The 56,948-nt window shown below is 72.8% G+C and carries 49 protein-coding genes, 3 pseudogenes and 1 riboswitch (1 of these 53 only partly in view); of the genes and pseudogenes, 33 read left to right on the forward strand and 19 right to left on the reverse strand.

The window, feature by feature from the left end; all coding sequences use genetic code 11:
* Positions 1-230 precede the first annotated feature (230 nt).
* Complete coding sequence (locus ACZ4V1_RS24985; RefSeq protein WP_468339772.1) at positions 231-908, reverse strand: class II aldolase/adducin family protein; 678 nt, start codon at positions 906-908, stop codon at positions 231-233.
* A gap of 223 nt (positions 909-1,131) precedes the next feature.
* Here ACZ4V1_RS24985 and ACZ4V1_RS24990 point away from each other — a divergent pair, with 223 nt between their 5' ends.
* The 9 genes from ACZ4V1_RS24990 (at position 1,132) to cobI (ending at position 13,990) form a co-directional block, all read left to right on the forward strand.
* Positions 1,132-2,370: an inorganic phosphate transporter gene (locus tag ACZ4V1_RS24990; RefSeq protein WP_468339774.1), complete on the forward strand. Its 1,239-nt coding sequence runs from the start codon at positions 1,132-1,134 to the stop codon at positions 2,368-2,370.
* A 34-nt stretch (positions 2,371-2,404) separates the two neighbouring features.
* Entirely contained in the window at positions 2,405-2,626 is a 222-nt protein-coding gene (locus ACZ4V1_RS24995; protein ID WP_310874027.1) for a hypothetical protein, read from the forward strand.
* 140 nt (positions 2,627-2,766) lie between these two features.
* A riboswitch (cobalamin riboswitch) is annotated at positions 2,767-2,905 on the forward strand.
* 130 nt (positions 2,906-3,035) lie between these two features.
* Complete coding sequence (locus ACZ4V1_RS25000) at positions 3,036-4,001, forward strand: cobalamin biosynthesis protein (RefSeq protein ID WP_468339776.1); 966 nt, start codon at positions 3,036-3,038, stop codon at positions 3,999-4,001.
* A 31-nt stretch (positions 4,002-4,032) separates the two neighbouring features.
* Positions 4,033-5,541 (forward strand): cobyric acid synthase, encoded by a 1,509-nt coding sequence (locus ACZ4V1_RS25005; protein WP_468339778.1) that lies wholly within the window; start codon positions 4,033-4,035, stop codon positions 5,539-5,541.
* Entirely contained in the window at positions 5,538-9,191 is a 3,654-nt protein-coding gene (cobN, locus tag ACZ4V1_RS25010) for a cobaltochelatase subunit CobN (RefSeq protein ID WP_468339780.1), read from the forward strand. Before ACZ4V1_RS25005 ends, cobN begins: the two co-directional genes overlap by 4 nt.
* Complete coding sequence (locus tag ACZ4V1_RS25015) at positions 9,188-11,200, forward strand: putative cobaltochelatase (protein ID WP_468339782.1); 2,013 nt, start codon at positions 9,188-9,190, stop codon at positions 11,198-11,200. The genes cobN and ACZ4V1_RS25015 overlap by 4 nt, the downstream gene beginning before the upstream one ends.
* Positions 11,200-11,799, forward strand: a complete 600-nt coding sequence (gene cobO, locus ACZ4V1_RS25020) for a cob(I)yrinic acid a,c-diamide adenosyltransferase (RefSeq protein ID WP_468339784.1) — start codon at positions 11,200-11,202, stop codon at positions 11,797-11,799. Before ACZ4V1_RS25015 ends, cobO begins: the two co-directional genes overlap by 1 nt.
* Complete coding sequence (locus ACZ4V1_RS25025; protein ID WP_468339785.1) at positions 11,793-13,244, forward strand: cobyrinate a,c-diamide synthase; 1,452 nt, start codon at positions 11,793-11,795, stop codon at positions 13,242-13,244. Before cobO ends, ACZ4V1_RS25025 begins: the two co-directional genes overlap by 7 nt.
* Positions 13,241-13,990: a precorrin-2 C(20)-methyltransferase gene (cobI, locus tag ACZ4V1_RS25030; protein ID WP_468339787.1), complete on the forward strand. Its 750-nt coding sequence runs from the start codon at positions 13,241-13,243 to the stop codon at positions 13,988-13,990. Before ACZ4V1_RS25025 ends, cobI begins: the two co-directional genes overlap by 4 nt.
* A gap of 11 nt (positions 13,991-14,001) precedes the next feature.
* Here the strand turns inward: cobI and ACZ4V1_RS25035 are convergent, their stop codons facing one another.
* Entirely contained in the window at positions 14,002-14,730 is a 729-nt protein-coding gene (locus tag ACZ4V1_RS25035) for a ZIP family metal transporter (protein WP_468339789.1), read from the reverse strand.
* Positions 14,731-14,816: 86 nt separating this feature from the next.
* On the opposite strand from ACZ4V1_RS25035, the gene cobM reads away from it, so the two are divergent.
* The 6 genes from cobM to cobC are packed head-to-tail and all read left to right on the forward strand — an operon-like array spanning position 14,817 to position 21,200.
* Entirely contained in the window at positions 14,817-15,659 is an 843-nt protein-coding gene (gene cobM, locus ACZ4V1_RS25040) for a precorrin-4 C(11)-methyltransferase (protein ID WP_468339791.1), read from the forward strand.
* On the forward strand, positions 15,656-16,891 hold the full coding sequence (cbiE, locus tag ACZ4V1_RS25045) for a precorrin-6y C5,15-methyltransferase (decarboxylating) subunit CbiE (RefSeq protein ID WP_468339793.1): 1,236 nt from the start codon (positions 15,656-15,658) through the stop codon (positions 16,889-16,891). Before cobM ends, cbiE begins: the two co-directional genes overlap by 4 nt.
* Entirely contained in the window at positions 16,888-18,606 is a 1,719-nt protein-coding gene (cobJ, locus tag ACZ4V1_RS25050) for a precorrin-3B C(17)-methyltransferase (RefSeq protein WP_468339795.1), read from the forward strand. The genes cbiE and cobJ overlap by 4 nt, the downstream gene beginning before the upstream one ends.
* On the forward strand, positions 18,603-19,205 hold the full coding sequence (locus tag ACZ4V1_RS25055) for a precorrin-8X methylmutase (RefSeq protein WP_468339797.1): 603 nt from the start codon (positions 18,603-18,605) through the stop codon (positions 19,203-19,205). Before cobJ ends, ACZ4V1_RS25055 begins: the two co-directional genes overlap by 4 nt.
* Complete coding sequence (locus tag ACZ4V1_RS25060) at positions 19,202-20,122, forward strand: sirohydrochlorin chelatase (protein ID WP_468339799.1); 921 nt, start codon at positions 19,202-19,204, stop codon at positions 20,120-20,122. Before ACZ4V1_RS25055 ends, ACZ4V1_RS25060 begins: the two co-directional genes overlap by 4 nt.
* Complete coding sequence (cobC, locus tag ACZ4V1_RS25065) at positions 20,094-21,200, forward strand: Rv2231c family pyridoxal phosphate-dependent protein CobC (protein ID WP_468339801.1); 1,107 nt, start codon at positions 20,094-20,096, stop codon at positions 21,198-21,200. Before ACZ4V1_RS25060 ends, cobC begins: the two co-directional genes overlap by 29 nt.
* Positions 21,201-21,704: 504 nt before the next feature.
* Here the strand turns inward: cobC and ACZ4V1_RS25070 are convergent.
* From ACZ4V1_RS25070 to ACZ4V1_RS25080, 3 genes are all read right to left on the reverse strand, one after another.
* Complete coding sequence (locus ACZ4V1_RS25070; protein WP_468339803.1) at positions 21,705-22,670, reverse strand: SCO1860 family LAETG-anchored protein; 966 nt, start codon at positions 22,668-22,670, stop codon at positions 21,705-21,707.
* A gap of 186 nt (positions 22,671-22,856) precedes the next feature.
* Positions 22,857-23,954 carry an amidohydrolase family protein gene (locus tag ACZ4V1_RS25075; RefSeq protein WP_468339805.1) on the reverse strand — a complete coding sequence of 366 codons (1,098 nt, stop codon included), beginning with the start codon at positions 23,952-23,954 and terminating at the stop codon, positions 22,857-22,859.
* Positions 23,955-23,996: 42 nt separating this feature from the next.
* Positions 23,997-24,491 (reverse strand): hypothetical protein, encoded by a 495-nt coding sequence (locus ACZ4V1_RS25080; RefSeq protein WP_468339807.1) that lies wholly within the window; start codon positions 24,489-24,491, stop codon positions 23,997-23,999.
* A gap of 169 nt (positions 24,492-24,660) precedes the next feature.
* On the opposite strand from ACZ4V1_RS25080, the gene ACZ4V1_RS25085 reads away from it, so the two are divergent.
* The 5 genes from ACZ4V1_RS25085 to thpD all read left to right on the forward strand — a co-directional run bounded on the left by ACZ4V1_RS25085 (position 24,661) and on the right by thpD (position 29,428).
* Positions 24,661-25,827 (forward strand): pyridoxal-phosphate-dependent aminotransferase family protein, encoded by a 1,167-nt coding sequence (locus ACZ4V1_RS25085; protein ID WP_468339809.1) that lies wholly within the window; start codon positions 24,661-24,663, stop codon positions 25,825-25,827.
* Positions 25,828-26,117: 290 nt separating this feature from the next.
* Entirely contained in the window at positions 26,118-26,633 is a 516-nt protein-coding gene (gene ectA, locus ACZ4V1_RS25090) for a diaminobutyrate acetyltransferase (RefSeq protein WP_468339811.1), read from the forward strand.
* A 131-nt stretch (positions 26,634-26,764) separates the two neighbouring features.
* Complete coding sequence (gene ectB / locus ACZ4V1_RS25095; RefSeq protein ID WP_468339813.1) at positions 26,765-28,036, forward strand: diaminobutyrate--2-oxoglutarate transaminase; 1,272 nt, start codon at positions 26,765-26,767, stop codon at positions 28,034-28,036.
* An 87-nt stretch (positions 28,037-28,123) separates the two neighbouring features.
* Entirely contained in the window at positions 28,124-28,522 is a 399-nt protein-coding gene (locus ACZ4V1_RS25100) for an ectoine synthase (protein ID WP_468339815.1), read from the forward strand.
* A gap of 6 nt (positions 28,523-28,528) precedes the next feature.
* Entirely contained in the window at positions 28,529-29,428 is a 900-nt protein-coding gene (gene thpD / locus ACZ4V1_RS25105) for an ectoine hydroxylase (protein WP_468339817.1), read from the forward strand.
* An 87-nt stretch (positions 29,429-29,515) separates the two neighbouring features.
* On the opposite strand, the gene ACZ4V1_RS25110 is transcribed toward thpD, so the two are convergent.
* The 3 genes and pseudogenes from ACZ4V1_RS25110 to ACZ4V1_RS25120 all read right to left on the reverse strand — a co-directional run.
* Entirely contained in the window at positions 29,516-30,565 is a 1,050-nt protein-coding gene (locus tag ACZ4V1_RS25110) for an aminotransferase class V-fold PLP-dependent enzyme (protein ID WP_468339819.1), read from the reverse strand.
* A gap of 97 nt (positions 30,566-30,662) precedes the next feature.
* Positions 30,663-31,373, reverse strand: coding sequence for a DsbA family oxidoreductase (locus ACZ4V1_RS25115; protein ID WP_468339821.1), 711 nt, complete (start codon positions 31,371-31,373; stop codon positions 30,663-30,665).
* Between the two features lie 79 nt (positions 31,374-31,452).
* A pseudogene (locus tag ACZ4V1_RS25120) lies at positions 31,453-31,920 on the reverse strand (GNAT family N-acetyltransferase); the annotation flags it as partial.
* 253 nt (positions 31,921-32,173) lie between these two features.
* Between ACZ4V1_RS25120 and ACZ4V1_RS25125 the strand changes: the two are divergent.
* Complete coding sequence (locus tag ACZ4V1_RS25125) at positions 32,174-32,590, forward strand: DUF6234 family protein (protein WP_468339823.1); 417 nt, start codon at positions 32,174-32,176, stop codon at positions 32,588-32,590.
* Between the two features lie 164 nt (positions 32,591-32,754).
* Here ACZ4V1_RS25125 and ACZ4V1_RS25130 read toward each other — a convergent pair whose 3' ends face one another.
* Positions 32,755-33,558: a site-specific integrase gene (locus ACZ4V1_RS25130; protein WP_468339825.1), complete on the reverse strand. Its 804-nt coding sequence runs from the start codon at positions 33,556-33,558 to the stop codon at positions 32,755-32,757.
* Here ACZ4V1_RS25130 and ACZ4V1_RS25135 point away from each other — a divergent pair.
* Both ACZ4V1_RS25135 and ACZ4V1_RS25140 read left to right on the forward strand, forming a co-directional pair.
* Positions 33,521-33,994, forward strand: a pseudogene (locus tag ACZ4V1_RS25135) (XRE family transcriptional regulator); the annotation flags it as partial. The gene ACZ4V1_RS25130 and the pseudogene ACZ4V1_RS25135 overlap by 38 nt on opposite strands.
* Before the next feature lie 2 nt (positions 33,995-33,996).
* Positions 33,997-34,467 carry an NUDIX domain-containing protein gene (locus ACZ4V1_RS25140; protein WP_468339827.1) on the forward strand — a complete coding sequence of 157 codons (471 nt, stop codon included), beginning with the start codon at positions 33,997-33,999 and terminating at the stop codon, positions 34,465-34,467.
* Between the two features lie 346 nt (positions 34,468-34,813).
* Here ACZ4V1_RS25140 and ACZ4V1_RS25145 read toward each other — a convergent pair whose 3' ends face one another.
* Positions 34,814-35,422, reverse strand: a complete 609-nt coding sequence (locus tag ACZ4V1_RS25145) for a DUF1349 domain-containing protein (RefSeq protein ID WP_468339829.1) — start codon at positions 35,420-35,422, stop codon at positions 34,814-34,816.
* A 102-nt stretch (positions 35,423-35,524) separates the two neighbouring features.
* Positions 35,525-37,054, reverse strand: a complete 1,530-nt coding sequence (locus ACZ4V1_RS25150; protein WP_468339831.1) for an aldehyde dehydrogenase (NADP(+)) — start codon at positions 37,052-37,054, stop codon at positions 35,525-35,527.
* Between the two features lie 177 nt (positions 37,055-37,231).
* Between ACZ4V1_RS25150 and ACZ4V1_RS25155 the strand changes: the two genes are divergently transcribed.
* The 10 genes from ACZ4V1_RS25155 to ACZ4V1_RS25200 all read left to right on the forward strand — a co-directional run bounded on the left by ACZ4V1_RS25155 (position 37,232) and on the right by ACZ4V1_RS25200 (position 48,195).
* Positions 37,232-38,005, forward strand: a complete 774-nt coding sequence (locus ACZ4V1_RS25155; RefSeq protein ID WP_468339833.1) for an IclR family transcriptional regulator — start codon at positions 37,232-37,234, stop codon at positions 38,003-38,005.
* 3 nt (positions 38,006-38,008) lie between these two features.
* The gene (locus ACZ4V1_RS25160; RefSeq protein WP_468339835.1) at positions 38,009-38,479 is read left to right on the forward strand and encodes a GNAT family N-acetyltransferase; all 471 of its coding nucleotides are present in this window, start codon (positions 38,009-38,011) and stop codon (positions 38,477-38,479) included.
* A gap of 78 nt (positions 38,480-38,557) precedes the next feature.
* Positions 38,558-39,571: a hypothetical protein gene (locus tag ACZ4V1_RS25165; RefSeq protein ID WP_468339837.1), complete on the forward strand. Its 1,014-nt coding sequence runs from the start codon at positions 38,558-38,560 to the stop codon at positions 39,569-39,571.
* Complete coding sequence (locus ACZ4V1_RS25170) at positions 39,568-40,851, forward strand: sensor histidine kinase (RefSeq protein WP_468339839.1); 1,284 nt, start codon at positions 39,568-39,570, stop codon at positions 40,849-40,851. The genes ACZ4V1_RS25165 and ACZ4V1_RS25170 overlap by 4 nt, the downstream gene beginning before the upstream one ends.
* Positions 40,852-40,957: 106 nt before the next feature.
* Positions 40,958-41,620, forward strand: coding sequence for a response regulator transcription factor (locus ACZ4V1_RS25175; RefSeq protein ID WP_468339841.1), 663 nt, complete (start codon positions 40,958-40,960; stop codon positions 41,618-41,620).
* A gap of 120 nt (positions 41,621-41,740) precedes the next feature.
* Positions 41,741-43,195, forward strand: coding sequence for a peptidoglycan D,D-transpeptidase FtsI family protein (locus ACZ4V1_RS25180; RefSeq protein WP_468339843.1), 1,455 nt, complete (start codon positions 41,741-41,743; stop codon positions 43,193-43,195).
* Positions 43,196-43,358: 163 nt separating this feature from the next.
* Positions 43,359-43,925: a SigE family RNA polymerase sigma factor gene (locus tag ACZ4V1_RS25185; protein ID WP_468339845.1), complete on the forward strand. Its 567-nt coding sequence runs from the start codon at positions 43,359-43,361 to the stop codon at positions 43,923-43,925.
* Positions 43,922-44,785, forward strand: a complete 864-nt coding sequence (locus ACZ4V1_RS25190) for a hypothetical protein (protein ID WP_468339847.1) — start codon at positions 43,922-43,924, stop codon at positions 44,783-44,785. Before ACZ4V1_RS25185 ends, ACZ4V1_RS25190 begins: the two co-directional genes overlap by 4 nt.
* A gap of 113 nt (positions 44,786-44,898) precedes the next feature.
* On the forward strand, positions 44,899-45,732 hold the full coding sequence (locus ACZ4V1_RS25195) for a pectate lyase (protein ID WP_468339849.1): 834 nt from the start codon (positions 44,899-44,901) through the stop codon (positions 45,730-45,732).
* Between the two features lie 246 nt (positions 45,733-45,978).
* Positions 45,979-48,195: a glycoside hydrolase family 43 protein gene (locus ACZ4V1_RS25200; protein ID WP_468339851.1), complete on the forward strand. Its 2,217-nt coding sequence runs from the start codon at positions 45,979-45,981 to the stop codon at positions 48,193-48,195.
* On the opposite strand, the gene ACZ4V1_RS25205 is transcribed toward ACZ4V1_RS25200, so the two are convergent.
* From ACZ4V1_RS25205 to ACZ4V1_RS25240, 8 genes and pseudogenes are all read right to left on the reverse strand, one after another.
* On the reverse strand, positions 48,146-49,288 hold the full coding sequence (locus ACZ4V1_RS25205; protein ID WP_468339853.1) for a dienelactone hydrolase family protein: 1,143 nt from the start codon (positions 49,286-49,288) through the stop codon (positions 48,146-48,148). The two genes, ACZ4V1_RS25200 and ACZ4V1_RS25205, sit on opposite strands and share 50 nt — an antisense overlap.
* On the reverse strand, positions 49,272-50,405 hold the full coding sequence (locus ACZ4V1_RS25210; protein ID WP_468339855.1) for a pectinesterase family protein: 1,134 nt from the start codon (positions 50,403-50,405) through the stop codon (positions 49,272-49,274). Before ACZ4V1_RS25210 ends, ACZ4V1_RS25205 begins: the two co-directional genes overlap by 17 nt.
* 78 nt (positions 50,406-50,483) lie before the next feature.
* A complete protein-coding gene (locus ACZ4V1_RS25215) occupies positions 50,484-51,818 on the reverse strand; it encodes a pectate lyase family protein (protein ID WP_468339857.1) in 1,335 nt (444 codons plus the stop codon).
* A gap of 38 nt (positions 51,819-51,856) precedes the next feature.
* Positions 51,857-52,657, reverse strand: coding sequence for a rhamnogalacturonan acetylesterase (locus ACZ4V1_RS25220; RefSeq protein WP_468339859.1), 801 nt, complete (start codon positions 52,655-52,657; stop codon positions 51,857-51,859).
* A gap of 99 nt (positions 52,658-52,756) precedes the next feature.
* Complete coding sequence (locus ACZ4V1_RS25225; protein WP_468339861.1) at positions 52,757-54,127, reverse strand: ABC transporter substrate-binding protein; 1,371 nt, start codon at positions 54,125-54,127, stop codon at positions 52,757-52,759.
* Positions 54,128-54,190: 63 nt separating this feature from the next.
* Positions 54,191-55,231 (reverse strand): annotated as a pseudogene (locus tag ACZ4V1_RS25230) (pectate lyase family protein); the annotation flags it as partial.
* Positions 55,232-55,264: 33 nt separating this feature from the next.
* Positions 55,265-56,782: a glycoside hydrolase family 43 protein gene (locus ACZ4V1_RS25235; RefSeq protein ID WP_468339863.1), complete on the reverse strand. Its 1,518-nt coding sequence runs from the start codon at positions 56,780-56,782 to the stop codon at positions 55,265-55,267.
* Positions 56,779-56,948, reverse strand: the 3' portion of a protein-coding gene (locus ACZ4V1_RS25240) for a DUF6807 domain-containing protein (protein ID WP_468339865.1). 676 nt of this gene lie beyond the right edge of the window; only the last 170 of its 846 coding nucleotides appear in the window; its start codon lies beyond the right edge, outside the window; the stop codon is at positions 56,779-56,781. Before ACZ4V1_RS25240 ends, ACZ4V1_RS25235 begins: the two co-directional genes overlap by 4 nt.

Here is a 56,948-nt window from a genome sequence, read left to right on the forward strand (position 1 = left end):
CCGGTCGGGCCCGGAGCCATGAGTCGGTCCCGCTGCCGGTACCCGCGAAGCCGCGCGGTACGCGCTTCGCGGGTCGCGGGTTCCGTCGGCGGGGGCCCCGGCCACGCGGTGCGCGGGGGGCGCGGGACCCGCGCACCGCCCCCCTCGCATCGCCGCAGCACCTCCGCATCGCCCCAGCCCGCGCGCCAGGCGCGGCACCCGACACCCGGCACGGCCCCGCGGGCGCCCCTTCATGAGCCCCGTTGCCCGTACCCCCGCAGGCGTTCGGTGACATCCGTCAGCTGGTCGGCCGTCAGCAGGGACGGGGTGCGGCCCGGTACCGAGGAGGCCGTCAGCCAGAGGCGGGACATCCACTCCAGCTGGGCGGTGCGGTCGTAGGCCTGGTCGAGGGAGGCGCCGTAGGTGAGCGTGCCGTGGTTCTGGAGGAGGCAGCCGGTGCGGCCGGCGAGGGCGTCGAGCATGGTGCGGGCCAGTTCGTCGGTTCCGTAGGCCGCGTAGGGGGCGACCCGGACGGGGCCGCCGAGGGCGGCGGTCATGTAGTGGACCGGCGGGAGTTCGGCGACGAGGAGCGAGACCGCCGTCGCGTGCACGGCGTGGGTGTGGACGACGGCGCGGGCGTCGGTGGCGCGGTACACCGCGAGGTGCATGGGCAGTTCGCTGGTCGGGACCAGCGTGCCGAGCACCTGCCGCCCGTCGAGGTCGACGCCGGTGATGTCGCCGGGGGCCAAACGGTCGTAGGGCACACCCGAAGGGGTGACCAGCACCGTGTCGTCCACCCGCACCGAGACGTTGCCGGAGGTGCCGACCACCAACCCCTCCGCCACCGTCCGACGGGCCGTCGAGACGAGTGCCTCCCAGGCCCCTTCCTCGTCGGCTCCGCCCACCCGTCCGACCCGCGAATACGTCACAGTCACCGTCTCCCCTCGGGCATTTCAAGGCCCTCGCGTCCCGCCGTCGACCGGCTTCGCGGCGATCCTGCCAGGCGCGTCTCCGGAGAGCGTCGGACCGGGCACGCAGAGGGAGGCGGAGACACCGGTTCCGGTCACCGTGGCGCCCTGCTCAGTTCATCTTCCGTTCACTCTGGTTACCTACGTTCGTCCAGCCAATGACCTCGAACGATTGCCTGGGTAAATGGAAAGCTTCTCGCTGATCCTCGCGATTGTGGTAGTAACCGCACTCGCGTTCGATTTCACGAACGGTTTCCACGACACCGCGAACGCGATGGCAACGACCATTTCGACCGGTGCGCTCAAGCCCAAGGTGGCGGTGGCGATGTCCGCCGTCCTCAACCTTGTCGGCGCCTTCCTCTCGGTGGAGGTCGCCAACACGATCTCCAAGGGTCTCGTCGACGAGACCGGCATCCGTCCCGAGGTCATCTTCGCCGCCCTGGTGGGCGCGATCCTCTGGAACCTGCTGACCTGGCTGGTCGGGCTCCCGTCCAGTTCCTCGCACGCCCTCATGGGCGGTCTGATCGGTGCCGCGGTCGCTTCGGCGGGTGTCGGCGCGGTCAACGGCGACGCGCTCGTCACCAAGGTGCTGATCCCGGCGATCGCCGCCCCGCTCGTCGCGGGCCTCGCGGCGCTGCTCGGCGCACGGCTGACGTACAGGCTCGGCCGCAAGGCCGACGGCAAGGCCGCCGCCAAGGGCTACCGCGCCGGGCAGATCGCCTCCGCCGGGCTGGTCTCGCTGGCCCACGGCACCAACGACGCCCAGAAGACGATGGGCATCATCACCCTCGCCCTGGTCGCCGGCGGCGCCCTCGCCCCCGACTCCGACCCGCCCATGTGGGTCATCCTGTCCGCGGGCATCGCCATCGCGCTCGGCACCTACCTCGGCGGCTGGCGCATCATCCGCACCATGGGCAAGGGCCTGACCGACCTCCAGCCGCAGCAGGGCTTCGCCGCCCAGACCAGCGCCGCCACGGTCATCCTGGCCTCCTCCCACCTCGGCTTCTCCCTCTCCACCACGCACTCGGTCTCCGGCGCGGTGATGGGCGCGGGCCTCGGCCGCAAGGGCGGCGTGGTGCGCTGGTCCACGGCCACCCGGATGTTCGTCGCCTGGGGTCTGACCCTGCCGGCCGCGGCCCTGGTCGCCGCGATCGCCGAGTGGGTCTGCGGCCTCGGTGACTGGGGCACCGCACTCGTCGCGGTCTTCCTGGTCGCCTCCAGTGCCGCCATCTGGAAGCTCTCCCGGCGCGAGGTCGTCGACCACACCAACGTCGTCGACGAGCCCGAGCAGGCCGGTGTGGTGACCACGGCGATGGCCGCCGTGTCCCCGCCCCCGGCGGGCGTGACCGAGGACCTGGCCGCGGCCGGCGCCCCGGGGTCCGCGTCCGACTCCAAGGCCTCCTCGGCCACCACCTCTGTCTGAGCCCGCGCCCCGGGTACGAAGGAAAGCGAATTCCATGAGCATCGACTGGGCAGCTCTCGGCTCCGTCTTCGGGGTCAGCCTCGTGGCCACCGTGGCCCTGGTGGGCCTGTTCACCCTCGGCATCGTCGGCCTCTCCCGTCAGGAGCGGGCGGCCGCCCAGGGCGGCTCCGCGGCCCTCGCGGTCACCGGCGCGTACGCCTGCTTCGCGGCCTGTGCGGCGGCGGTGGCGTACGGCATCTACCTGATCGTCGCCTGACCCTCGGCGCACCCCCTTGAGGCGGGGCGCGGGACGGACTCCAACCGTCCCGCGCCCCGCCTTCTTCTCGCGCCGGTGCACACCCCCCGTGTGTGGGGCTTCGCACACTCCCCCTTCGCAGGTCAACGCCAGGTTGACGGGTGTTCGCGGGCCGTGGTGGACTTCCGGAGCCAATACGGCGGCAGGAGAGGAAGCCCGGTGCGAATCCGGCGCGGTCCCGCCACTGTGAACGGGGTGCAGACCCCGGAAGCCAGGAACTCTCACCGCCGGTCTCTTCCAACCAGGGCGCGGACACCCTGAGTGAGGACATATCGCCATGCACGGCTGCGGTTCCACGCACAGCGGTCCCGGGTACACCGGTTCCGGGCACACCAGCGACACGCTCCCCCGCCCCGCGGCCGGTTGAGCCGTGCGCGCCGAACGCGTCTTCGCGTACGGCGCCGCCGCCGGCCTTCTCGGTGACCTCCTCCTCGGCGATCCGCGCCGCGGACACCCGGTCGCCGCGTTCGGCCGTGCCGCCGGCGCCGTGGAACGGGTGCTGTGGCGTGACCACCGGGGCTGGGGCGCGCTGCACACCGCCGTGTGCGCCGGTGGCGCCGCCGCCCTGGGAACCGTCACCGCCCGCGCCGTACGCCGTTCCCCCGCCGCCTCCGTCGCGCTGACCGGAGCCGCCACCTGGGCCGTCGTCGGCGGCACCTCACTCGCGCGCGAGGCCCGCGCCGTCGGCCGGGCCCTGGACTCCGGGGACGTCGAGGCGGCCCGCGCACGGCTGCCGCACCTGTGCGGGCGGGACCCGCAGGCGCTGGACGCCGACGGGATCGCCCGGGCCGTCGTGGAGTCCGTCGCCGAGAACACCTCGGACGCGGTGGTGGGCGCCCTGGTGTGGGGCGCCGTGGCCTCAGTGCCCGGGCTGCTCGGCTTCCGGGCCGTGAACACCCTGGACGCCATGGTCGGCCACAAGTCCGCCAGGTACCGGCGGTACGGCTGGGCCTCGGCCCGGCTCGACGACCTCGCGGGCTGGCCGGGCGCCCGCCTGACCGCCGTCCTGACCGTCGTGGCCGGCGGCGACCCGCGCGGCGCCGTACGGGCCTGGCGCGCGGATGCCGCACGGCACCCGAGCCCCAACGCCGGTCCCGTGGAGGCGTCGTTCGCGGGCGCCCTGGGCGTACGGCTCGGCGGAACGCTCTCCTACGGCGGGCGGGTGGAGCACCGGCCCGTCCTCAACGGCACGGCGGGACGGGCCGTCCGGGCCGGCTCCGGCGACATCGACCGGGCCGTCCGGCTCTCCCGGCGCGTGGGCTGGCTGGCGCTCGGCGTGTGCGCGGGCGCCCGGCTGTTCGCGCGCGGGGCCGTCAGGAAGGGGCGTACGACATGAGCGGTCGCCTCCTCGAGAAGGGACCTACGTCATGAACGGTGGCCTCCTCGTCGCCGGAACCACCTCGGACGCGGGCAAGAGCGTCGTCACCGCCGGGATCTGCCGCTGGCTGGTGCGCCAGGGCGTCAAGGTCGCGCCCTTCAAGGCGCAGAACATGTCGCTGAACTCCTTCGTGACCCGCGAGGGCGCCGAGATCGGGCGGGCGCAGGCCATGCAGGCCCAGGCGTGCCGCGTGGAACCCACCGCGCTGATGAACCCGGTGCTGCTCAAACCGGGCGGTGAGCGCAGCAGCCAGGTCGTGCTGCTCGGCAAGCCGGTCGGTGAGATGAGCGCCCGCGGCTACCACGGCGGGCGGCAGCGGCAGTTGCTCGGCACGGTGCTGGACTGTCTGGCCGAGCTGAGGGGCACGTATGACGCGGTGATCTGTGAGGGGGCGGGCAGTCCGGCCGAGATCAACCTGCGTCGGACCGACATCGTGAACATGGGGATCGCCCGGGGCGCCGGGCTGCCCGTGCTGGTGGTGGGCGACATCGACCGGGGCGGGGTCTTCGCCTCGTTCTTCGGGACGGTGGCGCTGCTCGCGCCCGAGGACCAGGCGCTGGTCGCCGGGTTCCTGGTGAACAAGTTCCGGGGCGACGTCTCCCTGCTGGAACCCGGCCTCGACATGCTCCACCGCCTCACCGGGCGGCGCACGTACGGCGTCCTGCCCTTCCGGCACGGGCTCGGCATCGACGAGGAGGACGGGCTGCGCGTCTCCCTGCGCGGGACGGTGCGCGAGTCGGTCGTCGCGCCGCCGGTCGGCGAGGACGTGCTGCGGGTCGCCGTCTGCGCGGTCCCGTTGATGTCCAACTTCACGGACGTGGACGCGCTCGCCGCCGAACCCGGTGTCGTGGTGCGCTTCGTGGACCGGCCGGAGGAGCTCGCCGACGCCGATCTCGTCGTCGTGCCGGGGACCCGCGGGACGGTCCGGGCGCTGGCGTGGCTGCGGGAGCGCGGGCTCGCGGACGCCCTCGCCCGCAGGGCCGCCGACGGCCGGCCCGTACTCGGCGTCTGCGGCGGGTTCCAGCTCCTGGGCGAGCACATCGAGGACGAGGTCGAGTCGCGCGCCGGACACGTGGACGGGCTCGGACTGCTGCCCGTGCGGGTGCGGTTCGCCCGCGAGAAGACCCTCACGCGGCCGGTGGGCGAGGCCTTCGGCGAGCGCGTCGAGGGGTACGAGATCCACCACGGGGTCGCGGAGGTCACCGGTGGGGAGCCCTTCCTGGACGGCTGCCGGGCCGGCCGGACCTGGGGCACCCACTGGCACGGTTCCCTGGAGTCGGACGGCTTCCGCCGGGCGTTCCTGCGCGAGGTGGCAGCCGCCGCGGGCCGCCGCTTCGTACCTGCCCCCGACACCTCCTTCGCCGCGCTGCGTGAGGAGCAGCTCGACCGGCTCGGCGACCTGATCGACCAGCACGCGGACACGGACGCGCTGTGGCGGCTCATCGAGTCCGGCGCGCCGCAAGGACTGCCCTTCATTCCACCGGGAGCGCCCGCATGAGCACAGTGTTGTTGTTGTCGACCGCCGACACGGACCTGCTGGCGGCCCGCGCGTCGGACGCCGCCTACCGGATCGGCAATCCGACCCGGGTCGACGTACGGGAGGAGCTGCCGGGGCTCGTCGAGGGCGCGGACGTCGCCGTCGTACGCCTGCTGGGCGGCAAGCGCGCCTGGGAGGACGGGCTCGCCGCGCTGAGGACCGCCGGCGTCCCGACCGTCCTGCTGGGCGGCGAGAGCGTGCCGGACGCGGAGCTGATGGCGGAGTCGTCGGTGCCGGCCGGCGTGGTGGCGGAGGCGCTGCGCTACCTCGTCGAGGGCGGGCCCGCGAACCTCACCCAGCTCGCCCGGTTCCTCTCCGACACGGTGCTGCTGACCGGCGAGGGCTTCGACGAGCCGGAGAAGATGCCGGAGTTCGGCGTGCACGGCGCCCGGGACGTCGTGGCGGGCCGGCCGACGGTCGGCGTGCTCTTCTACCGCGCCCACCAGCTCAGCGGCAACACCGCCTTCGTCGACACGCTGTGCGACGCGATCGAGGCGCACGGCGCCAACGCGCTGCCCGTGTACTGCGGTTCGCTGCGCGGCGCGGACCCCGGGCTGTACGAGTTGCTGGGCCGGACCGACGCCCTGGTCGCCACCGTCCTCGCGGCCGGCGGCACGCACGCCTCGCAGGCCTCGGCGGGCGGTGACGAGGAAGCCTGGGACATCGGCGCGCTGGCCGATCTGAACGTCCCGGTGCTGCAAGGGCTCTGCCTCACCTCCTCCCGCGCCGCCTGGGAGGCGTCCGACGCCGCCCTCTCCCCCATGGACGCGGCGATGCAGGTCGCCATCCCGGAGTTCGACGGGCGCCTGGTCACCGTGCCGTTCTCCTTCAAGGAGCAGGGGCCGGACGAGGTGCCGGTCTACGTCGCCGACCCCGAGCGGGCCGGGCGGGTCGCCGGGATCGCCGTACGGCACGCGGCGCTCAAGCACAAGGCGAACGCCGACAAGAAGCTCGCACTGGTCTTCACCGCGTACCCGACCAAGCACTCCCGCGTCGGCAACGCGGTCGGTCTCGACACCCCGGCGTCGGCGGTGCGGGTCCTGGACGCCCTCAGGGACGCCGGGTACTCCCTAACCGACTACCCGTCCGGCGGCGACGAGCTGATCCACCGGCTCATCGCCGCCGGCGGCCACGACGTCGAGTGGCTGACGGAGGACCAGTTGGCGGCGGCGCCCGCGCGGGTGCCGCTGGCCGACTACCGGGCGTGGTTCGAGAAGCTGGACCCCGAGCTGCGGAACGCGATGACCGAGGCGTGGGGCGAGCCGCCGGGCTCGCTGTACGTCGACGGGGACGACATCGTGCTCGCGTCCCTCCAGTTCGGGAACGTCGTCGTGATGATCCAGCCGCCGCGCGGCTTCGGCGAGAACCCGATCGCGATCTACCACGACCCCGACATGCCGCCGTCGCACCACTACATGGCGGCCTACCGCTGGCTGGACGACAGCTTCGGCGCCGACGCGATCGTGCACATGGGCAAGCACGGCACGATGGAGTGGCTGCCGGGCAAGGGCCTCGGCCTGAGCGCCGGCTGCGCCCCGGACGCGGTGCTGGGCGACCTGCCGCTGATCTACCCGTTCATCGTCAACGACCCCGGCGAGGGCACCCAGGCCAAACGGCGCGGGCACGCGACGGTGGTCGACCACCTCGTCCCGCCGATGGCGCGCGCCGACACCTACGGCGACCTGGCCAAACTGGAGCAGCTGCTCGACGAGTACGCGCTCGTCTCCGACCTGGACCCGGTCAAGGCGCCGGCGGTCCGCGCGCAGATCTGGACGCTGGTCAAGGCGGCCGAGCTCCACCACGACCTGCACGTGGACGACCAGCCGGACGACGACGCGTTCGACGAGTTCGTCATGCACATCGACGGCTACCTGTGCGAGATCAAGGACGTGCAGATCCGCGACGGCCTGCACATCCTGGGCGGCGGCCCGGTCGGCGAGCCGCGCGTGAACCTCGTACTGGCCGTGCTGCGCGCCTCGCAGGTGTGGGGCGGGCAGGCGAACGCGCTGCCGGGACTGCGGGCCTCGCTGGCCGGGCACTTCGGGCTGGTGGAGAAGGAGCTGCTGGCCGAGCCGGGCGCGCCGGTGAAGGTGCCGGTGGAGCTGACGGACCTGGTCGAGGGGCCCGCCCGCAGTGCCGCCGACGCGATCGACCTGCTGGAGCAGCTGTGCCGGCGGATGGCCGAGGGCATGGAGTCCCGGGCGTGGGACACCGCGGCCGTACCGGCTCTGGTGCGCGAGGTGCTGGGCGGTGAACTGCCCGACGCGGTGGCCGTGCTGGAGTTCGCCTGCACCGAGGTCGTACCGCGGCTCGCCCGGACGACGGACGAGATCGGGCACATCCTGCGGGCCCTGGACGGCGGCTATGTCCCGGCGGGTCCGTCGGGCTCCCCGACCCGCGGGCTGGTCAACGTGCTGCCGACCGGCCGGAACTTCTACTCCGTCGACCCCAAGGCGATCCCGTCCCGGCTGAGCTGGGAGGTCGGCCAGTCCCTCGCGGACTCGCTGATCCAGCGCTATCTGACCGACACCGGCGAGTACCCGAAGTCCGTCGGCCTCACGGTGTGGGGCACGTCCGCCATGCGCACCCAGGGCGACGACATCGCCGAGATCCTGGCGCTGCTGGGCTGCCGTCCGGTCTGGGACGACGCCTCGCGCCGGGTCACCGGCTTCGAGATCGTGCCGCCGGCCGAGCTGGGCCGGCCGCGCGTGGACGTGACCGTGCGCATCTCGGGCTTCTTCCGGGACGCGTTCCCGCACGTCGTCGGGCTGATCGACGACGCGGTGCGGGCGGTGGCGGAGCTGGACGAGTCCGTCGAGTCCAACTACGTACGGGCGCACGTGGAGGAGGACGCGGCCGAGCACGGCGACCGGCGGCGGGCCACGGCCCGCATCTTCGGCTCCAAGCCGGGCGCGTACGGTGCCGGGCTGCTGCCGCTGATCGACGCCCGCAACTGGCGCTCCGACGCCGACCTCGCCGAGGTGTACGCGGTGTGGGGCGGCTACGCCTACGGGCGCGGGCTCGACGGGCGGGCGGCGCGCGGGGACATGGAGACGGCGTTCCGGCGGATCGCGGTCGCGGCGAAGAACGTGGACACGCGTGAGCACGACCTCGTCGACGCCGACGACTACTTCCAGTACCACGGCGGCATGGTCGCCATGGTGCGGCACCTGACGGGGGCCTCCCCGGAGGCGTACGTCGGCGACTCGGCCACCCCCGACCAGGTGAAGACCCGGACGCTGGGCGAGGAGACCCACCGGGTGTTCCGGGCCCGGGTGGTCAACCCGCGCTGGATGGCGGCGATGCGCCGGCACGGCTACAAGGGCGCCTTCGAGATGGCGGCGACCGTGGACTACCTCTTCGGGTACGACGCCACGGCCGGGGTCGTGGACGACTGGATGTACGAGAAGCTCAGCGCCGAGTACGTCTTCGACCCGGAGAACCGGGACTTCATGAAGAAGTCCAACCCGTGGGCGCTGCGGGGTGTCACGGAGCGGCTGCTGGAAGCCGCCGACCGCGGCCTGTGGGCCGAACCGGACGCGGAGACGCTGGAGCGGCTGCGCGCCACCTATCTGGAGCTCGAGGGCGACTTGGAGGGCGACGAGAAGTGAGTACCCCGTTCCCGTTCACGGCCGTCGTCGGCCAGGACGACCTGCGGCTCGCGCTGCTGCTGAACGCCGTCTCCCCGGCGGTCGGCGGCGTCCTGGTGCGCGGCGAGAAGGGCACCGCCAAGTCCACGGCCGTGCGCGCGCTGTCGGCGCTGATGCCGGAGGTGGACGTCGTCTCCGGGTGCCGGTTCTCCTGCGACCCGGACGCGCCCGACCCCGGCTGCCCGGACGGCCCGCACGAGCCGGGGGCCTTCGTGTCCCGCCCCGCGCGCATGGTGGAACTCCCCGTCGGCGCCTCCGAGGACCGGCTGGTCGGCGCCCTCGACATCGAGCGGGCCCTCTCCGAGGGCGTGAAGGCCTTCGAGCCGGGCCTGCTGGCCGACGCGCACCGCGGGATCCTGTACGTCGACGAGGTCAACCTGCTCCACGACCACCTGGTCGACCTGCTGCTGGACGCCGCCGCGATGGGCGCCTCGTACGTCGAGCGCGAGGGCGTCTCCGTGCGGCACGCCTCGAAGTTCCTGCTGGTGGGGACCATGAACCCCGAGGAGGGCGAGCTGCGGCCGCAGCTGCTCGACCGGTTCGGGCTGACCGTCGAGGTAGCGGCCTCGCGCGAGCCCGACCAGCGGGTGGAGGTCGTACGGCGCCGGCTCGCCCACGACGACGACCCGGCCGGCTTCGCCGCGCGCTGGGCCGACGAGGAGGCCGCCGTACGGGCGCGGATCGTGGCGGCGCGGGAGCTGCTGCCCTCGGTGCGGCTCGGCGACGGGGCGCTGCGGCAGATCGCGGCGACCTGTGCCGCCTTCGAGGTGGACGGCATGCGCGCCGACATCGTGATGGCGCGGACGGCCACCGCGCTGGCGGCCTGGGCGGGGCGGACCGAGGTACTGGCGGAGGACGTGCGGCAGGCGGCGCTGCTGGCGCTCCCGCACCGGCGGCGGCGCAATCCCTTCGACGCGCCGGGGCTCGACGAGGACAAACTCGACGAGACGCTGGAGGAGTTCGGCGGGCAGGGCGAGGACGGCGACGACGATCCCGATCCGGGGCCCGACGGTCCCGGTGGGCCCGGCGGTCAGCCGGAGCCCGACGACGCCCCGCAGGGGGACGGTGACACCGCCGCGCGGCCCGAGGCCGGGGAGGGCGGGGAGCCGCAGCCTTCCGGCGGCGGTGCCGGTGAGCAGTCCCCCGCGCGGTCCGCCGAGCCGTTCCGCACGAAGGTGCTGAGCGTGCCCGGACTCGGCGAGGGCGCCGCCGGGCGGCGTTCGCGGGCGCGGACCGAGCACGGGCGGACCACCGGGGCCCGGCGCCCCCGGGGGGCGCTGACCAAGCTGCACCTGGCTGCCACCGTGCAGGCCGCCGCCCCGCACCAGCGGGCCCGGGGACGGTCGGGGCCCGGTCTGGTGGTGCGCCGGGACGATCTGCGGCAGGCGAGCCGCGAGGGACGTGAGGGCAATCTCGTGCTGTTCGTCGTGGACGCCTCCGGGTCGATGGCCGCGCGGCAGCGGATGGGCGCCGTCAAGGGTGCCGTGCTGTCGCTGCTGCTGGACGCGTACCAGCGTCGGGACAAAGTGGGGCTGGTGACGTTCCGGGGTTCGGCCGCCGATGTCGCCCTGCCGCCGACCTCGTCGGTGGACGCGGCGGCGGTCCGTCTGGAGTCGCTGCCGACCGGGGGGCGTACGCCGCTCGCGGCCGGGCTGCTCAAGGCGCACGAGGTGCTGCGGGTGGAGCGGCTGCGGGATCCGGCGCGGCGGGCGCTGGTCGTGGTGGTGACGGACGGGCGGGCGACCGGCGGCCCGGAGCCCGTCGCGCTGGCGGGGCGTGCGGCGCGGCTGCTGGCGGCCGGGGGTGTCGCCTCGGTGGTCGTGGACTGCGAGTCGGGGCCGGTGCGGCTGGGGCTGGCCGGGCAGCTCGCGGGTGAGCTGGGCGGTACGGCGGTGACGCTCGACGAGCTGCGGGCGGACTCGATCGCCGGTCTGGTGAGGGACGTTCAGGGCAGCAGGAGGGCCGCGTAATGCCGCAGGGCAAGCCGAGTGTCGTACCGGACGACGGACTGACGACGCGTCAGCGGCGGAACCGTCCGCTGGTCGTCGTGCACACGGGTGTGGGCAAGGGCAAGTCGACCGCCGCCTTCGGGCTGGCGCTGCGGGCCTGGAACCAGGGGTGGCCGATCGGGGTGTTCCAGTTCGTCAAGTCGGCGAAGTGGAAGGTCGGCGAGGAGAACGCGCTGCGGGTGCTGGGCGCCAGTGGTGAGGGCGGGCCGGTCGACTGGCACAAGATGGGCGAGGGCTGGTCCTGGGTCCAGCGCGACGCGCAGATGGACAACGAGGAGAAGGCCCGGGAGGGCTGGGAGCAGGTCAAGCGGGACCTCGCCGCCGAGACGTACAAGCTCTACGTCCTGGACGAGTTCGCCTACCCGATGCACTGGGGGTGGGTCGACACCGACGAGGTCGTGTCCGTGCTGCGGGACCGGCCCGGGACCCAGCACGTCGTGATCACCGGGCGGAACGCCCCGGAGGAGCTGGTGGGGTTCGCCGACCTGGTGACCGACATGTCCAAGGTCAAGCACCCGATGGACGCGGGGCAGAAGGGGCAGAGGGGCATCGAGTGGTGACCTCGCCTTCCGTTCCCCGGCTGGTCATCGCCGCGCCCTCCTCGGGGAGCGGCAAGACCACCGTCGCCACGGGGCTGATGGCCGCGCTCGCCGCGCGGGGACTCGCCGTGTCGCCGCACAAGGTCGGGCCCGACTACATCGACCCCGGGTACCACGCGCTCGCCACCGGGCGGGTGGGGCGGAACCTGGACGCGTACCTGTGCGGGGCAAAGCTGGTGGCTCCGCTGTTCCTGCACGGGGCGCGCGGCTGCGACATCGCGGTCGTCGAGGGTGTGATGGGACTGTACGACGGTGCCGCCGGGGAGGGTGAGCTGGCGTCCACCGCGCACGTCGCCAAGCTGCTGCGCGCGCCGGTCGTGCTGGTCGTCGACGCGTCCTCGCAGTCGCGGTCGGTGGCGGCGCTGGTGCACGGGTTCGTGAGCTGGGACCCGCAGGTGCGGGTCGGGGGCGTGATCCTCAACAAGGTCGGGTCGGATCGGCACGAAGTGCTGCTCCGGGAGGCCTTGGACTCCGTCGGGGTGCCGGTGCTCGGTGTGCTGCGGCGGGCCGCACCGGTGCAGACGCCGTCGCGGCATCTGGGGTTGGTGCCGGTTGCCGAGCGGGGGCCGGAGGCGGTCGACGCCGTTGCGGCGATGGCCGCGCTGGTCTCCGACGGGTGTGATCTGGAGGCGCTGGTCGGGTTGGCGCGGAGTGCCGGGGCGTTGGGATGTGCGCCCTGGGATGCGGGTGAGGCTCTTGGTTCTTCGCCCCCGCCGCCCCTTCCCGTTCCGGCCTCGGGGGCTGCCGCCCCCGAACTCTCGTTTTCGGCCCTGGACGGGCCTCGTCCTCGAACGCCGGACGGGCCGAAGCGCGTCGCCGTCGCCGGTGGTGCCGCGTTCACGTTCTCCTACGCCGAGCACTCCGAGCTGCTCGCCGCCGCCGGGGCCGAGGTCGTCACCTTCGATCCCCTGCGGGACGAGGAACTGCCCGACGGGACCGTCGGGTTGGTTGTGGGGGGCGGGTTCCCCGAGGTCCACGCCTCCGGCCTGTCCGCCAACGAGCCGCTGCGCAAGGCCGTCGCCGAGCTGGCGTCGAGCGGTGCGCCCGTCGCCGCCGAGTGTGCGGGGCTGCTGTATCTGTGCCGGGAGCTGGACGGGCTGCCGATGTGCGGGGTGCTGGACGCCTCGGCGCGGATGTCGGAGCGGCTGACGCTGGGTTACCGGGACGCCGTGGCCGTGTCCGACAGCGCGCTGGCCGCCGCGGGGACGCGGATGCGGGGGCACGAGTTCCACCGGACGGTCGTGGTCCCGGGGGCCGGGGCGGCGCCGGCGTGGGGGATTCGGGCGCCCGAGCGGCGCGTCGAGGGATTTGTGGAGCGCGGTGTGCACGCGAGCTATCTGCACACGCACTGGGCGTCCGAGCCCGGTGTCGCCCGTCGGTTCGTGGAGAGGTGCCGCACGTCATGAGCAGCAGGTTGATCGGTGTCGGGGTGGGTCCCGGGGATCCCGAGCTGGTGACCGTCAAGGGGGTCAACGCGCTGCGGGCCGCCGAGGTCGTCGTCGTACCCGTGCTGGCCGCGCCCGACGGGAAGGACGGCGGTGAGCCCGGGCGGGCGGAGGCGACCGTGCTGCACTACGTGGGCGCCGAGAAGGTCGTACGGGTCGTGTTCGCGTTGAACGAGCGCACCGACCGGGCGCGGCGCGAGGCGGCCTGGGACGCGGCCGGGGAGCGGGTGGCCGGGCTGCTGAGGGAGCACGGCCGCGTCGCCTTCGCCACCATCGGCGACCCCAACGTGTACTCGACCTTCACCTATCTCGCGCAGACCGTCGGCGGTCTCGTGCCGGGCACCGTCGTGGAGACCGTGCCGGGTATCACCGCGATGCAGGACCTCGCGGCGCGGTCGGGTGCCGTGCTGACCGAGGGCACCGAGCCGCTGACGCTGGTGCCGGTGACCGCGGGCGCCGCCGTGCTCAGGGAGGCCCTGAACGGGCCCGGCACGGTCGTCGCCTACAAGTTCGGCCGGCAGGCGGCCGAGGTCGCCGAGGCGCTGCGGGAGACCGGGCGGCTGGACGACGCCGTGTGGGGGTCGGCGCTGGGGCTGCCGGAGGAGTCCGTGCGGGCGGCGGCGGAGCTGGACGGTGCGCCACTGCCCTACCTGTCGACGCTCATCGCGCCCGCGCGGCGCCAGGGCGGACGGGGCGGGAAGCTGTGACCGGGCACGCCTCATTCGGCGACGCCCACCACCAGCCAGATGAACGCCGCGCCCGCGACCGTGCACAGCAGGGTCGAGCGGGCCGGGTGCTCATGGTGGGCCTCGGGGAGGATCTCGGCGGCGGCGAGGTAGAGCAGCGCGCCGCCGAACAGCCCGAGATAGGCGCCGAGTACGCCCTCCGGGATCGTGAACAGCAGCGTGGAGGCGGCGCCCGCCACGGGGGCCACGGCGTCGGCGACCAGCATCGCGATGGCCCGGCGGCGGGCGTTCCCGTACAGGGTGGTGAGCGTGTAGGTGTTGAAGCCGTCCGCGAAGTCGTGGGCGATCACGGCCACCGCGACGGCCGCGCCCATGCCGCCGCCGATCTGGAAGGCCGCGCCGATCGCCACGCCGTCCATCGCGCTGTGCCCGACCATCGCGGCGGCGGCCGTCAGGCCCACCTCGGGCGAGCGGTGCCCGTGCTCGTCGGCGCCGTGCGCGGCGCGGCGGGCCGCCAGCAGGCGTTCCACCAGGTGCGCGAGCAGGAATCCGGCGACGAACAGCAGCAGCGCCTCGGGCACGCCGAACACCTCGTCGCCCGCCGCCTCCAGTGCCTCGGGCAGCAGGTCGAGGCCGACCACGCCCAGCATCAGGCCGCCGGCCAGGCCCAGGACGAGATGACGCCGGTCGGTCACGCGCTGTGCCGTCCAGCCGCCGGCCAGCGTCATCAGGAACGCGCCGAGCGCGACGAAGACCGCCATGGGCCCTTGCTATCCGATCGGAGCGCGGATCCGTGCGCGCGACAGCGGCAACCGCAGTAAATATGCGTAGGAAAGGACCCCATCCCATGGCTTCCGTGGCTTCCGAGGCCTCCGTGGCCGATGCCTCCGGCAAGGTGACCTTCGTCGGTGCCGGTCCCGGCGCCGCCGACCTGCTGACGTTCCGCGCCGCGCGTGCCATCGCCGAGGCCGACGTCGTGATCTGGGCGGCGAGCCTGGTCCAGGCGGAGGTCCTCCAGCACGCCCGCGAGGACGCGGAGGTCCTGGACTCGGCGCAGATGTCGCTGGAGGACGTCGTCGCCGTCTACCGGCGGGCCCGGGCGGAGGGGCTGCGGGTGGCCCGCATCCACTCCGGCGACCCGGCGCTGTGGGGCGGTACGCAGGAACAGCTGGACCGGTGCGCGGAGATCGGCATCGCGACCGAGATCGTGCCCGGCGTCTCCGCCTTCTCCGCGGTCGCCGCGCTCGCGCAGCGGGAGCTGACCATCCCGGAGGTCGCGCAGTCGGTCGTCCTCACCCGGCTCGGCGGCGGCAAGACGCCGATGCCGCCCGGGGAGGAGGTCCGCGAGTTCGCGAAGCACGGCACCACCATGGCGGTCTTCCTGTCCGCGGCCCGCAGCGGCCAGTTGGTGCGCGAGCTGCTGGAGGGCGGCTATCCGACCGAGACGCCGGTCGTCGTCGCGTACCAGGCCACCTGGCCGGAGGAGCTGGTCGTGCGGTGCACGATCGGCACGCTGGAGGAGACGGTCAAGGAGCACAAGCTCTGGAAGCACACCCTCTTCCTGGTCGGCCCGGCCCTCGACGCGCACGGCACCCGCTCCCACCTGTACCACCCGGGGCACTTCCACGGCTACCGCAGGGCCGATCCCGAGGCGCGCCGGGCATTGCGCACGCGGGGTGCCGGCACGTGATCACGGTGGTGGGCATGGGGGCCGGGACGCCGCCTGCCGAGGACGTCGCCGCCGGTGCCGAGCTGGTCGTCGGCGGGCGGCGCCATCTGGACGCGGTACGGCTGCCCAAGGGGGCCGGGCGGGTCGTGCTCGGGGCGCTGGCGCCCGCCCTCGACACGGTCGCGGAGTACGTCGCCGAGGAGCGGCGGGTGGTCGTGCTGGCCTCCGGTGACCCGGGGTTCTTCGGGATCGTGCGGGCGCTGGCGGAGCGGTTCGGGCCGGAGCGGCTCGATGTCCGGCCCGGTGTCTCGTCCGTCGCCGCCGCCTTCGCGCGGGTCGGGCTGCCGTGGGACGACGCCGTGCTGGCCAGCGCGCACGGACGGGATCTGCGGACGGCGGTGAACGTGTGCCGGGCGCACCCCAAGGTCGCCGTACTGACGGGGCCCGGGGCCGGTCCGGCGGAGCTGGGGGCCGCGCTGCGGGCCGACCCGCGGGTCCTCGTCGTCGCCTCCGCGCTGGGGTCGGCCGAGGAGCGCGTGGAGCGGGTGACGCCCGCCGAGGCCGCCGTCCGCGACTGGGGGACGGCGGTGAGCGTGGTGCTGTGTCTGGACGAGGCGCGGGCGCTGGGCCCGGTCCGGACGATCGCCGGGCCGCGGCCGGGTCCCGCCGGGTGGGCGCTGGTTGAGGCCGAGTTCGCGCACCGCGACTCGATGATCACGAAGTTCGAGGTGCGGGCGCTGGCGCTGGCCCGGCTCGGGCCCCGTCCCGGTGACCTGGTGTGGGACGTCGGGGCGGGCTCCGGGTCGGTGGCCGTGGAGTGCGCGCGGCTCGGCGCCGCCGTCACCGCCGTCGAGAAGACCCCGGACGGGGTCGCGCGCGTCCGCGCCAACGCCGCCGCGCACGGCGTCGGCGTCCGGGTGGTGCACGGGTCGGCGCCCACCGTGCTGTCCGACCTGGGCGAGGACCCCGACGCCGTGTTCGTGGGCGGTGGCGGGCGCGAACTGCCCGCGATCGTCGCGCAGTGCGCGCGGCGGGCACGGCGGGCCGTGGTCGTCGCCATGGCCGCGCTGGACCGGGTGCCGGCGGTCCGCCGGGCACTGCTCGACGCCGGACTGGAGTGCGACGGGGTGCTGCTGCAGTCGTCCCGGCTCGCGCCGCTGCCGGGGGACGTGACCCGGCTGGCGGCGGCCAATCCCGTCTTCCTGCTGTGGGGCGTGAGGCCGCACAGCCGTACCGAAGGAGTTGCCCCTTGATCGGCCTCATTTCCGCCACCGCGGCGGGAGCGGTCGCGCGGGACCGGCTGGCCACGGCGTGGCCGGACCGCACGCGCGTGTACGAGGGTCCAGTCGCGGACGCCGTACGGACCGCGTTCGCCGAGTGCGAGCAGCTCGTGTGCTTCCTCGCCACGGGGGCCGTGGTACGGCTCGTGGCGCCGCTGCTGGACGACAAGCGGACCGACCCCGGTGTGGTGTGCGTCGACGAGGGCGGGCGGTTCGCCGTGTCGCTGGTCGGCGGCCACGGGGGCGGCGCCAACGAACTCGCCGCCGCGGTCGGCGAGGTGCTGGGCGCCGAGCCGGTGGTGACGACGGCGACGGACGCGGTCGGACTGCCCGGCCTGGACACGCTCGGACTGCCCGTGGAGGGCGACGTCGCCGGGGTCTCGCGGGCTCTGCTGGACGGCGAGCGGGTGGCCCTGCGGGCGGACGTGGCCTGGCCGCTGCCGCCGCTGCCGGTCGCCGAGGACGGGGCCTACGCGGTCCGGCTGACGGACCGCCTGGTGGAGCCGGCCGAAGGTGAGGCCGTGCTGCGTCCGCCGTCCCTGGTCGTCGGCGTCGGCGCCTCCAGGGGGGCACCGGTCGACGAGGTGCTCGGGCTGGTGGAGGAGGCCCTGCGGGACGCCGGACTGTCCGCCGCGTCGGTCGCCGAGCTGGCCACCGTGGACGCCAAGGCGGACGAGCCCGGAATCGTGCGGGCGGCGGAGCGGCTCGGTGTGCCCCTGGTGACGTACTCCGCCGGGGAGCTGGCGGGCGTCGAGGTACCCAACCCGTCCGACGCCCCGCTCGCGGCGGTGGGCACGCCGTCGGTCGCGGAGGCGGCGGCGCTGGTGCGCGGCGGCGAACTCCTCGTGCCCAAGCGCAAGTCGGCGGCGCGGCCCGCGATGGCCACCTGCGCCGTCGTGCGGCGGCCGGGGCGCGGGCGGCTCGCGGTGGTCGGGCTCGGGCCGGGCGCCCGGGACCTGGTCACGCCGCGCGCGCAGGCCGAGTTGCGGCGGGCCTCGGTACTGGTCGGCCTCGACCAGTACGTCGACCAGATCCGCGACCTGCTGCGGCCGGGCACCCGGGTCCTGGAGTCGGGGCTCGGGGCCGAGGAGGAGCGGGCCCGGACCGCGGTCGAGGAGGCCCGGCGCGGGCACGCCGTCGCGCTGATCGGCAGCGGGGACGCCGGGGTGTACGCCATGGCCTCCCCCGCGCTGGCCGAGGCGTCCGACGACATCGACGTGGTCGGGGTGCCCGGGGTGACGGCGGCGCTGGCGGCCGGGGCGGTCCTGGGGGCGCCGCTCGGCCACGACCACGTGTCGATCAGCCTGTCCGACCTGCACACGCCGTGGGCGGTCATCGAGCGGCGGGTGCGGGCGGCGGCCGAGGCGGACATCGTCGTGACGTTCTACAACCCGCGCAGCCGGGGCCGCGACTGGCAGCTGCCCGAGGCGCTGGCGATCCTCGCGGAGCACCGGGAGCCGGCGACGCCGGTCGGTGTCGTGCGCAACGCGTCGCGGGCCGACGAGTCCAGCCGCCTGACCACGCTCGCCGCTCTCGATCCGGCGACGGTCGACATGATGACGGTCGTGACGGTGGGCAACACCGCGACCCGGGAGATCGCCGGGCGCATGGTGACGCCGCGCGGCTACCGCTGGCAGGCGGCATCGACGAGCGGCTCCGCCGCGGGGTCTCGGGAGGAGCCGAAGTGAGCCGTGTCGTGCACCCCATCGAACAGGAGTCCTTCCGGCGGCTGCGCGCCCGGCTGGACACCTCGCACTTCCCGCCGCTGACCCGGGCGGTGGTGGAGCGGGTCGTCCACTCCGCCGCCGACCTGGACTACGCCACCGACCTCGTCACGGACGAGGCCGCGCTGGAGAGGGCGTACGCCGCGCTGCACGCCGGGGCGCCCGTCGTCGTGGACGTCGAGATGGTCGCCGCGGGCATCACCCGGCGCGAGACGGTCTGCCGTCTGGCCGACGCCCAGGCCGGACCGGGCCTGACCCGCTCCGCGCACGCCGTGCGGCTGGCGTACGAGCAGGTCGGGCCGGGCGCGCTGTGGGTGATCGGCTGCGCGCCGACCGCCCTGGAGGAGCTGCTCACCCTGGACGCCGCCCCGGCGCTCGTCATCGGTCTGCCCGTCGGCTTCGTCGGCGCGGCCGAGTCCAAGGCCGCGTTGCGCGAGAGCGGGCTGCCCGCCGTCAGCAACGTGTCCGAGAAGGGCGGCTCGGCGGTCGCCGCCGCCGCTCTCAACGCCCTGCTGTACCACCCCACTTCGTACTCCGATGCGTACTCCGAGGAGAAATCGTGACCACCCCGCCGCCCGCCCTGCTCATCGCCGGACACGGCACCCGGGACGAGGCCGGAGCCGAGGCCTTCCGCGACTTCGTGCGCGAGCTGGGCCGCCGCCACCCCGAACTGCCCGTCGCGGGCGGCTTCATCGAGCTGTCCCCGCCGCCGCTGGGCGAGGCGGTCGCCGAGCTGGTCGAGCGCGGGGTGCGCCGGTTCGCCGCGGTGCCGCTGATGCTGGTGTCCGCCGGGCACGCCAAGGGCGACATCCCCGCGGCGCTGTCCCGCGAGCAGGAGCGCCACCCCGGCATCTCGTACACGTACGGGCGCCCGCTGGGCCCGCACCCGGCGCTGCTGCGGGTGCTGGAGCGCCGGCTGGCGGCGGCGGTCGACCCGTCCTGGGACCCCGCCGAGGTGACCGTGCTGCTGGTCGGGCGCGGGTCGACGGACCCGGACGCCAACGCCGAGGTGTTCAAGGCGGCGCGGCTGCTGTGGGAGGGGCGCGGGTACGCGGCCGTGGAGACGGCGTTCGTGTCACTGGCGAAGCCGGACGTGCCGGGCGGCCTGGACCGGTGCGTGCGGCTGGGGGCGCGGCGGGTCGTGGTCCTGCCGTACTTCCTGTTCACCGGCATCCTCCCGGACCGGGTCCGGAACCAGACCGAGGAGTGGGCCGCCGCGCATCCCGGGACCGAGGTGCGCTCGGCGGACGTCATCGGGCCGGAGCCGGAGCTGCTGGACCTGGTGTGGGAGCGCTACGAGGAGGCCGTCAAGGGCGACCTGCGGATGAACTGCGACTCGTGCGTGTACCGGATCGCGCTGCCGGGGTTCGAGGACAAGGTGGGGCTGCCGCAGCAGCCGCACTTCCACCCCGACGACGACGGCCATCACCACCACGGGCACCATCACGGGCATGGACACGCACACTCCCATGCACACTGAGGCCGGGGCGCCGGGTCCCGGCCTGCGGCAGGGTCCCGATCTGCGGCACCACGGGGACGCCGAGGTCCGCGACGACGGCTCGGCGCTGGTGGACCTCGCGGTGAACGTCCGCGCGGACACGCCCCCGGCCTGGCTGCGCGAGCACGTCGCCGGCTCGCTCGGCTCCCTGGCGGCCTACCCGGACGGGCGGGCCGCGCGGGCGGCGGTGGCGGCGCGGCACGGGCTGCCGGTGGAGCGGGTGCTGCTCACGGCGGGCGCGGCGGAGGCGTTCGTACTGCTGGCGCGGGCGCTGAAGGTGCGTCGGCCGGTCGTGGTGCACCCCCAGTTCACGGAGCCGGAGGCGGCGCTGCGCGACGCCGGGCACACGGTGGGCCGGGTGCTGCTCCGGGAGGCGGACGGCTTCCGGCTCGGCCCGGCCGCCGTCCCGGAGGACGCCGACCTGGTGGTGATCGGCAATCCGACGAACCCGACGTCGGTGCTGCACCCGGCGGCCTCGCTCACGCGGCTGGCGCGCCCCGGGCGGACGCTGGTCGTGGACGAGGCGTTCATGGACGCGGTGCCGGGCGAGCGGGAGGCGCTGGCCGGGCGCACGGACGTGCCGGGACTGGTCGTCCTGCGCAGCCTCACCAAGACCTGGGGGCTGGCCGGGCTGCGCATCGGGTACGTCCTGGCGGCTCCGGAGACGATCACCGACCTGGAGCGCGCCCAGCCGCTGTGGCCGGTGTCCACGCCGGCGCTGGCGGCCGCCGAGGCGTGTGTGGCGCCGCGGGCGCTGGCGGAGGCCGCCCACGCCGCCCACCGCATCGCCGCGGACCGGGACCGTCTCGTCGCCGGGCTGGCTGAGTTCGCCGGCGCCGGGCTGCGGGTCGCCGTCCCGGCCGAGGGCCCCTTCGTCCTCGTCCGCCTCCCGCACGCCGCCGCCGTACGCCACCGGCTGCGCGACCTCGGGTACGCGGTACGGCGCGGGGACACGTTCCCGGGGCTGGGCGAGGAGTGGCTGCGCCTGGCGGTACGGGACCGGGCGACGACGGACGGCTTCCTGCGGGCGCTGGGGCGGGCGCTGGCAACACCGCGCTGAGACACCCGGCCCGCGCCGGGCTCCCCCGTGGGCCCGGTCGGGGTCGGTCCCGGCTCGCCGGGTCAGGTCCGGTGCCCGGGCGCCCCGCGCAGCCACGCCTCGTCGGCCGGTCCGGGGCGGCCCCGGTCCCGGCCCGTCCGAGTCGACCACGGTCCGGCTCGACCAGGCCCGTCCGAGTCGGCCCCGGCCCGCTCCGGCTCGACCCCGGCCCGGTCTGGCTCGACCCAGGCCCGGTCAGGCTCGACCCCGGCCCGGTCAGGCTCGACCCCGGGTCGGTCCGGGTCGGTCCGGGACTGGACCGACCGGTGCTCGGACCGGTGCTCGGACCGGTGCTCGGACCGGTTGCTCGGTCGCCCCGCGCGGCCACGCCTCGTCGGCCGGCCCGCGTCCCGCTCAGCCGCCCGGCGCAGCCTCGGTCGATCGCCCGGCCCTCGCCTCCTCGGCCCCCGGCGCCCCGGCCGGCCACCCTGCCCGCACCCCGGCCGGCCGCCCCACCGCCCTCGCTCAGCCGCGCCTGCGGCGGGCCAGGAGCAGGGACGCGCCGCCCGCCAGGACCAGGGCGGCAGCGCCGGCGGCGAGGTACGGGGTCGCCGAACTGCCGCCGGTCTCGGCCAGGTCCGCGTCGGCGCGGGCGCCCTGGGCCTTCAGGTCGGCGGCCGGGTCGGCGTCCCGCTCGGCGTCCTGTCGCGCGGGCGGCTCCTCGGCCTGCGCCGGCGGCTGCCCGGCCTCGGCCGCCGGGGCCGGTGGGGCCGCGGGGGACTCGCAGGTGGCCTTCGCCAGGGTCAGGGTGCCGTCGACCTCGGCGACGTTCAGGTCGAGGGGGTCGACGGACACCTCGAGTTCGAGCGCCGTGGCGGCGGCCGTACGGGACGTGGTCTCCGTCTCGGAGAAGTCGAGCCGTACCTCGCCGACGCCGGGTACCTTCACTTCCGTCGTCCCGCCGGGGGTCAGCGTGACCTTCTTGCCGAGCACCGTCACCGCGCCCAGCAGGTTCGCGTCGGCGACCGGCCGCTTACCGGCCTCACAGGTCGCCATGGAGGTGACCTGCTCGACCTCGACCACCGACAGCAGCGGCAGGCCGGGGACGTGGAGCCTGGCACGGGCGAGATTGGTGTACCCCTCGCTCTTCGCGGCGGTCGCCGTCGCCTTGGACTCGGCCGCGTCGGCACGCAGGACACTGAACGGCTTGCCGCCGTCGACGCCGTCCAGCCGGGCGGTCAGCGCGGTCTTGCGGGCGCTCTCGGGCGCGTGCACCTCGTTGAGGGTGACCGCGAGCGGGACGTTCACGGTCTTGTTGAGCAGGGACACGTCGAGCCCGGCGCGCAGGACGGTGGCGCTCGCGCGGCCGTGGTCGCCGGTCGCGTGCGCGGTGCCCGCGCCCGCCAGGGCCGCGGGACCGGCGGCCAGCGCCGTGGCCGCCGCGACGGTGGCGAGGCGGCGGGCGGGCAGGCGGAAGGTGTTGCCGTTCAAGGTGGTGGGACCCCCAGTGAGACATGCGTGCGGGACACGCATGAGCGACGTGCTTGGGACCCGGAAAGAATGTCCCCGCCCACACCGAACCGTCAGCGAACCCGGGGCACTTCACCTTTTCGTGGAGCTTCCGCGAACCTTTTCGAATCTCTCGGCACTGGTGTTCCCCGGCGTCACTCCGGTCGGCTAACCGACGACCCGCCCGTTCAGCACCACCCGGCGCGGAGCGGCGAGCGCGCGCACGTCCGCGCGCGGGTCCTCGTCGAACACCACGAGGTCCGCCGGTGCGCCCTCGTCCAGGCCGGGACGTCCGAGCCACCGCCGGGCGGCCCAGGTCGTCGCGGCGAGGGCCTCGACGGGCGGGATGCCGGCGGTGACCAGTTCCGCGACCTCCGCCGCCGCCAGGCCGTGCGCCAGGGAGCCGCCCGCGTCGGTGCCGACGAAGACCGGGATACCGGCGTCGTAGGCGCTCCGGACGGTGTCGTAACGGCGTTCATGGAGCCGGCGCATGTGGGCCGACCAGCGCGGGAACCGGGACTCACCGCCGTCGGCGAGCGCGGGGAAGGTCGCGATGTTGACGAGGGTGGGCACGATGGCGACGCCCCGCTCGGCGAAGAGCGGGATCGTGTCGTCCGTCAGGCCGGTGGCGTGCTCCACGCAGTCGATGCCCGCCTCGACCAGGTCGCGCAGGGAGTCCTCGGCGAAGCAGTGCGCGGTGACGCGGGCGCCCAGGCGGTGGGCCTCGGCGATCGCCGCCTCGACGGCGCCGCGGGGCCAGCAGGCGGACAGGTCGCCGAGGTCGCGGTCGATCCAGTCGCCGACCAGTTTCACCCAGCCGTCCCCGCGCCGGGCCTCCTGGGCGACGTAGGCGACGAGGTCCCCGGGCTCGACCTCCCAGGCGTAGTTGCGGATGTAGCGGCGGGTGCGGGCGATGTGCCGGCCGGCCCGGATGATCTTCGGGAGGTCCTCGCGGTCGTCGATCCAGCGGGTGTCGGAGGGGGAGCCGGCGTCGCGGATGAGGAGGGTGCCCGCCTCGCGGTCGGTCAGCGCCTGCTTCTCGGCGACGTCATCGGGGACGGCCCCGTGCTGGTCCAGGCCGACGTGGCAGTGCGCGTCGACCAGGCCGGGCAGTGCCCAGCCCTCGACGGTGCGGACGTCGGCGGCCCCGGCGGGGCGGTCGTACGAGATCCGGCCGTCGATCACCCACAGCTCGTCGCGGACGTCCTCGTCCCGCGGCCCGACGAGCACCCGACCCTTCACGTGCAGCACCGTGCGATCGCTCATGCCCGCACCCTAGACCGGGCGCCGGAGTGTTCGAAGGCCGGTCTACCGGCCGTCGTTCCGTGCTGCCGCGCGGGCGCGGAGCTCGGTCGCGTACCCGGCCGCGACGGCGCCCGCCACGGCGGTCAGGGCCAGGACGGCGACGCCGGGGTTGACGTAGCCGGGGACGTCGTCGGAGGCGTAGCCGTCGCCGTCGGCGGTCTCGCAGCGGAAGCGGAGCGGCAGGTAGGAGACCGAGTAGTCGACGATCCGCCCGGACAGCTCCGGGTGCTCGCTCGTACGGCAGGGCCGCAGCGGCGCGGAGCCCGTGCCGCCGTCCTCCGCCTCCATGGCCGCGAACGCCACACACAGCGCGCCCCAGGCGTACAGCGCGACGGCCGCCGCACCGGCACACCCGGCCAGTACGCGGAACCCCCCGCCGGGACGGGCCGGCGCGGGAGCGGCGTTCACGGGGGCCGCGCGGGCGTAGGTCCCGGGGCGGCGGCCGAGGACGACCGCGGTCAGGACCGCCACGAGGACGAGCAGCAGAAGAACGGGCACGGGGCCGAGTCCACCAGCCCGACGATCATCACCGCTGTGGCGGAAGCCACAATTCCGGGCGTGGGGGTGTCGCAACGGATGCCCTCCGGCGCGAGTGGCGGCGGGGGCCGTGGTTACTCTCGACTTCGTACCTGCCGTACACCTGCCCGTGAACGAAGAGAGCAGCACAGTGACCCATCCCTTCCTGGACCTCGCCCCGCTGAGCGCCGGCCGTTTCGCCGCGATCGAGGACCGGGTCGCGCGCCTGCTCGGCACCGGCCAGGACGTCGTGATCATGCAGGGCGAGGCGCTGCTGCCGCTGGAGGGCGCGATCCGCGCCGCCGCGGGGCCGGGCACCGTCGCGCTGAACGTCGTCACCGGGCCGTACGGGCAGACGTTCGGGAACTGGCTGCGGGACTGCGGCGCGATCGTGCACGACCTCTCCGTCCCCTTCCACACGGCCGTGTCCGCCGATCAGGTCCGCCAGGCCTTCGCCGAGTACCCGGAGATCGACTTCGTGTCCCTGGTGCACGCCGAGGCGGCGACCGGGAACACCAACCCGGTCGCGGAGATCGGCGAGGTGGTGCGGGCGCACGGCGCGCTGTTCTACCTGGACGCCGTGGCCTCGGTGGGCGCCGAGCCGGTGCTGCCGGACGCGTGGGGCGTGGACCTGTGCGTCATCGGCGCGCAGAAGGCGATGGGCGGTCCGGCGGGGGTGTCGGCGGTGTCGGTGAGCGAGCGGGCGTGGGCGCGGATGGCGGCGAACCCCGGGGCGCCGCGCCGGTCGTACCTCTCGCTGCTGGACTGGAAGGAGCGCTGGATCGACGGCGGGCGCAAGGCACTGCTGCACGCGCCGGCGCAGTTGGAGATGCTCGCGCTCGAGGCGTGCGTGGAGCGCATCGAGGCCGAAGGCCCCCGGACGGTGATGGCGCGGCACGCGTCGGCCGCCGCGGCCACCCGGGCCGGCGCGCTCGCGCTGGGCGGCCTGGAGCCGTACGTGCACGAGGCCCGGGACGCGGCACCGGTCGCGACGACGCTGCGGACGCCGTCCGACGTCGACGCGTCCGAGCTGGTGGCCCGGGCCCTGGAGTCCGATCCGGCGCTGCCGCTGGCCGCGGGCGGGGGCGCACTGGCCGCGGAGATGATCCGCGTCAACCACTACGGCCCGGACGCGACGCGCGGGGCGGTGCAGGGCTGTCTGGCGGCACTGGGTGCCGCGCTGGCCGAGAAGGGGCTCAAGGCCGATCTGGAGGCGGCCCGGCGCGCCGTCGAGGACGCCTGGGCGCGGCCCGCCGGGGCCGACCTTTCGGTCGCACGAATTCAGGGCAATTCCCGAAGCTCACACAAACAGAATTAAGTAATTACGCTCAGCACAGCTTCCCGTATTCTTCTGCCCGCTTTCCCGGGACCTAAACACAAAGATTTGACGAACCCGGACCTTCGCATTTCGGACACGTCTCGCACGGGTTACGCGATTGTGACCCGATCCACATGTTGCCCGTTTTGCGGCCTATGACCAGGACAAATCACCACACATCGCCGTCTCCTCGCGCGTCAGCACGCGCCCGCGTGATAACACATGACGCGCCCATGCGTAACCCCATCCGGCGATGCAATTTCAATTTTCCCTGGGTAAATTCAATTTGCATGACTGCCGCGCAAGCAGACCTGCAAATCGACCGTCCGAGAGTGGCCGACGGGGCCGCCCTGTGGCGGATAGCGAGGGATTCGAAGGTCCTCGACCTGAACTCGTCCTACAGCTATCTGCTCTGGTGCCGGGACTTCGCCGCCACGTCGGCCGTCGCCCGCGACGAGCGCGGTGAGCCGGTCGGCTTCGTCACCGGTTACGTACGACCGGACCGGCCGGACACCCTGCTCGTGTGGCAGGTGGCGGTGGACGAGGCGTACCGTGGACGAAAGTTGGCCGCCGCCCTGCTCGACGGGCTGGCCGCCCGGACCGTCGCGGAGTGCGGGCTGACCACCCTGGAGACCACGATCTCGCCCGACAACACCGCTTCCCAGCGACTGTTCACCTCGTTCGCCGAGCGGCACGGCGCCCGACTGGAGCGCGAGGTCCTGTTCGACACGGACCTGTTCCCCGACGGGCCGCACGAGCCCGAGGTCCTGTACCGCATCGGCCCCCTGTCCGCAGCCGCCCGCTGAGCGACCGGCTTCCCGGACGGCCCGGCACCCCGTGCCAGTCCGGCCCCAGACTTCCCGGCCGGGACCGCACCGGTCCCCCGGATTCGTACGACCTTCCTCTCCCACCCTCACCCAACGAGGAGCGATTCGTCGTGACCATCACCCAGCCCGACCTCAGTGTCTTCGAGACCGTCGAGTCCGAGGTGCGCAGCTACTGCCGCGGCTGGCCCACCGTCTTCGACCGTGCGCTCGGCAGCCGCATGTACGACGAGGACGGCCACGAGTACCTCGACTTCTTCGCCGGAGCGGGCTCGCTCAACTACGGGCACAACAACGCCGTCCTGAAACGCGCGCTGATCGACTACCTGGAGCGGGACGGCGTCACGCACGGGCTCGACATGTCGACCACCGCCAAGCGCCGCTTCCTGGAGACGTTCCAGAACCTGGTGCTCCGGCCGCGTGACCTGCCGTACAAGGTCATGTTCCCGGGCCCGACGGGCACCAACGCCGTCGAGTCCGCGCTGAAGCTGGCGCGGAAGGTGAAGGGGCGCGAGTCGATCGTGTCGTTCACCAACGCCTTCCACGGCATGTCGTTGGGCTCGCTCGCGGTGACCGGCAACGCCTTCAAGCGGGCCGGCGCCGGCATCCCGCTGGTGCACGGCACGCCCATGCCGTTCGACAACTACTTCGACGGCACCGTCGAGGACTTCCTGTGGTTCGAGCGGCTGCTCGAGGACCAGGGTTCCGGCCTCAACAAGCCGGCCGCCGTGATCGTCGAGACCGTGCAGGGCGAGGGCGGCATCAACGTCGCCCGGGCCGAGTGGCTGCGCGCCCTGTCCGAGCTGTGCCAGCGCCAGGACATGCTGCTCATCGTCGACGACATCCAGATGGGCTGCGGCCGTACCGGCGCCTTCTTCTCCTTCGAGGAGGCGGGCATCACGCCGGACATCGTCACCGTCTCCAAGTCGATCAGCGGCTACGGCCTGCCCATGGCGCTGACCCTGTTCAAGCCGGAGCTGGACGTCTGGGAGCCGGGCGAGCACAACGGCACCTTCCGCGGCAACAACCCCGCCTTCGTCACGGCGACCGCCACGCTGGAGGCCTACTGGGCCGACGGCTCGGCGATGGAGAAGCAGACCCGCGCCCGCGGTGAGCAGGTCGAGCAGCACATGATCGCCATCACCGAGGAGAACCTCGCCGACGTCAAGGAGTACCGCGGCCGCGGCCTGGTCTGGGGCCTGGAGTTCCACGACAAGGAGCGTGCGGGCAAGGTCGCCAAGCGCGCCTTCGAGCTCGGGCTGCTCATCGAGACGTCCGGCCCCGAGAGCGAGGTCGTCAAGCTGCTCCCGGCCCTGACCATCACGCCCGAAGAGCTGGACGAGGGCATGAAGACCCTCGCGCGGGCCGTGCGCGAGACCGCCTGACAGCACCTGCTTCCGGCGCCTTCGGCCATGCGGCCGAAGGCGCCGGGGACCCTTGCACACCCTTCACCTAGGAGGCATCGCAACACCGTGATCGTCCGTTCGTTCAAGGAGATCGAAGGCACCGACCGGCACGTGAAATCGGCGTCCGGCACCTGGGAGAGCAAGCGCATCGTCCTCGCGAAGGAGAAGGTCGGCTTCTCCGTCCACGAGACGATTCTGTACGCGGGTACGGAGACGTCCATGTGGTACGCGAACCACATCGAGGCCGTCGTCTGCACCAAGGGCGAAGCCGAGTTGACCGACCGCGAGACCGGGAAGACGTACCGCATCACCCCGGGCACGATGTACCTCCTCAACGGCCACGAGCGGCACACGCTCAAGGTCAAGGAGGACTTCCACTGCATCTGTGTCTTCAACCCGCCCGTGACCGGACGGGAGGATCACGACGAGAACGGCGTCTACCCGCTGCTCACCGAGGAGGTGTGAGTCACCGTGACCATCACGACCACGAACGTCACCGATCTCTATCCCACCCGCGGCGCCACCGAGGTGGCGACTCCCCGGCAGGACCCGGTCGTCTGGGGCTCCCCGGACACGCCCGGTCCCGTCTCGGCCGGTGACCTGCAGGCGCTGGACCGCGACGGCTTCCTCGCCATCGACCAGCTCATCGGACCGGACGAGGTCGACGTCTACCGGCGCGAGCTGGAGCGGCTCACCACCGACCCGGCCATCCGCGCGGACGAGCGCTCGATCGTCGAGCCGCAGTCCAAGGAGATCCGCTCGGTCTTCGAGGTGCACAAGATCAGCGAGCTCTTCGCGAATCTGGTGCGCGACGAGCGAGTGGTCGGGCGGGCCCGGCAGATCCTCGGCTCGGACGTCTACGTCCACCAGTCCCGGATCAACGTCAAGCCGGGCTTCGGGGCCAGCGGCTTCTACTGGCACTCGGACTTCGAGACCTGGCACGCCGAGGACGGCCTGCCGAACATGCGGACGATCTCGGTCTCGATCGCGCTCACCGAGAACTACGACACCAACGGCGGCCTGATGATCATGCCGGGGTCGCACAAGACGTTCCTCGGGTGCGCGGGGGCCACGCCGAAGGACAACTACAAGAAGTCCCTGCAGATGCAGGACGCGGGGACGCCGTCGGACGAGGCGCTGACGAAGATGGCCTCGGAGTACGGCATCAAGCTGTTCACCGGCAAGGCCGGCTCGGCGACCTGGTTCGACTGCAACTGCATGCACGGATCGGGCGACAACATCACGCCGTTCCCGCGCAGCAACGTGTTCATCGTGTTCAACAGCGTGGAGAACGCGGCGGCCGAGCCGTTCGCGGCACCGATCCGGCGGCCGGAGTTCATCGGCGCGCGGGACTTCACGCCGGTGAGGTGACCCGCATCTGATCTCGGGCAGGGGCCTTTTCGTGTGGGACGGGAGGCCCCTGCCCGGTACTGTCCGGGGCACCTTGCCGGCGTTGCCTCAGCCCGTCAGCACGTCCAGCAGCCGGTCGACGTCCGCCGGGGTGTTGTATACGTGGAACGCGGCCCGCAGATTGCCCGCCCGGTCGGAGACCTGTACGCCGGACCGGCTCAGCTCGCCCTGCCGGTGCCCGAGTCCGGGCACGGACACGATCGCGGAGCCCGGCGCGGGCACCGGCTCGTGGCCCAGCGAGCGCACCCCCTCCCGGAACCGGTCGGCGAGCGCGGTGTCGTGGGCGTGCACGGCGGCCACGCCGAGCTCCTCGATCAGCGCCAGCGAGTGTCGGGCGCCCGTGTAGGAGAAGAGGGCCGGGCTCTCGTCGAAGCGCCGCGCGGAGTGCGCGAGTTCCTCGACGGGGCCGTAGCAGCTGTCCCAGGGGCGCTCGCCCGACGCCCACCCGGCGAACAGCGGCGTCAGTCCGCCGAAGTCCTCCGGTACGACGAGGAAGGCGACGCCGCGTGGGCAGAGCACCCACTTGTAGGCGACGGCGGCCACGTAGTCGAAGTCGCCGGCGGCCAGCGGCAGCCACCCGTTGGACTGGGAGGCGTCGATCAGGGTCCGCGCGCCGTGTGCCCGGGCGGCTTCCCGCAGCGCCGCGAGGTCGGCGATCCGCCCGTCGGCGGACTGGACCGAGCTGACCGCGACGAGCGCGGTGTCCGGCCCCACCGACTCGGCGATCCGCTCCAGCGGCACGCTACGCACCTTCAGGTCGCCACGCGTGTGCAGGGGATTCACCAGGGAGCTGAAGTCGCCCTCCGCCGTGAGGACTTCGGCGCCCGCGGGCAGCGAGGCGGCGACGAGCCCGCTGAACGTGGCGACCGAGGCGCCGGTCGCGACCCTGGTGGCGGGCACTCCCACGAGCCGGGCGAAGGCGGACCGGCACGCCTCGACGTCGGCGAACATGTCGAGCGGCTGCCCCTCGGCCGCGGACGCCGCCGCGTCACGCATCGCGACGAGGGTCCGGGCGGGAAGCAGACCGGTACTGGCGGTGTTCAGGTACGTGGTCTTCGGGGCGAACTCGGCGCGGACGAGGTTCTCGAAGCTCTCCATGGGCACCACTGTGCGGCCCCGCCACCTCCCCGTCCATCGAGAATTTCTACGCGATTCCCCAAGCAACCCTTATGGACGGGCCCCCACCTGCGGTTTCTCAGTTCTGGGGCACAGCGCACCCGTCCGGACCGCACGCCTCGGCGTCCCCGTCGTCGATCAGCTTCAGCGGCGTACGCTCGCCCCACGCCTGCGTCAGTGCCCGGGCGAAGACCTCGGCAGGCTGGGCGCCCGAGACGCCGTACGCCCGGTCGAGCACGAAGAACGGCACACCCGTGGCCCCGAGCTGCGCGGCCTCGCGCTCGTCGGCGCGCACCTCGTCGGCGTAGGCGGTGGGGTCGGCGAGCACCTCGCGGGCCGCGCCCGCGTCCAGACCCGCGGCGACGGCCAGCTCCACGAGGCGCTCGTCGTCGAAGACGGAGCGCTCGTCGGCGAAGTTGGCCCGGTAGAGCCCGTCCAGCAGCGTGTCCTGCCGGCCCCGCTCCTTGGCGAGGTGCAGCAGCCGGTGCATGTCGAAGGTGCTGCCGTGGTCGCGGTCCCGGGTTCGGTAGTCCAGCCCCTCGGCGGCGGCCTGCGCGCCGAGGGCGTCCTCACCGGCCCGCGCCTGCGCCTCGCTCATGCCGTACTTGGCGGTGAGCATCGTCAGCACGGGCTGGACGTCGCCCTTGGCCCGCCCCGGGTCCAGCTCGAACGAGCGGTGGACCACCTCGACGCCGTCACGGTGCGGGAAGGCCGCCAGCGCCTTCTCGAAGCGGGCCTTGCCCACGTAGCACCACGGGCAGGCGATGTCGCTCCAGATCTCGACGCGCATGTCTCGGCTCTTCTCCAGGTCGTACGGTGCGGAGGCCCTCTCCGCCTCGTACGTGAACGTTCAACCAGCGGGCCTCATTCCCCGGCACGTGGAAGCGCGGGAACAGGTGGTGGTCGCCCTCGGCGGGCGGGTGCCCCGGGTCGGGGACCCAGCTCCGGCGGGCGTAGAAGGCCTGGGCGCGCCGGTTGTCCACATGGACGTCCAGGACGGCCGTCCGCCTGCCGTCGGCGCGCCACTGCTCGACGCAGGCGCTGTGCAGGGCGGTGCCGATGCCGGTGCGCCAGTGGCCGGGGTCGACGTGGAACTGAAACAGCTTGACCGTGTCCGCCGGGCCGTCGTCCGGGACCCGGAAGGAGGCGATGCCCACGAGGCTGCCCCGCTCCACGGCGCACAGCACGTGCCCGTCGGTCCGCTCGGCGGCGGTGCGCCAGACGGCCACCCGGTCGAAGCCGTCGTCGGGGAGTCCGTCCGGGTAGTACGTCGCCCGAGCCCGGGAGTGCAGGGCGGCGACGGTCTCCGCCTCGGCGGGCAGGACGGTACGGATCACCCGGCTACGGATCAGAAGGTTGCAGGTTCGAATCCTGCCGAGTGCACAGCAGACCAGAGGCCCTGTGGAGTGATCCACAGGGCCTCTGGCTTTTGTGTTGACGGCAGTGTTTGACGGCAGTGTTTGACGGCAACCGCCTCACGAGGCGGGTGGGGAGCCGGTTGGGCTCGAGTGAATCATGAGATCCACCCGATGTAGAGATGAGTAGCCGTACTCATGCGCCGGCCTCGCAGAGGCGAGCATGGTGGCGAGTATGAACCTGCCCGCTGCCCCGCCGGCCTTCGATGCCACCACTGGCCCCGGACAGCGGCGCCGTGCGGACCGCGGTGCTGATATCGGGGCCGGGTGTGGTCTCGTGCTCCTGGAGTTGATCACCCTTGTGGTGATCTTCGGACTGTGGTTCTTATCCGGGTTCAACCTCGCCCCAGCGAAGAGCGTCACGACCGACCCGTTGTGGGACTACCTGGCTGCTGCTGGCGGAGTCGGGCTCCTCGCCGTTGCGGCGGCCGCGGTAGCGGCATGGGCCGGAGCCATCGTCACGGTTGTCTCCCAGGCCGTCATGGCCGCCCTGATCTGCATCGTTGTCTTCGGTGGCGTTGAGGTTCAGGCCCACCGAGATCAGCGATGCCGTGACGTACCGTCAGCGGTGGGCTGCAAGGATCACGGCTAGACAGCTGCGAGGGCTCCATTCGCGCCGTCGTCATCATTGGTCCGTTGCCGTCACCCCTCAGCGCGTCGCCGACGCGATCGAAGGCGGAGCGCTGGGAGTCGAGCCGGACGAAGGTGAGATGTCCATCGTCACGCGGATCGAGCTGTGGCCCAGGACCTCCGTGATCATGCGGGCGTCGGCGCCCTGTTCGTGGAGGGGGACGCGCACGTGTGACGCAGGTCGTGAAACCGGACCTTACGGACGGCTGCACGGGCGCACAGGGCCTCGAAGGACCGGTTGAGGTTGCGCGGCTCGATCGGGGTCCCGTTCTTCCTGGTGAAGACGAGACCCTGGCCCGACCCCCTCCAGTTGGCACCAGCGGCCTTCTTGTCAGCGATCTGCTGCGCGCGCTGGGCACGGAGCGCGGTCACACACTCGGCCGGCAGCGCGACGCGGCGAGCCGAGCGCTGAATCTTCGGCGCGACGATGAGCAGCTCGCCGCGCCGCAGGCCGATTCGAACTGCCAGCTCGTACGCAGCCCACAACCGGTTGTCCTGGGCCGCCGTCAGGAGCTGACGCCCCTCCTTGGCTGTGAGCGGTTCTGTCTCACGCTGGGTGCCCATGCTCAGCTCCACGTTCCGTGTGACGTTGCGGGGCAACTCGTCCTCCCGTACGGCGTGCTGGAGGGCAGCACGAAGGATCACCAGCAGGAAACGCACGGTCCGATCAGACGGCAGCTTCTTGCAGCACTTGCCGAGGGTGCAGCAGCGCCGCTTGTGCTCCGGCCGCTTCTTGTCCTTGCCCTGTGCGCAGCACTGGCAGGTGGCCGCCGTCTTGGTCAGGAAGGCCCGGATGTCGCGGGCGGTGAGCCGGACCCGCTTCTTCCTGCCGAACTCCGGGGCCACGTAGTTACGGACGAGGGATTCGTAGTTGACGTACGTCGTCCTGCGGACCTTTGTGGACATGCTGACCCAAGCCCGAGAGCGCATCGACGTGTTGGTGTACGCGGCCGTCTTCCTCCACGAGGCGTACCCGCGGCTCAACGACTTGCTGCGAGAGCGAGCTACCAACGGGTGTGCGGTTCGTATCGCGATCGGTGACGCGGACAGCGCGAATGTTCAACAGCGCGGCGAGGAAGAGAGGTTCGGCCACGGGGTCGAGTCCCGTTGTCGTCTCGCCCTCATGCACTATCGCCCCCTTGTTGGGGTACCTGGCATCGAGGTGCGGACCCATGCCACCACGCTCTACAACTCGATCTACCGTGCGGATGACCAGGCGATGGTCAATGCCCATGTCTGGGGCGTGAACGCCTACGGCGCTCCCGTGTGGCATCTGCGGCGTAGCGGAGAGGGCGGCATGTTCGACACCTACGCCAGCAGCTTCGATGCGGTCTGGGAGACCGCGACGCCGGTAAGCGAAGGGTGATCATGGCACGGACCGAGTACTACGACGACCCGGCGGCACCTGAGCCGAACAGCTTGGTGGTCGCCGCGTCAGCCGTGGTTACCGACGACGAAGGGCGCGTGCTCCTTCAGCGCCGCCGGGACAACGATCTTTGGGCGCTACCTGGCGGCGGCATGGAGATGACCGATTCCCTACCAGGAACGGCCGTCCGCGAGGTGAAAGAAGAAACCGGCCTAGACGTAGAGATCACCGGGCTCGTGGGCACGTACACCGACCCTCGCCACATCATCGCCTACTCGGACGGTGAGGTGCGCAGACAGTTCAACATCTGCTTCACTGCCTATGTGGTCGGGGGCCGGCTCGCGATCTCGGATGAGTCCACGGAACTGCGATTTGTCCAGCCGGAGGAAATCGATCAACTGCCGATGCACCACACGCAGCACCTCCGGATCCGACATTTCCTGGAGCACCGAGAGCGGCCCTATCTCGGCTGAACTTGTTCTTCGGCCATCGCGCTACCGCTTCGTAAGTACCAAGTTGCGAAGTACCGGGCCTTTATGGCTGCGCCTGTCTACTTCTGCCAATCCTCGACCACGCGTACGACCTCCACGTCCTGCCACGGCTTAATCCACTCAGCCACGTACCTAACGTCACTTGAAGAGGGGGCGGGGCGAGCCTGCTCCATTGAGAGGACAGGAGTGCGGCCTTGCCGACGCTCGTTGGAGGCGCGCCCCCGCCGCCAGCCGGAGCTGACGGCAACCGTGACGGCAACGACGGCAACGACGGCAACGACGGCAACGACGGCAACTCAGGACGCGGGAGCCGGGTGGTCCGGTTGCCTCAGCTGCCGTCGCGCAGGTCCGCCGGCCAGGCCGGCCGGAACTCCAGGTGGTCGTACGTCACCACGCACCCCTCCCCCGTCGGCGCCTGGGCCAGGAAGCCGACCAGGGCCGCGCCGGTCTCCGTCTCGTCGCCCAGGGTGAACAGCCGGACGAAGGTCCAGCGCTCGCCGTCGAGGGAGGCGTGGAAGGCGAAGGCCCGTCCGGTGCGGCTGACCCGGAGCCAGACGGAATCGCCCTGCACGGTGAAGGAGTTGCAGTCGTCGGAGTGGCCCCGGGTGACCACCGTGCAGACGGTGGGCACGTCAGGGGAGTACTCCAGGCACAGCTTGGCCCAGGCCCGCTCGCCGACGTGGACGTAGAGGACCCCGGCGTCGAAGGCGCCGTTGAACCCGACCGTGACACGGGCGATCAGCTGGAAGTCCCCGTCGGGAGAACCCAGCAGCCGGGGCGCGTCGGAGGCGGGCTCCAGCGCCTGGCCGGTGGGCGGTACGAAGCGGTCCTGCCGGGGGCCGGCCGATCCGGTGAGGACGCCGTCCTCGTAGGACCAGTTCCCGTCGGGGCCATGAGCACGCAGGGGAAAGGGGAGTTCGGGAAGTGCGAGATCCATCAGGTGATCCTCTCAGGACCGGTGGACGTCCCGGGGGCGCGGGGAACTGCGCGACCGGCCACACACGGCCCGTGTCCGCGAACGCCCCGCGCCCCCACGGGGCTACCGCTCCAGAACCCCGTTGAACCGACGAGGCAGCCCCAGCGGATTCCCGTCCCGAAGCTCCGCGGGAAGCAGCGCCTCCGGCGTGTTCTGATACGCGACCGGCCGCAGCCACCGCTCGATCGCCGTACCGCCGACCGACGTGGACGTCGACGTCGTGGCCGGGTAGGGCCCTCCGTGCTGCTGAGCCGCCGCCACGGCGACCCCCGTGGGCCAGCCGTTCACCAGCACCCGCCCGGCGAGCGGCGTCACCTCGGCGAGAAGAGCCGCCCCGCGCCCTTCCCCGGCCGCCTCCTCGGCGGAGAGCTGCACGGTCGCCGTGAGGTTTCCGGGGAGCCGGGACAGCACGCCCCGGACCTCGGCCTCGTCCTCGTAGCGGGCCACCACGGTGACCGGCCCGAAGCACTCCTCGAGGAGCAGGTCGTGCTCGCCCTCCGCCGCCAGTCGCGCGGCCGGCACGGTCAGGAACCCGGCGGCGACGGTGTGCTCGCCACCGGAGCCGGGCGTCACCGGGGAGTCCACGTCGGGCAGCGCCGCGCGCTCGGCGACCCCGGCGACGAAGTTGTCCCGCATGCGGTGGTCGAGCAGCACCCCGGCGTCGGTGTCGCTCACCGCGTCGGTGAGGGACTTGACCAGGCCGTCACCGGCGGCTCCCGCCGGCACCAGGACCAGGCCGGGCTTCACGCAGAACTGGCCGACGCCCAGCGTCATCGAACCGGCCAGGCCCGCGCCGATCGCCTCGGCCCGCTCGGCGGCCGCCGCCTCGGTGACCACGACCGGGTTCAGCGAGCCCAGCTCGCCGTGGAAGGGGATCGGGACCGGGCGCGCGGCCGCGGCGTCGAACAGCGCGCGGCCACCCCGGACGGACCCGGTGAAGCCCGCGGCGGCGACCAGGGGGTGCTTGATCAGTTCGACGCCTGCCTCGAAGCCGTGCACCAGGCCGAGGACACCGTCCGGGATGCCGTGCCGGACGGCGGCCCGGCGCAGCACCTTGGCGACCAGCTCGGACAGGCCCGGGTGGTCGGGATGGGCCTTGACGACGACCGGGCAGCCGGCCGCGAGCGCGCTCGCGGTGTCGCCGCCGGGGACGGAGAAGGCGAAGGGGAAGTTGGAGGCCGAGTAGACGGCGACGACGCCAAGGGGCACCTTGTAGCGGCGCAGGTCCGGGATGGGCGGGGTCGCGGTGTCGTCGGGGTGGTTGACGACGACGCCGAGGAACTCGCCCTCGTCGACGATGCCGGCGAAGGCCCGCAGCTGGTAGCAGGTGCGGGCGAGCTCGCCGGTGAGCCGGACCGGGCCGAGGGCAGTCTCCGCGTCGGCCACCTCGACGAGGGTGCTCTCGGCCGCCTTCAGCTCGTCGGCGGCGGTGCGCAGGAACGCCGCGCGAACGGTACGGTCGGCGAGCGCCTCCCGGGCGGCGTGCGCGGCGCGGACGGCGGCGTCCACCTCCTGGGCCGTGGCTTCCACCGCGACCTGTTCACGCTGCTTCCCGGTACGGGGGTCGACACTCCAGACTGGTGCTGCTGCCACCGCGGGTCCCTCCACGTGCTCTGCATCGGAACGTGCTCTGCATCGGAACGTGCTCTGCATCGGACTCGTTCGCTGCCGACTCGTTCGCTGCCGACTCGTTCGATATACTGAACGCTGTCTCTGATGGTGAATATGCTGTTGGAGACTATTTCCCGTCGAACGAAGGGGTCAAGGGCGATGTCGGCTGTCGAGACGGGGGGCGGAGCGCAGGTCAAGTCCGCGGTGCGGACGGTTGAGCTGCTCGAGTACTTCGCCGGACGCCCCGGTATGCACTCCCTCGCGTCGGTCCAGGAGGCCGTCGGTTACCCCAAGTCCAGTCTCTACATGCTGCTGCGCACACTGGTGGAGCTGGGCTGGGTGGAGACGGACGCGACGGGCACGCGGTACGGCATCGGCGTACGGGCGCTGCTGGTCGGCACGTCGTACATCGACGGCGACGAGGTGGTCGCGGCCGCGCGGCCCACGCTGGACCGGCTCTCCGACGACACCACGGAGACCATCCACCTCGCGCGCCTGGACGGCACGAACGTCGTCTACCTCGCCACCCGCCAGTCGCAGCACTACCTGCGGCCGTTCACCCGGGTCGGCCGCCGGCTGCCCGCGCACTCGACCTCGCTGGGCAAGGCGCTGCTGAGCACGTACACCGACGAGCAGGTCCGCAAGATGCTCCCGGAGACGCTGCCCGCGCTGACCGAGCACACGATCACCGACCGGGAGAAGCTCGTCGAGGAGCTGCACCAGGTGCGGGAGCAGGGCTTCGCCGTGGACCGCGAGGAGAACACGCTGGGGCTGCGCTGCTTCGGCGTGGCGGTCCCCTACCGGACGCCCGCGCGGGACGCGATCAGCTGCTCGGTGCCGGTGGCGCGGCTGACGCCCGCGCACGAGCAGATGGTGAAGGACGCGCTGTTCGACGCGCGGGACCGGCTGACGCTGGCCACGCGTAGGCTCTGATCCATGCACATCGCTCTGCGCGAGGTACACGACAGCGACCTGCCCGTCTTCTTCCGGCAGATGAACGATCCGGAGGCCCTGCGCATGGCGGCCTTCACCCCCGAGGACCCGGCGGACTGGGACGCGTTCGAGACCCACTGGCGAAAGATCCGGGCCTCGGCCGACGTCGTACGGACGATTCTCGCCGACGGTGACGTCATCGGCAGCGCGGCGGTGTACGGGGAGCCGGGCGAGCGCGAGGTGACGTACTGGGTGGACCGGGCCTACTGGGGCCGGGGCGTGGCCACGGCGGCGCTGCGGGTCCTGCTGGCCGAGGTGCCGGACCGTCCGCTGTACGCGCGGGCGGCGGCGGACAACACCGGTTCGCTGCGGGTCCTGGAGAAGTGCGGGTTCGAGGAGAGCGCCCACGCCCGGGGGTTCGCCCCGGCCCGGGGCGAGGAGATCGACGAGGTCGTGCTCCACCTCGCGGGCTGACCCGCTCCGCCGCGCGGCGGAGGCGGATCGTCGGCGCGCAGGAGGTGCCCGGGGGTGTCCGTGCGGGAGCGTGAGGGCATGACGCAGACCCTCGCACCCACCACTTCCCCGGCCGCCCCGCCTCCGGACTCCTCCCGGCCCCGTCGGCTGCTGCGGGCGGTAGCCGTCCTCGCCTGCCTGCCGTACCTCGGGCTCAAGGCCGCCTGGATCGCGGGGAGCGAGGTGGGCATCCCGGCGGACAGCGGGCTGCTGGACCACCGAGTGACCATGATCGTCGCCAACGGGGTCTCGGTCCTGCTGGACAGCTGTGTCATCGTGCTCGCGCTGGTGCTCACCCGGCCGTGGGGCCGGCGGGTGCCCGCCTGGCTGCTGGCGTTCCCGGTGTGGGTCGCCACCGGACTGCTCGCGCCGATCATGGCCGGGTTTCCGCTGCAACTACTCGGGAGGGCGCTGAGCGACGACGGCGGGGCCGCGTCCGTGCCGGACCGTGCGGCCTTCCTCCACGAGTGGGTCTTCGGCGTCGTCTACACCGGGTTCATCGTGCAGGGGCTCGCCCTCGGGGCCCTGTTCGTGCTCTACGCCCGGGACCGCTGGGGGCGTCTGTGGCGCGGCCGGATGCGGGATCTGCCGGTCGCGACGACCGGGAGGGCCTCGAAGGCCACCGCAGTGGCGGCCGCGGTCCTCGCGCTGTTCCCGCTCGCCGTCCGGCTGTTCTGGGCGTGCGGTGGTACGGCCGGGCTCAGCGAGGGCCGGGCGGCGGACCGCACCAGTGACTTCTACGTGCTGGAGGGCCTGTACGCCGTCTTCCTCGTCCTGGCCGTCACCGGTGGCCTGCTGCTCACCCTTCGCCGCGCCCGCTTCCTGCCGGTGACGGTGCCGCTCGCCGTGACGTGGGCCTGCTCCGGTGCGGCGGCCTGCTGGGGCGGCTGGATGCTCCTCGCCTCGGTGATCGGACCGGACGAACCCGCCGACCGCCCGACACAGTTGATGATCCTCACCTACGCTGCCCAGATGATCGTCGGTTTCCTTCCCGCCGCCGTCGGCGCGCGGTTCCTCGTCAGGCGGTCGGCCGCCGCCGGCACCCGGCCGTGACCGCGTTCGCCCGGCTCCTGTTCGGCCGGCGGGCGCGCCTGCGGTGGATCCACCTGATTCTCGGCGGCGCCCTCGCCATGCCGTACGTCCTCGTCGGCTCGGTCGTCGTCGGCCCGGTCGCCGGGGACTCGGACGTCTTCCGTTCACTCTCCCTGCAACTGGCCTCGTTCGTCCTCGGATTGCCGCTCGCCGCCGTCACCTCGCTGTTCCCGCTGACCCGGCCCCTGGAGTCCGGGGTCGTGCGGTGGCTGTGCGGTGTGGAGGCCGACCGGCTGGCGTACGGGCCCGCCCGGACCAAGGGCGAGAAGGGACGGACGGCGGCCTGGTTCACGCTGCACCTGGGGGCCGGGGGGATCATCGCGGGGATGTCGCTCGCGGTGCCGCCGTTCGCGGTCGCGCTGATCGTCCTGCCCTTCGTGCCGGCACTGCGCGACGACTGGAGCGGGCTGCCCGGCGTCCTCCACCACTCCTGGGCGCTCACGCTCGCGCCGGTCGCGGGTGCCGCCATGCTGGCCGCGCTCGCCGGCTGCGCCGCCGGGTGCGGCGCGCTGCTGGCCCGCTGGGCGCCCGCGCTGCTCGGCCCGTCCCCCGAGGACCGGGTCGCGGCGGCCGAGGCACGCGCCGCCGACCTCGCCGTCCGCAACCGGCTCGCCCGCGAACTGCACGACTCCGTCGGCCACGCCCTGAGCGCGGTCACCCTCCAGGCCAGTGCGGCCCGCCGGGTCCTGGACACCGACCCGGAGTTCGCCCGCGAGGCCCTCGCCGCGATCGAGGACACCACTCGCCGCACGGTCGGTGAACTCGACGCCGTACTCGGCGTACTGCGCGACGGCGACGCGCCCGGCACCGCGCCGGCGCCGACGCTCGCCGCCGACCTCGACGGCCTGCTGCGCCGCACCCGCGCGGGCGGACTGCGGGTGACGGCCACCGTCGCCACCGACCCGGAGGCGCTGCCGCCGCTGGTCTCCCGCGAGGCCTACCGCATCGTGCAGGAGGGGCTGAGCAACGCGCTCAGGCACGCGGGCGGACGGGTCGCCGTGGCGCTGCGCGTCGACACAGTGGACGATCATCTGCGGATCACCGTCGAGAACCCCGTCGGCGAGGTAGCCGCCCGGAGCGGCCGGGACGGCGAGGGCGGTGCCGCCCCGCGCCCGGGCGGCGGCCACGGTCTGCGCGGCGTCGCCGACCGGGCCCGTCTGCTGGGCGGCGCGGCGGAGGCGGGCACCGTCGGGGGCGCCTGGCGGCTCCACGTACGACTGCCGCTGAAGAGCAACGCGTGACCGCCCGGCGAGAACCGAAATCCGTACGCCCCGCCCGGCGAAACCGAGGACCGCGAGCCGCGCGCCCGCCCGAAGGAGACCGTGTGACCAGCCCTCCGAGGACACCATGACCCGCCCCGCGATCCGGATCGTCCTGGCCGACGACGAACGCATGGTCCGCACCGCCCTGCGCGCCATCCTCTCCGCGGAGCCGGACCTGGAGGTCGCCGGGGAGGCGGCCACCGGGGCCGAGGCCGTCTCCGTCGTGCGGGAGACCCGGCCGGACGTGGTCCTCATGGACGTCCGCATGCCCGAGGTGGACGGCATCCGGGCCACCGAGCAGATCCTCGCCACACTCGACGCGCCACCCCGCATCGTGGTCGTGACCACCTTCGAGAACGACTCCTACGTCTACGACGCCCTGCGCGCCGGGGCCGCCGGCTTTCTGCTCAAGCGTGCCGACGCCGACACGCTCGTCCAAGCCGTACGGCTGGTGGCGCACAGCGACACGCTGCTGTTCCCGTCGGCGGTACGGACGCTGGCGGCCGAGCACGCGCGCGCGAACCCCGCCCCGCCCGCCTGGGTGGCACGGCTCACGGACCGCGAGGGCGAGGTGCTGAGGCTGATGGCGACCGGGCTGACCAACGCGGAGATCGCCGGGCGCATGGGGGTGGGGGCGGCCACGGTGAAGACCCATGTGGCGTCGGTGCTGGCGAAGACCGGCGCCCGGGACCGCACCCAGGCGGTCATCCGGGCCTACGAGGCGGGTTTCACGAAGCCGGTCTCGTGACGCCTGCGTTCACCCGCCGATTTCACGGCACCGGTGTCACGGCACCGGCTCCATGAACGGAAGATGAGAAAACGGGGCGCACGGAACGATTCGCTCCCGCCCGTTCGTCCTCTCAGTGGGATGAACAAGACGATCAGGCGCGCATCGGTCTTCACGCTGCTCCTGGTGTTTGCTCTGCTGATCAGGGCGACCTGGGTGCAGTTCTACGAGGGCCAGGCACTCGCGGACGACAAGGACAACCGGCGGAACGCGATCGAGACGTACGCGGAGCCGCTCGGAAACATCATCGTGGCCGGCCGGTCGATCACCGGCTCGGCGCCGACGGAGGGGGGTGACCTCGCCTACAAGCGCACGTACGAGAAGGGCAAACTGTACGCGGCGGTGACGGGCTACGCCTCGCAGGCGTACGCGCCGACGCAGTTGGAGGGCATCTACCAGGACGTGCTCAACGGCACCGACCCGCGGCTGAAGACGGTGATGGACACGGTCACCGACACCCGGGCCGAGCCCGGCAACGTGGTGACGACGATCGACCCGGACGTGCAGAAGGCCGGGTTCGAGGCGCTGGGCGACACCAAGGGCGCCGCCGTCGCGATCGACCCGAAGACGGGCAGGATCCTGTCGGTCGTGTCGTCCCCTTCGTACGACCCGACGTCGCTGACCGACGCCAACACCGCCGGTGAGGCCTGGGAGAGGCTCACCAGCGATCCCGACAAGCCCCTGACCAACCGCGCGCTGCGCCAGCCGCTGCCGCCGGGCTCGACGTTCAAGCTCGTGGTGGCGGCCGCCGCGCTGGAGGACGGGCTGTACGGATCGGTGGACGAGAAGACGGACAGCCCGGACCCCTACCGGCTGCCGGGCACCGTGACGGACCTGACGAACGAGAACCCCGACGCCCCGTGCGAGAACGCCACGATCCGCACCGCGCTGCAGTACTCGTGCAACAACGTCTTCGCGAAGATGGCCGTGGACCTCGGCCAGGACAAGGTGCGGGCGACGGCCGAGAAGTTCGGCTTCAACGACGAGTCGCAGGACGTGCCGGTACGGGCCTACACGAGCGTGTACCCGAAGGACATGAACAAGGCCTCGACGGCCCTGACGGGCATCGGCCAGTTCGACGTGACGGCGACCCCGCTCCAGATGGCGATGGTCTCGGCGGCCCTCGCCAACGGCGGCGAGCTGGTCTCCCCGCACATGGTGTCGCAGATCACCGACAGCGGCGGTGACGTCCTGGAGGACCACACCGACCCGGACTCGAAGCGGATCGTCAGCTCCGCCACCGCCGAGCAGTTGCAGTCGGCCATGGAGACCGTCGTCGACAAGGGCACGGGGTCGAACGCGCGGATCCCCGGCGCGACCGTGGGCGGCAAGACGGGCACCGCCCAGCACGGCGAGAACAACAGCAAGACCCCGTACGCCTGGTTCACCTCGTACGCCAAGTCCGACTCGTCGGACAAGGAGGTGGCCGTGGCGGTCATCATCGAACAGTCCGACGCGGCCCGTTCCGAGGTCAGCGGCAACGGCCTGGCGGCACCGGTGGCCAAGGCGATGATGGAGGCGGCGCTCGAGGTCTAGCGGGCCGGCACGGCGGCGGCTGATACTCCTCGGCAGGTTCGGTCTGCCATACAGCGTTCGACGCACCGCACATCGGGTGCGTCGAGCGCTGCTACAGTTCCGGATTCCGGCCCGGCGCACGGCTGTTCGACGCCGGGGAAGCCGCTGCGAGGAGAGGCCGCCCGTGGGGACAGTCGTCGACGACGCCGCCTCCGTGGAGTTCCACGCCTTCTTCGAGCGCCACTACGCCGAACTCTCCCGGCTCGCCCACCTGCTGACCGGTGAACCGGACGCCGCCGACGACCTCGCGGCGGACGCCCTGCTGGCCCTGTGGCACCGCTGGGACCGGGTCCGCTCCGCCGACCATCCGGCGGCGTACGCGCGCGGTGTCGTCGCCAACCTCGCCCGCACCCGCGTCCGCACCGCCGTCCGGGAGCGCAGACGGGTCGCCCTGTTCTGGTCGCAGCGCGAGGAGAAGACGGAGAACCCGGACGTCGCGGGTGTGGTCGACGTCCAGGAGGCGCTGCGCCGGCTGCCGTTCCGCAAGCGGGCGTGCGTGGTGCTGCGGCACGCGTTCGACCTCTCCGAGAAGGACACGGCGCTCGCCCTGGGCATCTCGGTCGGTACGGTGAAGAGCCAGACGTCGAAGGGAATGGCCGAACTGCAGCGGCTGCTCGGGACGCCGGCGGCTCCGAAGCAGGTGCACGCGGCGATCGCGCGCAGCGGCGAGGCCGCGGGAAGGAACCGATGACCGGGCAGCGGGGCCGGGACGAGGAGCTGCGTGCCCGGCTGCACGAGGCGGCCGCAGCGCACGACCCTGACCGGGCGCGCATCCTGGCCCGGGTCGAGCGCGGCATGGCGGGCCGGGACCAGGACCACCCGGGGCACCACCGGGCGGCCCGTCCACCGCTGCTGGGCTGGGCGCGGGTGGCCGGTGCCACGGCCGCGGTGGCGGGAGTGCTCGCGGTCGGCGGCTACGCGGTCGCGTCCGCGGTGAAGGACGACGCTCCCCCGCAGCGCTCGGTCGCCACCTCACCGACCCCCGCGCCGTCACCGGACGGCACCGCCGGCCGGACGCCCGCCCCGCCGGCCGGCCCGTCGCCCAGCACCGCGCCCGAGTCCGGAGCCCCGGACACCCCCGCCTCCACCCGGCCGCCGGCCCCGACCGCGAGCGGCACCGCCCGGCCCCCTGCCTCCGCAGCCGAGGACGGCCCGCTGCGGTCGGACGGCTCGGTGGACCCGCACAGCAACGACTTCTGGGCGCAGAGCAACGTCACCCTCGAAACCGGTGAGCCGCTGACCGCGCTCACCGTCGAGCTCAGGGTGGCGCAGACCGGGGGGATCACGTCCACCGGCGCCTGGCGGTCGCTGCCGGAGCGGGACTTCACGTTCACGGTCGAGGAGCGGGACGGATTCCTCGTCCACCGGTGGACGCTCAAGCAGGGCCGTACGGTCCCGGCGGGCGAGTGGATGTTCGCCGGCCAGTACAACCACGACCGCGGCGGCCGGGACGCGGGCGGCGACCGCTACTCCGCGACGGCCACCGCGGTCGCCACCTCCGAAAGGCTGTCGGTCAAGGGCGACTTCGCGCCCCGCGACGGCCGTTCGTGACGGCCCCTCGCGACGGCGGGTTCGTGAGAATCCTCTGAAGACGCGGCAACCCTTTCCCCTCCCGTGGCGACCAGGAAGCGCAAAGATCCTCTCCCCACGCAAGGAACATGGGCATGACTGCACGAGCTGAACAGCGCGTCCGCCACCGCCGCCGGGTCACCAAGCGGCGGGCGGTGATCGCCGGAACCGCTGCCTTCGGCCTCACCGGAGCGGCGATCGTCACCACGACGATGCTGTCCACCGCGGGTGCCGCCGCGCCCTGGCCCACGGGCACCGGCAGCGAGCCCGTCTCGTCGACGATCCCGGTCAAGGGGACGTACGACGGCGGGATGAAGAAGTTCTACGGCACCGGCGACCTGGGCGGCGACGGCCAGGACGAGGGCCAGGACCCGGTCTTCGAGCTGGCGGACGGCGCCACGCTGAAGAACGTCGTCATCGGCACCCCGGCCGCCGACGGCGTCCACTGCAAGGGCTCCTGCACCCTGCAGAACGTGTGGTGGCTGGACGTCGGCGAGGACGCCGCCAGCTTCAAGGGCACGTCGGCCTCGGCGGTCTACAAGGTGTACGGCGGCGGCGCGAGGAACGCCGACGACAAGGTGCTCCAGTTCAACGGCGCCGGCAAGCTCGTCGTCTCGAAGTTCCGGGTCGAGAACTTCGGCAAGCTGGTGCGCTCCTGCGGCAACTGCAAGAAGCAGTACCAGCGCACGATCATCATCAACGACGTGGACATCACCGCGCCCGGCAAGTCGATCGTCGGCGTCAACCAGAACTACGGCGACACGGCGGCCCTGCGCGACATCCGCGTCCACGGCGACGGCAAGAAGAAGATCGAGACCTGCGTCCGCTTCGAGGGCAACAACACCGGCAAGGAGCCCAAGGAGCTCTCCCCGGTCGGCCCGTACGGCAAGACGTGCGACTTCACCGACTCGGACGTCAGCCACGAGTGACCAGCCGGGCGCACCCCTGATCCACCGGTCCGCCCCCCGGGCCGGTGGGCGCCGTCCGAGTCCCCACTCGGCCGGCCCTTCGAACGCCCCCGCCGGTGACGACCGGCGGGGGCGTTCCTCTTCTCGGGCGACGGACCGGCCCGAAACTTTCGGCCCCTGCCGTCCCGTTGACGCCCCGACTCCCACTGGTGACACTCCGAGGGCACGCCACCCAACAGAATCCCTCAGACTCCCACAGGAAGTGTCATGCGCCGCCACACCGCCCGCCGCACGCTTCTGGTCCCCTTCCTCGCTCTCCTCCTCGCCCTGCTCGCCGCCCCACCGGGCACCGCACACCCGGGAGCACCGCCCGCGACCTCCGCCGAGTCCCCGAAGTACGCGGGATACCTCTTCGCCTACTTCACCGGCGAGGGCACCGCCGACGGTGAACAGATCCGGTACGCCCTCAGCCGCGGCAACGACGCCCTGCACTGGCGCGAGCTGAACGCCGGCCGGCCGGTGCTGACCTCCACGACCGGCGAGAGGGGGCTGCGCGACCCGTTCGTGATCCGCTCGCCCGAGGGCGACAAGTTCTACATGATCGCCACCGACCTGCGGATGTACCGGAACAGCAGCGGCAGCTGGGACGAGGTCCAGCGGCACGGCAGCAAGTCGATCATGGTGTGGGAGTCCACCGACCTGGTCCACTGGACCGACCGGCGCCTGGCGAAGGTGGCCCCGGACAACGCGGGCAACACCTGGGCACCGGAGGCCTACTGGGACGACGAGCTCGACGCGTACGTGGTCTTCTGGGCGTCCAAGCTCTACGCCGACGACGACCCGGACCACACCGGTTCGACGTACAACAGGATGCTGTACGCGACCACCGAGGACTTCCGCACCTTCAGCGAGCCGAAGGTCTGGAACGACCCGGGCTACTCGGTCATCGACTCGACGGTCGTCGAGCACGACGACACGTACTACCGCTACACCAAGGACGAGCGCGACCCGTCCTCCGGCTCGCCCTGCTCGAAGTTCATCACCGGCGAGAAGTCGGCGTCCCTGACCGACACCTCGTACGACTTCGTCTCGGACTGCATCGGCCGCGGCGCGATGGACCGCGGGGAGGGACCGACGGTGTTCAAGTCCAACACCGAGGAGAAGTGGTACCTGTTCGTCGACGAGTACGGCGGCCGGGGCTACCTCCCCTTCGAGACCACCGACCTCGACTCGGGCGAGTGGACGCCGTCGGCCGACTACCAGCTGCCCGCGAGCCCGCGGCACGGCACGGTGATCCCGGTGACGCAGGCGGAGTACGACCGGCTGCTGGGCGCCTACCCGGCAAGCCCCGCGTCGGTCGTGGACGCCACGGCACGCGGGCAGAAGGGGTACGCGGTCGTCAGCGAGGAGACGAGCAGGGTCGTCCTGCCGATGGAGCCCCGCGCGAACCTGCGCCACCTCGCCCCGAAGCTGTGGGCCGGCGAGGGCGCGACGGTCAGCCCGAGGTCCGGCACCCGCCGCGACTTCCGCAAACCGCGGACGTACACGGTGACGGCCGCGGACGGCACGAAGCGCACCTGGACGGTCGAGGCGGTGCCCACCCGCAGCCCGGTGCTGCCCGGCCTGTACGCGGACCCGGACGTCCGGTACATGGACGGCCGGTACTGGATCTACCCGACGACGGACGGCTTCCCCGGCTGGAGCGGTACGCGGTTCAAGGCCTTCTCGTCGAAGGACCTGGTCCACTGGAAGGACCACGGCGTCATCCTCGACCTGGGACCGGACGTGGCCTGGGCCGGCAAGAACGCCTGGGCCCCGGCGATCGCCGAGCGGGACGGCAAGTACTACTTCTACTTCTGCGCCGAACAGCAGATCGGCGTCGCGGTGGCCGACTCGCCGGCCGGCCCGTTCCGGGACGCGCTGGGCGAACCGCTGGTGGCCAAAGGGCGGTTCGGCGGGCAGATGATCGACCCGTCCGTCTTCACGGACGACGACGGGACGTCGTACCTGTACTGGGGCAACGGGCGCGGCTACGTCGTCCCGCTCAACGACGACATGGTGTCCTTCGACGCCTCCCGGGTGAAGGACATCACCCCGGAGAACTTCCGCGAGGGGGCCTTCGTCGTGGAGCGCGACGGCACGTACTACTTCATGTGGTCCGAGGACGACACCCGCAGCGAGAACTACCACGTGGCCTACGCCACCGGCCCGACCCCGCTCGGACCGTGGACCAAGCGCGGCACGATCCTGTCCAAGCGCCCGGAGTACGGCATCCTCGGCACCGGTCACCACTCCGTGGTCAACACGCCCGGCACCGACGACTGGTACATCGTCTACCACCGCTTCGCGCTGAACGGGCCCGGCAGGCCGGGCGGGGACGGCACGCACCGGGAGACCACGGTCGACCGGCTGCGCTTCGCGGCGGACGGCACGATCAAGCCGGTGGTGCCGACCCTGGAGTCGGTCGAGCCGGTACGGCGGTGACCGACTCCAGCCACGCGAAGGCCTCGTCCTGCATGCGCCGTGGGAAGGCGTGTCCGACGCCCGGCCAGGTCTCCGTACGGAGCCGGTCGGCGGCGCCCTGGGAGTGCCAGACGGCGCGCAGCCTGTCATAGGCGGTGCGCACGCCCTCGGCGGTGAACAGGGGGTCCTGCGCACCGCCGAGGAACAGCATCGGCCTGGGCGCGGCGATGCTCGCCACGTCGGGGATGTCGAGGTGCCGGGCGAGGCCGGGGTGGAGCATGTGGAACGCCGACTGCCCGCGCAGGGTGTTGCCGCCGGGCACCAGCATCTCCTTCAGACCGGTCATCCAGCACACGCTCACGGCGGCGGCGACGTCGTCGCTGAGGGCGGCGGTCTGCCAGGCGCGGTAGCCGCCCATGGAGAAGCCGACGGCCGCGATCCGCCGGGCGTCCACGCGGTCGAGTCCGGCCAGGAAGCCGGCGGCGCGTTGGTCCTCACGGGCCAGCAGCCCGGCGAGCGAGCTGCCGAGATGGAAGAGGTTGCTGGCGAGGGCCTGTTGCCGCTCGTAGACGAGCGGTTCGCGGTCGCCCCAGCCCAGGGCGTCCGCGCAGAACACCACGTACCCGCGCCGGGCCAGTTCGTCACCGAGGAAGCGCCCGTCGAAGTGCCGGTCCGCCCACTCCTCGGCGGCGGCGAGCCGGGTGCCGTCGTACCAGGGCCGGACCGCCTTCTCCTTGCCGATGACGAAGCGGGAGCCGTGGTCGTGCAGGAGCAGCACGGCCGGGAAGGGACCGGCGCCCCGCGGGGTGAGCAGGGCGCCGCGAACCCGTCCGTAGCGGGTGAGGGAGAGGGTGACCAGCTCCCGCGTGTATCCGTCCCCGTCCGAGCGGGCGGCGAACTCCGGGGCGTACGGCGTGCCGTCCTGCCGGTCGACGAGGAGGTGCTCCTCGACGGTCGCGCGGGCCGTGCGCCGCCACGCCCCGAAGTCCCGGGCCGGCGAGTTGCCCCAGGCGAGCGGGAAGGTCAGTTCGTCCTCCAGCGCCTGGTGGAAGGCGGGCAGCGCACCGAACGGGCTGACAGACGGGGCGTCCGGCAGGTCACCGCCGGCGGTCATACGGCCGCCAGCCGCCCAGGTACGCCTCCCGGGTGTGCGACGCGGCCTCGGCGCGGGTGAGCTGGGGCCGGTTCTCGGGAACGGTGATCGCGGCGCCAGGGCCGGTGTTGCGGTACTCCCGGAACCGCTGCTCCTGCCAGGGGTGGGCGTCCCGCATGTCGGCGTAGGGCGCGGCCGCGTCGATGCCCGCGCCGAGGTGGGTCTCACGCACGGTCAGCATCGGGCGGGCGGTGGTGTCGGAGCTGGGCACCCAGGGGCGGGCCAGCTTGTAGTAGCCGTCGGGTGCCTCACTGCTGACGCGGCCGCGCGTGACGAGATAGCCGCGCGGGTTCTCGCCGACCGTGGACGGCGCGAACACGAAGCCGTGGGGGGCGCCGGACAGGTCGGTGCGGAGCAGGGTGCGGAAATGGCAGTGCTCGTACACGGCCGTCGCCCGGCCGAAGACGAAGTCGACGTCGCCCTCGACGTAGCAGTGGCCGTAGTACTGGCGGGCGAAGAGACCGCGGTCGCGGGAGTCGGCGTAGAGGGTGTCCTGGTGGCCGAGGAAGCGGCAGTGGTGGAACGCGGAGCGGTCGCCCTGGACCTTGATCGCGACGGCCTGGGTGCCGCTGAAGCCGGGGTGGTCGGCGCGCAGCCAGTCGTTGGCGAAGGTGATCCGGTGGGCGGTGAAACCGTCGGCCCGCACAGTGGTGGTGGCCGAGCCGCTGGTGCCGTGGTTGCCGGAGCCGTCCGGCTTGGGGGTGCCCGCCGCGTTGTCGTAGACGATGACGACGTCGCGCGGGTCCGCACAGGCGCCGATCCAGGTCGCCTCGGTGTGGTCGGCGTCTACGGAGACCGTCTCGCGGTAGGTGCCGGGCGCCAGGACGAGCGTCCAGCCGGGGCCATCGGCGGCGTTGACGGCGGCCTGGACGGAGGTGAAGTCGCCGCGGCCGTACGGGTCGACGTACAGGGTCTTCGGGGTGCGGCGGCGGGCCGGCGAGCCGTATCGGCCGAACGGACGCGGACGCGGTCGGCCGCCGGCGACGGCGGGACCGGCCGCGAGGCCGAGGGCGGCGCCGGCGCCGGCGGTCGTCAGGAGGAAGCCTCTGCGGGACAGGGCAGGGCGGTGTGGGTGCATGCGGGTGCTCCTTCGGAGCTCGGGGGCGGCGGGAGGGCCGGGGCGGTGCGGGCGCCCCGGCCCTCGGTTCGCGGGGCGTCAGCGCAGGCGGCCGGCGCCCGCGCCGTGATCGACGACGAAGGGGACCGCCCAGGCCGGGAGGACCTTGGTGCGCAGGGTGGGTGTCCAGCCCGCGCCGGACCGGAGGGGCGTGTCCGGGTTCGCCGCGTTGTGCGCGGCGATCAGGTCGGCGGCGCGGCCGTTGACGCGGTTGTGGGCGGCGGTGAGCGGTGAGTCGTTCCACCGCTTCAGCACCTTCGCGGGGCTGACGCCGTCCGGCAGGGTGAAGGCGTTGTGCTCGGCGACGAGCTGGGACTCCTTGCCGACGCCGAAGCTGTAGGCGTAGTCCTCGCCTGCCACGAAGTGGTTGTTGTAGACGTCGACCTGCCCGAACCGCACCCGGGGCGCGCGCTCGACGAGGTCCTTGAAGAGGTTGTGGTGGAAGGTCGTCTTCAGGTGCCCGCGGTCGCCGGCGGCGGTGGACTCGCTGTCGCTGTTGCCGATCAGGATCGTCTTGTCGTGCTCGGTGAAGACGTTCCAGGAGGCGGTGACGTAGTCGGCGCCGCGCACGATGTCGAGCTGCCCGTCGTGCTGCTGGTAGAGCATGCCGAAGTAGGTCGGTGTCGCGCTGTCGGGGTGCGCGCCGTCGGTGAAGGTGTTGTGGTCGAGCCACACGTGCGTCGACCCGTACACGACGGCGCTGTCGTACTCGGAGTTCCAGTTGCCCTTGGCGCCGTCGGTGGGGTCCCACTCGGGGAAGCAGTCGACGGGGCTCTCGAGGGTCAGGTTGCGGACGATGACGTTGTCGACGCCCTTGATCTGGAGGCTGGCGCCCTTGATACCGGCGTTCCGCCCGACGCCGATGATCGTGGTGTCGGAGGGGACGTTCACCTTGACGGCCTGGTTCTGCCGGTCGGCGGAGGCGCGGCGCAGCCCCTCCGGGCTGTCGTCGGGCTCGTCGCTCAGATCGGTCTCCAGGCCCCAGCTCTGCGGGGAGTACTTCTCCAGGTAGGCGTCGAAGTCGTAGCCGGGCGCGGCGAAGGCCTCGCAGCCCTCGGACACGGCGTCGATGGTGCCCTGCACCTTGATGATCCGCGGCGCGCTGCCGCCGGCGGTGAGGGCGGCCTTGAACTCGGCCCAGGTGGAGACGGTGTACACGTGCTCCGCGTCGGCGGCGGCCCCGCCGGTGGTGCCGGTGCCGTGGGAGGCCCAGCCGTCGTTCGCCGGCAGGGTCTGCCGGGCGGTGTCGCGGGGGTGGTGGTGGCCCGGGCGGGCCTGCGCGGTGGCGGCGGTCAGGCTCAGTACGAGGGCGGTGCAGCCGGCCAGCGCGCCGGCCCTCTTTATGGCATGCCCATGCCATCCTTGAGTGCTCATGGTGCGGCTCTCCCTTGCTCGAGGGGGTCGGGGTGTGTTCACGCGCTGGCCGGCGCCGGCCAGCCGATCCAGGACTCGGGAATCTCCTCGTCCAGCCGGCGCACGTCCCGGTGCGCCAGCACCCGCGTGCGCAGCAGCTCCCGCGCGACGAGCCGGGCGACCGCGATCGCGCCGGGCGGGTTGAAGTGGGTGTTGTCCTGCTCGGTGGCGGTCCAGTTGAAGTACGCCTTGGTCCCCTCGGCACCGAGCCGCTGCCACAGCGCGAGGGACAGCGCCTGGGTGTCGAGCAGCGGCACGCCCTCCTGCCGCGCCAGCGCCCGCATCGCCGCCGGGTACTCCCCGTGGCTCGGCACCGCGTCGCCCGCCGCGTCGAACCGCCGCCGCTCGACGGGCGTGGCCAGCACCGGGCGCGCCCCACGGGCCCGCGCACCGTCGACGTACAGCCGCAGGTGCTCCTGGTACGTCGTCCAGGGCTCGGTGTAACGGGTGGGGTCCGCGGCCTTCTCGTCGTTGTGCGCGAACTGGACGAGGAGGAGGTCGCCGGGGCGGATCTCACCGAGGAGGGCGTCGAGTCGCCCCTCGTCCACGAAGCTCTTGGAACTCCGCCCGTTCACGGCGTGGTTGGCGACACCGAGGTCCTTGCGGAGGAAGAAGGGCAACGCCATCCCCCACCCGGTCTCGGGCGCGGCGTCGGCGTACTTCTGCGCGGCGGTGGAATCACCGGCGATGTAGAGGGTGCGGGGGCGGCGCCCGCCGGCTTGGGCGGTGCCGGTGGCGGCGAGCGCCAGGGGGATGGCGGCGACGGCTGCCGCAGTGACTCGTCTTCGGCTGAGAACCACGCTGGGTGCCTTTCGAGGAAGGGGTGGGCGGTCACCGGGGGCGGCCCGCAGCCCGCGGACCGCGGACCGCCCCACGGCGAAACCGGAACAACGGAACGGCTAACCCATCTGCTCGGTCCACTCGGCCTGCGCCTCGTTCAGCTTCTCGGCCAGACCGTCCAGGAAGTCCTTCGCGCCCATCTCGCCCAGCAGCACCTTCTGGAACGCCGGCTCGCTCTCCGACTTGGACAGCGTGTTCCAGTCCGGCAGGTAGTACGGCAGCTGAACGATGGTGGTGGAGCCGTCGTTCAGCGCCTCAGCCGCCAGCTTCGTGGGCTCCGCCTTCTGGATCCACGCGTCCTTCGCGGCCTCGGTGTTCGACGGCACCTGCCCTGCGGACTGGTTGAACTTCGAGTTCTGCTCGGGTGAGGTGGCGAACTCGATGAACTTCCAGGCGGCCTCCTTGTTCTCGGAGCTCTTGAACACGCCGAGCCCGTCGACCGGGTTGGACACCTGCACCCGCTTGCCGGAGGCACCGACCGGCTGCGGGATGCCGCGGAACTTCTCGACGCCGAGCGCCTTCACGTGGTCCTGGTAGGAACCCAGGTTGTGGTTCAGCATGCCGATGGTGCCGGAGTCCCACTGGGCGACCATCTTGGCGAAGTCGTTGTTGACGTCGGCGGCCGGCGTGACCTTCTTGTAGAGGTCCGCGTACTTCTCCAGCGCCTCGACGTTCTTCGGGTCGTTGACGGTCGTCTTCTTCTTGCCGGCGTCCCAGAACGAGGTGATGCCGGACTGCCCGTACATCGCGTCGAGCGCCTGGGCGATGGAGCCGGAGCCGCCGCGGATGGTGTAGCCGAACTCGTTCTTGTCCTCGTCGGTCAGCTTCTCGGCGGCCTCGTAGAACTTGTCCCACGTGGTGGGCGCGTCCAGCCCGGCCTTCTCGAACAGGTCGGTGCGGTAGTACAGGACGCCGTTGTTCGCGGAGGTCGGCACCGAGTACAGCGTGCCGTCACCGCCGCCGGCCGCCTTCAGGGAATCGACCATGTCCTTGTTGAGCTTGCCGCTCAGGGAGGACTTGGCGAGGCGGTCGTCCAGCGGCTCGAGGGCGTTCTGGGCCGAGAACCCGGCGAGCATCGCCGCGCCGACACCGCCGACGTCCGGCAGGCCGCCGCCCTGGATGGCGGTGTCGACCTTGGACTGGTACTCGGTGGCGGCGATCCCGACGTACTCCACGTCGATGTCCGGGTTCGCCTTCTCGAAGTCGGCGATGATCTCCTTCCAGACGGCCGTGCGGATACCGCCGTTGTTGTCCCAGAAGACGATCTTGCCCGTACCGCTGCCCTCGGCACCCTTGTCGCCGCCCGCCCCGCTGCCGTCGTCACCGCAGGCGGTGGCGGTCAGCGCGAGCACGGCCCCCAGGGCGACGACGGCGGATGTCCGGCGCCCGCCTGTCCTTCTGCTGCTGCTGCTGCGATTGCTGATCTTCATTGGTCGGCTCTCTTCTTCTGGATCCAACAAAGCGGTGAACGGAGTGTGGGGGTGTCAGTGGGCACCGAGCTGCTTCTGCGGCCCGGAGAAGCGCTTGACCAGGGCGGGAACGGCGGCCGCCGGGTCGAGCCGGTAGTCGTAGAAGTCGCGCGGTTCGAAGGCGTCGCCCCACGCGTCGTGCCGTCCGGCCGTGCCCTTCAGGACCGATCCGCGCTGCACCAGTTCGGCGGTGGCGTCGGCCTGGTAGGGGTGCTGGACCCCGTCGTAGTAGCTGTTCTCGATGACCATGCGGGTCGCGCCGCGCGCCCAGTTCCCGTACGTCCACAGTGGGTCGCCGTCGGCCACCTGGGCGGACAGGTAGTTGTTGTACAGGTGCGCGTAGGCGCAGTTGTCGGCGGACGGGTTGCGCTGCTTGGTTCCGGTGAACCAGTTGTGGTCGATGGTGATCTGGGTACGGACGTTGTCCGTCCAGCCGATGCCGAGCGCCTTGTTGTGGTTCTCGAAGCGGTTGTAGGAGACGGTGACGTACTCGCTGTCCTTGCGGATGTCGAGCAGTCCGTCGCCCATGCGGGTGAGGCGGTTGTGGTCGATCCAGACGTGGTGGACGGAGTCCATCTGGATCGCGTCGAAGTCGGTGGTCTTGCCGTCCCAGTCGCCCTCCACGTAGCTGTCGCGGATCGTGAGGTTGCGGATGATCACGTTGTGCGTGCCGGGGTTCAGGTGGAGCTCGCCGTGGACGATCTCGCCGGTGTCGCCGACGCCGACGATCGTCTTGTCGGAGCCGACCACGATGTCCGAGCCGAAGGGCGCGACGGTGATCGAGCCCGCCACCCGGATGACGTACGGCTCCTTCGCCGCCGCGTACTTCGCCAGCGCGGCCTGGTCGGTGACGGTGACGGCCTTCCCGCCCGCGCCGCCGGTGGTGCCGCCGGCGAGGGAGGCGAAGCCGTGCGCCCTGTCGGTGAGGCGGGGTGAGCCCGCCTCACGGGCCGGGGCGGCGTGCGTCTCCCCGGCCGTCCCGAGGGCCAGGGCGGCGACCAGTGCGAGGACGGCGGCCAGGGTTCTGCCGGTTCCCGGCAATCGCTTGCTACGGAGGTGCGTCATTGCGGCTCCCAACAGGCGTACGGGTGAGGTGGGTTAGCGGGATCCGATCCGGAACCGCGTGAAGGTGGCCGTGCCGGCGTGTCCCTGACCGGCGGGCGCAAGCGCGAACAGGCCGATCAGGGCGCCGACCCAGCGCCACGGGGTGGCGGCGAACACCTGACCGGTGGGGCGCGGCCCGTCGCCGAGGTCGTAGGAGAAGCGGCAGCGTGCCCCGGGCCCGGCCTCGATCCGCAGCCGTACCCGTCCCCCGGGTGCGGGACGGGGGTGGTCGGCGTCCCGCTCGGCCTGAGCGACCGGCTCGGCGAACCGGTGCACCAGGTGCACGGCCCCGTCCGCACCCCGCTCGAGCCCGATCCAGCGGTAGGCGTCGCCGAGCACCGCGAGACCGGCCCGCGCGCCCGGCTCCGCGCCGTCCAGGCGCAGCTCCACCTCGATCACCGCCGGGTCGCCGGGCAGCCGCTGGGTGAGCACGTTCGGCAGCCTGCGCAGGTCGTGCGCGTCGGCCGAGCGGACGCAGGCGAGCCGCAGCCCGTCCCCGGAGTGCTGGGGGGCCCAGCCGTCCCGGGGGTTGGCCGTCCACGACCACTGGCGGCCGAACCGACCGCCGGGGAAGTCGTCGTCGGTCGCCGGCGCGGCGGGCGGCTGCGGCGGCAGGGCGGGACGCTGGTGCTCGGTGACCGGGGCGCCGTCGCGGCCCGGCACCGGCCAGCCGTCCGCGCCCCACCGCATCGGCTGGAGGTGGACCACTCGCCCGTAGGCCGCACGCTGCTGGAAGTGCAGGAACCAGTCCTCGCCGGCCGCCGTGCGCACCCAGCCGCCCTGGTGCGGGCCGTTGACGTCGGTGTCCTTCTGCTCCAGGACGACCTTCTCCTCGTACGGGCCGAAGAAGCCGCGGGAGCGGAAGGCGCCCTGCCAGCCGGTCTCCACTCCCCCGGCGGGTGCCAGGATCCAGAACCAGCCGTCGTGCCTGTAGAGCTTGGGGCCCTCCAGGGTGAACCAGCCGGGGAGGCGGTCGGCGTCGACGATCACCTTGCCCTCGTCGAGGAGTCCGGTGCCGTCGGGGCGCATGCGGTGGCCGGTGAGGCGGTTCTTGATCCCGGAGCGGGACCTGGCCCAGGCGTGCACCAGGTAGGCCTCGCCGGTCTCGTCGTCCCACAGGGGGCAGGCGTCGATCAGGCCCTTGCCCGGCTTCACCAGGTGGGGCGCGGTCCACGGGCCGCGGATCTCGGGGGCGTTGACCTGGAAGATCCCGTGGTCGGGGTCGCCCCAGAAGATCCAGAAGCGGCCCGCGTGGTGGCGCAGCGACGGGGCCCAGACGCCGCAGTCGTGGCGGGGCGTCGCGAACGCCGCCGCCGGTTCCAGGCGGGGCAGGGCGTGCCCGACCAGACTCCAGTTGAGCAGGTCGCGGGAGTGCAGGAGCGGCAGGCCGGGGACGCGGCCGAAGCTGGAGGCGGTGAGGTAGAAGTCGTCGCCGACGCGGACGACGTCCGGGTCGGACCAGTCGGCGTTCAGGACGGGGTTGGTGTACGTCTCCGCGTTCTCGGGGGTCACGGGCCCACCGCCTTTCGTACGAGGGTGGCGGCGCCGTCGGCGTCGAGCCGGCCGTCGGCGACGACGGTGACGATCCGGCGGACCACGGTGTCGCCGGGGGCCAGAGCAAGCCGTTCGTCGTGGGCCAGCGAGGAGCCCACGCCCGGGTACTCCTCGGTGCGGACGA

The sequence above is a fragment of the Streptomyces sp. NPDC028991 genome, assembly GCF_055564775.1.

Excerpts from the sequence above, each read along its gene's own strand:
- ACZ4V1_RS24990 (WP_468339774.1), top strand. The coding sequence starts at position 1,132 with ATGGAAAGCTTCTCGCTGATCCTCGCGATTGTGGTAGTAACCGCACTC.
- ACZ4V1_RS24995 (WP_310874027.1), top strand. The coding sequence starts at position 2,405 with ATGAGCATCGACTGGGCAGCTCTCGGCTCCGTCTTCGGGGTCAGCCTC.
- ACZ4V1_RS25005 (WP_468339778.1), top strand. The coding sequence starts at position 4,033 with ATGAACGGTGGCCTCCTCGTCGCCGGAACCACCTCGGACGCGGGCAAG.
- cobN (WP_468339780.1), top strand. The coding sequence starts at position 5,538 with ATGAGCACAGTGTTGTTGTTGTCGACCGCCGACACGGACCTGCTGGCG.
- cobO (WP_468339784.1), top strand. The coding sequence starts at position 11,200 with ATGCCGCAGGGCAAGCCGAGTGTCGTACCGGACGACGGACTGACGACG.
- cobI (WP_468339787.1), top strand. The coding sequence starts at position 13,241 with ATGAGCAGCAGGTTGATCGGTGTCGGGGTGGGTCCCGGGGATCCCGAG.
- ACZ4V1_RS25035 (WP_468339789.1), bottom strand. The coding sequence starts at position 14,730 with ATGGCGGTCTTCGTCGCGCTCGGCGCGTTCCTGATGACGCTGGCCGGC.
- cobM (WP_468339791.1), top strand. The coding sequence starts at position 14,817 with ATGGCTTCCGTGGCTTCCGAGGCCTCCGTGGCCGATGCCTCCGGCAAG.
- cobC (WP_468339801.1), top strand. The coding sequence starts at position 20,094 with ATGGACACGCACACTCCCATGCACACTGAGGCCGGGGCGCCGGGTCCC.
- ACZ4V1_RS25075 (WP_468339805.1), bottom strand. The coding sequence starts at position 23,954 with ATGAGCGATCGCACGGTGCTGCACGTGAAGGGTCGGGTGCTCGTCGGG.
- ectA (WP_468339811.1), top strand. The coding sequence starts at position 26,118 with ATGACTGCCGCGCAAGCAGACCTGCAAATCGACCGTCCGAGAGTGGCC.
- ACZ4V1_RS25110 (WP_468339819.1), bottom strand. The coding sequence starts at position 30,565 with ATGGAGAGCTTCGAGAACCTCGTCCGCGCCGAGTTCGCCCCGAAGACC.
- ACZ4V1_RS25115 (WP_468339821.1), bottom strand. The coding sequence starts at position 31,373 with ATGCGCGTCGAGATCTGGAGCGACATCGCCTGCCCGTGGTGCTACGTG.
- ACZ4V1_RS25125 (WP_468339823.1), top strand. The coding sequence starts at position 32,174 with ATGAACCTGCCCGCTGCCCCGCCGGCCTTCGATGCCACCACTGGCCCC.
- ACZ4V1_RS25130 (WP_468339825.1), bottom strand. The coding sequence starts at position 33,558 with ATGCGCTCTCGGGCTTGGGTCAGCATGTCCACAAAGGTCCGCAGGACG.
- ACZ4V1_RS25140 (WP_468339827.1), top strand. The coding sequence starts at position 33,997 with ATGGCACGGACCGAGTACTACGACGACCCGGCGGCACCTGAGCCGAAC.
- ACZ4V1_RS25145 (WP_468339829.1), bottom strand. The coding sequence starts at position 35,422 with ATGGATCTCGCACTTCCCGAACTCCCCTTTCCCCTGCGTGCTCATGGC.
- ACZ4V1_RS25155 (WP_468339833.1), top strand. The coding sequence starts at position 37,232 with ATGTCGGCTGTCGAGACGGGGGGCGGAGCGCAGGTCAAGTCCGCGGTG.
- ACZ4V1_RS25160 (WP_468339835.1), top strand. The coding sequence starts at position 38,009 with ATGCACATCGCTCTGCGCGAGGTACACGACAGCGACCTGCCCGTCTTC.
- ACZ4V1_RS25165 (WP_468339837.1), top strand. The coding sequence starts at position 38,558 with ATGACGCAGACCCTCGCACCCACCACTTCCCCGGCCGCCCCGCCTCCG.
- ACZ4V1_RS25175 (WP_468339841.1), top strand. The coding sequence starts at position 40,958 with ATGACCCGCCCCGCGATCCGGATCGTCCTGGCCGACGACGAACGCATG.
- ACZ4V1_RS25180 (WP_468339843.1), top strand. The coding sequence starts at position 41,741 with ATGAACAAGACGATCAGGCGCGCATCGGTCTTCACGCTGCTCCTGGTG.
- ACZ4V1_RS25190 (WP_468339847.1), top strand. The coding sequence starts at position 43,922 with ATGACCGGGCAGCGGGGCCGGGACGAGGAGCTGCGTGCCCGGCTGCAC.
- ACZ4V1_RS25195 (WP_468339849.1), top strand. The coding sequence starts at position 44,899 with ATGACTGCACGAGCTGAACAGCGCGTCCGCCACCGCCGCCGGGTCACC.
- ACZ4V1_RS25200 (WP_468339851.1), top strand. The coding sequence starts at position 45,979 with ATGCGCCGCCACACCGCCCGCCGCACGCTTCTGGTCCCCTTCCTCGCT.
- ACZ4V1_RS25205 (WP_468339853.1), bottom strand. The coding sequence starts at position 49,288 with ATGACCGCCGGCGGTGACCTGCCGGACGCCCCGTCTGTCAGCCCGTTC.
- ACZ4V1_RS25210 (WP_468339855.1), bottom strand. The coding sequence starts at position 50,405 with ATGCACCCACACCGCCCTGCCCTGTCCCGCAGAGGCTTCCTCCTGACG.
- ACZ4V1_RS25215 (WP_468339857.1), bottom strand. The coding sequence starts at position 51,818 with ATGAGCACTCAAGGATGGCATGGGCATGCCATAAAGAGGGCCGGCGCG.
- ACZ4V1_RS25225 (WP_468339861.1), bottom strand. The coding sequence starts at position 54,127 with ATGAAGATCAGCAATCGCAGCAGCAGCAGCAGAAGGACAGGCGGGCGC.